This is a genomic window from Mitsuaria sp. PDC51 (assembly GCF_900113225.1).
In the GTDB taxonomy this organism is placed as follows: Bacteria; Pseudomonadota; Gammaproteobacteria; order Burkholderiales; family Burkholderiaceae_C; genus Roseateles.
Genome location: NZ_FOZE01000001.1, coordinates 1,366,670 through 1,421,949, shown reverse-complemented (window position 1 = coordinate 1,421,949; position 55,280 = coordinate 1,366,670). Strand labels below are relative to the sequence as shown.

Sequence of the window (55,280 nt, the reverse complement as noted above, 5' to 3'; positions counted from 1 at the left end):
CCAACGCGACGCCGCCGGCCGCGGCCAGTCCGGCGACGGCTGCGGTGACAGCAACGGCGACGAAGGCGGCGCGCCCCTCCGGGCGGCTGCAACTGGCCATGGACCGCCTGCCGACCTTCCAGGTCGGCGGCCATGACGGCGTGGGCAGCAACATGATCGGCTTCGGCACCGCGGCCACCGGCGACGGCAGCCCGCTGCTGTTCGGCAATCCCCACTGGTACTGGCGCGGCCCGGATCGCTTCTACCAGGCGCACCTCACCATTCCGGGTGAACTCGACGTCGCCGGCACCTCCTTCCTGGCGGTGCCGGTCATCCAGATCGGCTACACCGACCACATCGCCTGGAGCCACACCGTGTCGACGGCGCGGCGCTACGGCCTGTTCCAGCTGACGCTGGTGCCCGGCGACCCGACCAGCTACCTGCGCGACGGCGTCGCGACGAAGATGACCGCCCGCGAGATCACCGTGCAGGTGAAGCAGGCCGACGGCAGCGTCACGCCAGTCACGCGCACGCTCTACGAGTCCCAGCACGGCCCGATCGTCAACCTCGGTGCGCTCAACGCGGCGCTGGGTTGGAACAGCAACACCGTCTTCGCGATCCGGGACATCAACGCGGAGAACTTCCGCGTGTTCCGCGTCTGGCTGCGCTGGAGCCAGGCCAGGACGCTGGACGAGGTGGCGACCATCCAGCGCGAGGAATCGGCCATCCCCTGGGTCAACACGGTGGCCGTGGCCCGGGGCGGCTCTCAGGCCTGGTACGCCGACATCGGCGCGATGCCCAACGTCGCGCCGTCGCAGCTCAGCAGCTGCGCGACCGCGCTGACGACAGCGCTCAGCGCGGCCCTGCCCCGCACACCGGTGCTCGACGGATCGCGGACCAGTTGCGACTGGCAGACCGATGCCGATTCCAAGCAGCCGGGGGCGCTTGGCACCTCCCGCATGCCCAGCCTGCTGCGTGACGACTACGTGCTCAACAGCAACGACAGCTACTGGCTCGCCAACGCGGCCGCGCCGCTCACCGGTTATCCGGACATCCTCGGGCCGGCCGGCACCGCGTCGATCAGCTTCCGCTCGCGGCTGGCGCACCTGCTGGTCCAGGATCGGCTGGCCGGCAGCGACGGCCTGGCCGGCAACAAGGCCACCAGCGAGACCGTGCGCGCGATGGTGATCAACAGCCGCGCGCTCACCGCGGAGCTGTTCAAGGACCAGGCGCTGGCGATGTTCTGCGCGCCGGCGACGACGATCGCGGTGACTGGCGACTCCGCCACCGGCGAGACCTTCAACCCGGCGCGCAACGTCGACCCCGCCGAGGCCTGCGCGGCGCTGCAGGCCTGGGATGGCAAGGGGCTGGTGGACTCGCGCGGCGCGCACCTGTGGGACGAGTTCTGGACCCGCGCGTCGCGGGTGCCCGAGGCCTCGCTGTTCCAGGTGCCCTTCAGCAGCGCCGATCCGCTGCGCACGCCGCGCGACCTGAATCCCGCGCTGCGGTCCACGCTGCTGCAGGCCTTCGGCGCGGCCATCCTGCGGGTGCATGCCAGTGGCTTCGCGCTGACGGCAACCCGGGGCGAAACGCTGTTCGCGACGCGCGGCACGGAGAAGATCCCGATGTTCGGCGGCTGCGGCGCGCAGGGCTACTTCACCGTGGCATGCTCGCTCAGCCGGCTCGACCAGGGCGGTTACGACCTCAACACGGCGACCAGCGCCAACAGCTACATGCAGGTGGTGCGTTTCCCCAGCGAGGGCGTCGAGGCCTACACCTTCCTCACCTTCTCGCAGAGCGACGATCCGGCGTCCCCGCACTTCAGCGACTACACGCGCGCCTACAGCGCGGGGCAGTGGCAGCGGATGCCGTTCTCCGAGGCCGACATCGCGAAGGACCCGGCCTTGGTGACGAAGACCATCAGCGAGTGATGCAGGCGCGGGACTGTCGTTTTCTCCCCGTCAGTCCTGCCTGCCAGTCTTCACGCCCCAGTCACATCGCTTGAACACGGCGTCAGCGAGGCTGACCTGAGCGTTCGCCTCCTCATCCGAGATGCGCTCGTCCAGGCGATAGTCAGCACGCAGTCGAAGCGCTCGCAAGGTGCCAAGTTGCCGAGCCAACCACTCCGAGCGCTTCACCTGATCCTTGCTGCAACGCTTGTCGGGGCGCTGCAAACGTTCGATCAGTTGCTGGTGGACACCCTTTGTGCTGGATCGGGTCTTGCCGGGCTCCGGCAGCGTCCTCTCCCATTCGCGACAACAGTGATAACAGGCGTAGTACGCCCGCCCCACCAGCGCTCGGAACACGGCCTCCTCCGGCACGGCCAGGCCCTTGGCCTGGTTCAGCAGATCACGATGGGAGATCGGCATGCGTGTCTCCTCGCGTCGTCTGCCCGAGCTCTTCGGCGCGCTCACGCAAACGCCGGAGGTCTTCTTCGGTCCACGCCCCCGAGAACGAAAACGTGAACCCGGGGCGGCACATCTCCAACTCGCAGAGCCACCACGTCAACGCATCGTCCAGGTCAGCCGCCACATGGTGCGGTGCATCGAGGCGCAGGATGTAGCGCATCTGGACATCATCCGTGCCCTCGTCCAACACCCAGACGTCCACCGCCGGGCCATCGCAGATCGCGAGTCCGCGGCGCCGCACCATCTCCGCGGCCATCTGGACGGTTTCCATCATCGTGGTGCACGGGATGCCCCGGAACGCAACGATCTGATTCAGGATCTCCGCCAGCCAGTCCCCATCCAGGCTCGGCCGATCCGGGCGGGCAGTCGCCCTGACCGCGCTCGGCGCACCGAACATCGCACTCGGCTCGCACAAGACCGCGACCAGGTCGTCATAGCTCACCCGCGGGCGGCCCGCCAACGGCGGCAGATTCGCCACCACGGATCGCGCCCGCGCCAACTGCTCGTTCATCGTCATCGCTGCAACTCCTGCTTGCGGGACTCATCCCGGGAAGGCCAGCAGTTTCTGCGCGAAGACGCGTTTGTCGATTCCCTCGGAAGAGCGTTTCGTTGGGGGTCACTCAGACGAGTAGGCCATCCCCCTGCGCCGACGGGCCGTCCCGGCGCGTCAGCGCAGCGTCAGTCGGCAGCGGCCGGCGCGCTCAGTCCAGCGCCCGCAGCGGATGCTCCGCCGCCGGCCAGGGGCTGCGGAAGAAGGCCTCGACGTCGGCACGGCACACGTCCTCGACCCGCGCCGGATTCCACTTCGGCGCATGGTCCTTGTCGACCGCCAGCGCGCGCACGCCCTCCACCGTCTCGCTGGCCGCGCCGGGCCGCAGATGGAAGCAGTGGTGCACCAGGTCGCGTTCCATGCGCAGGTCGTCCGCCAGGCTCATCGCGCGCGCCCTCCGGATCTGCTCCAGCGTCACCGCCATCATCAGCGGTGAGCGCTTGCCCAGCGTCGCCAGCACCTGCTGCGCCCAGGGATCCGCATCCGCCGCCAGCGACGCGAACAGCGCCGGCACCGACGCCGCCGAGAAATGGCGGTTGATCAGCGCCCGCGCGTTCCAGTGCTCGGCCACCGGCGCCAGGTCCACGCGCTCCATCACCGTCGCCACGACATGCTCGGCGCTGTCCTGCGCGCCGGTCTTGAAGGCCGCGATGATCGCCGGCAGCTCGCTGCTGCGCACGAACACGTCGCCCAGGCCCAGCTCGATCGCATCGCCCGCGCCGATGACCTGGCCGGTCAGCGCCAGCCATTCGCCGCTGTGCCCCGGGCAGCGCGACAGGAAATAACCGCCGCCCACGTCCGGGAACAGGCCGATGTTGGTCTCGGGCATCGCCAGCTTCGAGTGCTCGGTCAGCACCCGCAGCTTGGCGCCCTGGCTGATCCCCATGCCGCCGCCCATCACCACGCCGTCCATCAGCGCGATGTAGGGCTTGGGGAACTGGTGGATCAGGTGGTTGAGCGCGTATTCCTCGGTGAAGAACGCGTCCAGCGCGGCGTCGCCCGCCAGCGCGGCCTGGTGGAAGAAGCGGATGTCGCCGCCGGCGCAGAAGGCCGCGGGCTTGCCCTCGCGCCCCGCGCCCAGCACCGCCACGGCCTGGATGCGCGGATCGTCGCGCCAGGCGCTCAGCAGCACGGTCATGTCGCGGATCATGGCCAGCGACAGCGCATTGAGCGCCTGCGGACGGTTCAAGGTGATCAGGCCGAGGCAGCCATTGACCTCGGCCAGGACCAGTCCTTCGGATTGCAGCGACGGAATCACAACGACATCTCTCCACTCTTGGAAGCGGCCGGGCGGCGCCAGGCGCCCAGCAGCTCATTGCCAATCAACGCGGCCAGCACCATAACACCGCCGAGCAGCGCCGCCGGGGACGGCGCCTCCCCCGCGATCAGCCAGGCCCAGAGCACCCCCAGCAGCACTTCCATCAGGCCCAGCAGCGCCACCTCCGCCGCCGGCAGCACCCGCGTCAGGCGCACGACGATCAGGCAGGGCACGGCGAGCTGGAACACGCCCAGCCCGGCCAGCAGCAGCAGGTCGCGGCCGGAGGCCTCGAAGGGCCAGGCCAGCGGCAGCGTCGCGGCGGCCGACAGCATCGCGCCCAGCCACACGGCCGGCAGCAGGTCCGTCGCGCCGTCGCCGGCCCGCGCCTGCAGCAGCGTCCAGTTGCTCGCCGCCGCCACCGGCACGGCCAGCGCCACGCCCATGCCCAGCCAGGCGTGGGCGCCGGCGCGCATCTCGCTCGCGAACATCCAGGCGATGCCGGCGCTCGCGATCCAGATCGCGACCCAGGTCCGCGCCGCCAGGCGCTGATGCAGGAACACGCGCGCGAACAGCGCCGTCAGCAAGGGCCCCAGTGCCATCGTCACCAGCACGTTGGCCACGCCGGTCATCGTCAGCGCCAGCATGAAGGCGGTGTACATCACCGCCCAGCACAGGCCCGAGCCCAGCACCGACGGCGAGCACCGCAGCCGCGGCAGCGCCTGGCGCCAGTAGTCGCGCCCGCGCAGCATCGGCAGCAGCAGCGTCAGCGCCAGCGCGTTGAAGGCGCTGCGCCAGAAGGTCACTTCGAAGCCGCGCGCCGAGTCCAGGTGGCGCGACACCGCGCCGGCGCTGCTCCACAGCAGCGTCACCAGCAGCATCAGCAGGACGGCGGATCGATGGCGCATCGGTCGTTCCAGGCGCGGGCGCGTCATTCGTCGCGGTAGATGCCCACGAGCGGCTCGCCGCCGGCCTCGACCCAGCCGCGGTACATGCCCTCGGTGTTGAAGCCCAGCCAGACATTGCCCAGCCCGTCGACGGCGATCAGGCCGCCGTCGCCGCCGACCTGGGGCAGCTCGTCGAAGACGACGCGCGCGCAGGCCTCGGCCAGCGGCAGTCCGCCGATGCGCATCAGCGCGCCCACCTCGTGCGCGGCGGCGGCGCGGATGAAGGCCTCGCCCGTGCCGGTGCACGAGACCGCCACGCTGCGATCGTCGGCATAGCAGCCCGCGCCCGGGATCGGCGAATCGCCCACGCGCCCCGGCCGCTTGTTGGTCATGCCGCCGGTGGAGGTCGCGGCGGCCAGGTGGCCGGCGGCGTCGCGCACGACCGCGCCGACGGTGCCGAACTTGGTCCGGTCGTCGATCGGGCCGCCCGGCTCCGGCGCGGCGGCCTGCGCATCGGCCGCCATGGCCGACTGCCCGTCGTGATCGAGCACCTGCCCCTGTGCGAGCGCCCTCGCCTGCCGCAGCTGCGCCAGGCGCTGCGGCGTGCCGAACCAGGTCGGCGCGACGCGCTCCAGGCCCTGGTCGAACGCGAAGGTCTCGGCGGCCGGGCCGATCAGCAGCACATGGCCGCTGTGGTCCATCACCGCGCGCGCCGCGAGCACCGGGTTGCGCACCCGCGTCACGCCGGCGACCGCGCCCGCCGCGCGGTCGCGCCCGTCCATCACGCTGGCGTCCAGTTCATGGCGCTCGTCGGCGGTGTAGACCGCGCCCTTGCCAGCGTTGAAAAGCTCGCACTCCTCGAGCCGGCGCACCGCCTCGACCGCGACGTCCATCGCCGCGTCGCCGCGCGCGAGCTGCCGGGCGCCGTCGGCCAGGATCGCCGTCAGCGCGGCGCGGTAGGCCGCTTCCATCGCGGCGCTCATGCGGTCGCGGCGGATGGTTCCGGCGCCGCCATGGAGGGCGAGCACGGGGCGCGGCAGGGCGGTCGGGAAGGCAGCGGTCATGGCGTGGCGGCGGCGGAGCGGGAACCGGGAAGCCGCGCATTCTCGCGCGGCTCGGGCATGTCCCTGGGCTTGTCCCGGTCGGGACAGGGCAAAAGCGAACGCTCGTGCTAAAACCCCGCGCAGCTCACCGACAGCGCCGACCGCGCCCACCACGCGCCAGAGCGCCGGCCCGACATCGAAGACCGCAGGAGACACGCATGGACCTCAACTTCACGCCCGAGGAGCAGGCCTTCCGGGCCGACATCCGCCGCTGGGTGGCCGAGCACCTGCCCCAGGACATCAGCCACAAGGTGCACAACGCGCTGCGCCTTAACAAGGACGATCTGCAGCGCTGGGCCCGCATCCTGGGCAAGCAGGGCTGGCACGGCTGGGCCTGGCCCAGGCAGTTCGGCGGGCCGGGCTGGAACGCGGTGCAGCGCCATCTCTTCGAAGAGGAATGCGCCCTGGCCGGCGCGCCGCGCGTGGTGCCCTTCGGACCGGTGATGGTGGCGCCGGTGATCATGGCCTTCGGCTCGCGCGAGCAGCAGGAGCGCCACCTCCCGGGGATCATGAGCGGCGACGTCTGGTGGAGCCAGGGCTACAGCGAACCGGGCTCGGGCTCGGACCTGGCCTCGGTGAAGACCCGCGCCGAGCGCCGGGGCGACAAGTACATCGTCAACGGCCAGAAGACCTGGACCACGCTGGGCCAGTACGGCGACTGGATCTTCTGCCTCGTGCGCACCGACGCCTCGGTCAAGCCGCAGGCCGGCATCTCCTTCCTGCTGATCGACATGAAGTCGCCCGGCGTGACCGTGCGGCCGATCATCATGCTCGACGGCGAGCACGAGGTGAACGAGGTGTTCTTCGACAACGTCGAGGTCCCCGCGGAGAACCTGGTCGGCGAGGAGAACAAGGGCTGGACCTACGCCAAGTACCTGCTCGCGCACGAGCGCACCAACATCGCCGACGTGAACCGCGCCAAGCGCGAGCTGGAGCGGCTCAAGCGCATCGCCAAGGCCGAAGGGCTGCTCGGCGGCGATCGCGAGGACGCACGTTTCCGCGACCAGATCGCGCTGCTGGAGGTGGACATCGTCGCGCTGGAGATGATGGTGCTGCGGGTGCTCTCGGCCGAGAGCAGCGGCAAGCAGTCGCTGGACGTGGCGGGGCTGCTGAAGATCCGCGGCAGCGAGATCCAGCAGCGCTACACCGAGCTGATGATGCTGGCCGCCGGCCCCTACGCGACGCCCTTCATCCACGAGGCCATGGAGGCCGGCTGGCAGGGCGACCACGTCGGCGCGGCCCATTGCGCGCCGCTCGCGAGCCACTACTTCAACTATCGCAAGACGACGATCTACGGCGGCTCCAACGAGGTGCAGCGCAACATCGTCGCGCAGACCGTGCTGGGCTGAGGCAGGAGACAGGACATGGATTTCGATTTCACCGAAGACCAGAACTCGCTGCGCGACGCGGTGCGGCGCTACGTCGACAAGGATTACGGCTTCGAGCAGCGCCGCGCGATCGTCCGCGCGGGCGGCTTCTCGCGCGAGGTCTGGAACGCCCTGGCCGGCCTGGGCCTGACCGCGCTGGCGGTGCCCGAGGCCCACGGCGGCCTGGGCTTCGGCCCGGTCGAGGCGATGGTCGTCATGGAGGAACTGGGCCGCGGCCTGGTGATGGAGCCGTATGCGCAGGGCGGGCTGGTCGCGCCGGCGGTGCTGGCGCAGTCCGGCGAGGACGCGCAGGGCGAGTGGCTGCCGCGCATCGCGGGCGGCGAGGCGCTGGTCGTGCTCGCGCACCAGGAGCGCCGCGCGCGCTACCGGCTCGAGGTCTGCGACACGCTGGCCACGGCGGATCACCGGCTCACCGGCCTGAAGAGCGTGGTGCCGGCCGGCGACACGGCCGACGCCTTCATCGTGCCGGCGCGCGCCGGCGGCGCCGACGCGGGCATCGCGCTGTACCTGGTCGCCAAGGAGGCTGCCGGCGTCGCGCTGCGCGGTTATGCGCTGCACGACGGCTCGCGCGCCGCCGAGCTGACGCTGCAGGACACGCCCGCCACGCTGCTGGTCGGTCCCGATCGTGGCCTTGCGGTGCTGGAACACGCCGTCGACATCGCCATCGCGGCGCAGGCGGCGGAGGCGGTCGGCGCGATGGACCGCTTCGTCGCGCTGACGGCGGAATACCTGAACACGCGCAAGCAGTTCGGCGTCGCCATCGCCAGCTTCCAGGCGCTGCGCCATCGCATGGCCGACATCAAGATGCAGCTGGAGCTGGCGCGCTCGATGAGCTACTTCGCCACGCTCAAGCTGGGCGAGCCAGCCGAGGCACGCCGCCGCGCGGTTTCGCAGGCCAAGGTGCAGCTCGGCCAGGCGATGCGCTTCGTCGGCCAGCAGTGCATCCAGCTGCATGGCGGCATCGGCGTGACCGACGAGTATGTCGGCAGCCATTACTTCAAGCGGCTCACGCTCATGGAGATGCAGTACGGCGATTCGCTGCATCACCTGGGCGAGGTCAGCCGCCGCATGCAGGACACGGCCGGCGTCTTCGCCTGACACCTGACACCGCCCGGCGGCGGCCCCTACACTCGGCGAGCCTCGCTGCCTTCGCAGCAGGGAGAACGCCATGTCGAACGCGACCTCCGCCGCCGCCTCCTGCCTCGCCGGCCTGCTGCTGGCCGGCGCGGCGATGACCGCCGCCGCCCAGGATTTCAAGCCCGGGCTGTGGGAGATCAAGCAGAAGCCCGAGCTCGATCCGCAGCGCCAGGCGCAGATGGAGCAGATGCAGAAGCAGATGGCCGCGCTGCCGCCGGAGCAGCGCAAGCAGCTGGAATCGATGATGTCGAAGAACGGCGTCAGCATGAACTTCCAGGGCGGCGAGCTGACGCTCAAGTCCTGCGTGACGCGGGAACAGGCGGACCGCGCCGGCATCCCGAAGACCGAAGGCAAGTGCGAGCACGACAGCAAGCGCACCGGCGACCGGATGCTGGTCAACTTCCGCTGCACCAACCCCGCGTCCGAGGGCACGAACGAAATCACCTTCCTGGGCACCGACCATTACCGGACCAGGAGCGAGGTCCGCGTGCAGCGCGACGGCAAGACCGAGGTGCTGCGCTCCACCGGCGAGGCGCGCTACCTCGGCGCCGACTGCGGCAGCCTCAAGCCGCAACCGCAGCCTCAGGGGCCGAGCCAGGGCGGCAAGCCTTGAGCGAGCCGGTCGTCCCCGCCGGCGCCGAGCGCGCCGACGCCGGCAGCCTGTGCGACGTCGCCGGGCTGAAGCTCGGCCACTACACCCATCCGTCGGCGCCCACCGGCTGCAGCGTCGTGCTGTGCGAGGCCGGCGCGACCGCCGGCGTCGATGTGCGCGGCGCCGCGCCCGGGACGCGCGAGACCGACCTGCTGCGTCCCGAGAACACGGTCCAGCAGGTCCACGCGCTGCTGCTGAGCGGCGGCAGCGCCTTCGGCCTGGCGGCCGCGGACGGCGTGATGCGCTGGCTGGCCGAACGCGGCCACGGCTTCCCCGTCGGCCAGGTGCGCGTGCCCATCGTGCCGGCGGCGGTGATCTTCGACCTGTGGCGCCACGACGCGGCGACCGCGCCGGATGCCGCCGCGGGCCGCGCGGCCTGCGATGCGGCCTCTGCGGCAGAGCACGCGCGCGGCCCGGTCGGCGCCGGCACCGGCGCGACGGTGGGCAAGTTGCTGGGCGTGGACCGCGCGATGCCCGGCGGCCTGGGCATGGCCTCGCTGCGCCTGGGCGAGGTGACGCTGGCGGCGATGGTCGTGGTGAACGCGGTGGGCGACGTCGTCGACCCGCGCGGCGGCCAGGTGCTCGCCGGCCCGCGCGGCCCGGACGGCCGCGCCTGCTCGACGGTTCAGGCCCTGCTGGACGGCGAGCGTCCCGGCCGCGCGCTGCAAGGCAGCGCGACGACGATCGGCCTCATCGCCACCGATGCCCGCCTGACCAAGCCCCAGGCGACCAAGCTGGCGCAGATCGCGCACGACGGGCTGGCCCGCGCGATCCAGCCGGTGCACACGGTGATGGACGGCGACGTGCTGTTCGCGCTGGCGACCGGCGCCGCCGAGGTCGACGGCGACATGACGTTGCTCGGCGCGCTGGCCGCCGAGGTCGTGGCCCGGGCCGTGGTGGACGCGGTCCGGCCGGGCTGACGGACGACCGGAGGGCGGGCGGCCCCGCGGCCGCGGCGACAATCCCGCCCCATGAGTTCGAGTTCCCCCACCCCCGCCAAGGCCGCCAAGCCGGTCGCCATCGCGCAGATCCTCTTCAGCCAGGGCTTCGGCACCCGCCGGCATTGCGCGGCGCTGGTCGAGCACGGCCTGGTGTCGGTCGCCGGCGAGCTCGTCGAGGACCCGCGGCAGGCCTTCGACACCACCGGCCTGGTCTTCGAGGTCGAAGGCCAGGCCTGGCCGTATCACGAGAAGGCGCTGATCCTGCTGCACAAGCCGGCGGGCTACGAGTGCTCGCGCAAGCCCAGCCACCATCCGAGCGTGTTCTCGCTGCTGCCCGAGCCGCTGCGCAACCGCGACATCCAGCCGGTGGGCCGGCTCGACGAGGACACCACCGGCCTGCTGCTGCTGACCGACGACGGCCCGCTGCAGCACAAGCTCACCAGCCCGAAGTACCACGTGCCCAAGCTCTACCAGGCGAGCTGCAAGGCCGAGCTGGACGAGGGCCAACTGCGCCGCCTCGTCGAGGGCGTGCTGCTGGAGGAGCGCAATCCCAAACTGGCCGAGGAGCCGGTGCGCGCCGTGTCCGCCGAGCGCCTGCCCGACGGCCGCCTGCAGATGGCGCTCACCGAGGGCCGCTACCACCAGGCCAAGCGCATGGTCGCCGCGGTCGGCAACCGGGTGCTGGCGCTGCACCGCCAGCGCATCGGCGCGCTGGACCTGCCGGCCGAGCTGCCGTCCGGCGGCTGGATCTGGCTCGACGAGCACCAACGCGAACTGGCGATGACAGATCCGGCGTCGGGATCAGGATCCGGACCGGCTTCGGCCTAGACCTCGAGCCGGATGGGCGTCAGGCGCCCACCGGCACCGCGCCTGCGCACGAGGACCGGACGGTCCCCGGGAAGTCCCCGAGCCTCGCCGCTCACGACCTTCGGTAGAAACGCCCCACTTGGACGCCGCCCGCGAAGCGGCGCCACCGATCTGGAGGGCGGTCGGCCGGAATCCTCGACGGCCGGGTCGTATGGGAGTGCCTGAAATCAAACATCACGGGGATCCTGGCGGCGCCAGCGTGGCCATGCAGGTGCGGGCGGAACGCCTGACCAGCCTGCAGGCGCGCGTGGCGATGCCGGCCTGCGTCGGCGGGCTGTTCAGCCTGCTGCCGGTGGCGCTGCTGTGGTCGCACCTGCCGGCCGTGGACCTGCTCGGCTGGCTGGCGGCGCGCTGGGGCATCTCGGCCTGGCGCGCGCTGGAAGCCCGCAGCTTCCTGCGGCTGCCGCTGGCCGAGCGCGCCTCGCCGGGCCGGGAGCGGCGCTACCTCGTCGGCCTGGGGCTGGACGGCCTGGCCTGGGGCGTGATCGGCGCCCTCTTCGCCACGCCCAACCTGCCGGAGATCGACGGCGCGGTCATGACCACCCTGGTCGGCCTGGTCGCCTTCACCATGGTGTCGCTGGGCCACTGGGCGCGCGGGCAGGCGCTGTTCGCCTCGCTGGTGATCGCGCCGCTGGCGATCCGCCTGGCGCTGCAGGGCGGCACCACCGGCTGGCTCAGCGCCGGTGGGCTGACGATGTTCTGGCTGCTGACGGTGCTCGAGTCGCGCCGCATCGAGGCGCGCACGCTGGAGCTGCTGCGGCTGCGCTTCGAGCAGGCCCGGCTGGCCGAGCAGCGCCGCCTCGCGCTGGACGCGGCGGAGGAAACCAGCAGCAGCAAGAGCCGCTTCGTCGCGGTGATGAGCCATGAGATCCGCACGCCGCTGAACGGCATCATCGGCATGGCCCAGCTGCTGGAGCGCGGCGAACTCAGCCCGCAGCAGCGCGAGCAGGTGGAGATCGTGCGCCGCTCCGGCCGCCACCTGATGACGCTGGTCAACGACATCCTGGACCTGGCGCGCATCGAGTCGGGCAAGCTGGTCGTCGAGGCCCGCCCCTTCGACCTGCGCGAGGTCGCCGGCGACGTCGGCCGCCTGCTGGGCGAGACGGCGCGCGCCAAGGGCCTGGCCTTCTCGCTGACCGTCGCGCCGCAGCTGCCGGCGCGCGCGATGGGCGATGCCTCGCGCATCCAGCAGGTGCTGCACAACCTGGTCGGCAACGCGATCAAGTTCACCGACCGGGGCAGCGTCGACGTCGAGGTCTCGTCGGTGCTGGACATGCGCGCGGGCACGCTGCTGCGCTTCGCGGTCAAGGACACCGGCGACGGCATCCCGGCGGACCAGCTCGAGCGCATCTTCGCCCCGTTCGAGCAGGCCGGCCGCGCCGGCGACCACCGCGCGCGCCGCGATGGCGCGGGGCTGGGGCTGACGATCTCGCGCGAACTGGCGCGCGCGATGGGCGGCGACCTGCGCTGCGCATCGGCGCCCGGCCAGGGCTCGGTGTTCGAGTTCACCCTGCCGCTGCAGGTGGTCTCCCCGGCGCCGTCCTCGACGGCGCTCGCCCCGTCCGCCGCACTGCCTGGATCGGACGCGCCCGCCGCATCGACCGAGCCCGCGGCCTCGACCGCGGCGCCGCTGCCGCGGCTCGAAGGCCGCGTGCTGCTGGTCGACGACAGCCCGGTCAACCTGCTTGTCGCCACGACCATGCTGGAGCGCTGCGGCCTGCGCGTGACGCCGGCGGAACACGGCCGCGACGCGCTCGATCAGCTGCGCGCGCAGCGTTTCGACCTGGTGCTGATGGACTGCCAGATGCCGGAGCTCGACGGCTATGCGGCCACCGTCGCCTGGCGCCAGGAGGAGGCGCGCCGGCTGCTGCCGCGCACGCCGGTGGTCGCGCTGACCGCCAGCGCCATCGACGACGACCGGGCCCGCTGCCTGGCCAGCGGCATGGACGGCTACCTGGTGAAGCCGTTCGAGATCGACGAGCTGCTGGCCGTCGTCACGCAGCACCTGCGTGGCCCGGCGGCCTCGCCCTCGGCGCAAGCCGCACCACCGGCCGCCGCCGCGGCCTGACGGGCGGCGCCCGGCCGGCAGATAATCCCGGCCCATGCACGTTTTCCGAGGCTTCCACCATCCCGGCGTCGCGGCGCACTGCGCGCTGACGATCGGCAACTTCGACGGTGTCCACCGCGGCCATCAGGCCATGCTGGCGCTGCTGCTGTCCGAGGCCCGCCACCGCGGCCTGCCGACCTGCGTGCTGACCTTCGAGCCGCACCCGCGCGACTTCTTCGCCAGCAAGCTCGGCAAGCCCGAACTGGCGCCGGCGCGCATCGCCACGCTGCGCGACAAGCTGCAGGAGCTCGAGCGCTGCGGCGTGGACCAGGTCGTGGTGCTGCGCTTCGACGAGGCGCTGGCCTCGCTGCCGGCGCAGGACTTCATCCAGCAGGTGCTGGTCGAGGGCCTGGGCGCGAAGTACGTGCTCGTCGGCGACGACTTCCGTTTCGGCGCCAAGCGCCAGGGCGACTACGCGACCCTGGACGCCGCCGGGCAGCGGCTGGGCTTCGACGTCGCCCGGATGATGAGCTACGAGGTGCATGGGCTGCGGGTGTCGAGCTCGGCCGTGCGCGAGGCGCTGGCCGCCGGCGACATGGACGGCGCGGCGCGGCTGCTGGGCCGGCCGTATGCGATCTCCGGCCATGTGATCCACGGCCAGAAGCTGGGCCGCCAGCTGGCCGAGACCGCGCCCGGCCGCGGCGACGGCTTCCGCACGCTGAACCTGCGCTTCGACCACGACAAGCCGGCCGCGCACGGCATCTTCGCGGTGCGGGTGCACGGCATCGACGGGGACGAGGGCCCGGCGCTGGACGGCGTCGCCTCGCTGGGCGTGCGCCCCACCGTCGAGGACGCGGGGCGGGTGCTGCTGGAAGTCCACGCGCTGGACTGGCCGGCGGACCTGGCCGCCCGCCTGGGGGCCGCGGAGGCCTACGGTAAACTCGTGCGCGTGGAACTCCTCCAAAAACTGCGCGATGAAGCCCGTTTCGACGGGCTTGATTCGTTGACGGCCGCGATCCGCGAAGACGTCCGTCAGGCGCGCGAGTACTTCGCGCAACAGGCGGCCACCCACGCCGCCGTCCGCCGTCAGACCACCCGCGACCGAATTTGAAGGGCTGACCGCCCTCCCCTGCGCTCAGCCGGCGCGCGGCCCAGTGCATCCCACCTCGCCGCCTCCGCGCCCTTCTCTTCATGCCTCGCCGCCCCGCGCACGCCGGGGCTGCCCTCTTCGATTGCCGCTGCCATGACCGACACGTCCAAGCCCGACTACCGCGCCACGCTCAACCTGCCCGACACGCCCTTCCCCATGCGCGGCGACCTGCCCAAGCGCGAGCCGGGCTGGGTCAAGGAATGGGAGGACCAGGGCGTCTACCAGCGCCTGCGCGTGGCGCGCCAGGGCAAGCCCAAGTTCGTGCTGCACGACGGCCCGCCCTATGCCAACGGCCAGATCCACATGGGTCACGCGGTCAACAAGATCCTCAAGGACATGATCGTCAAGGCGCGCCAGCTCGAGGGCTTCGACGCCGCCTACATCCCGGGCTGGGACTGCCACGGCCTGCCGATCGAGAACCAGATCGAGAAGACCTTCGGCCGCGGCCTGCCGCGCGACGAGGTGCAGGCCAAGAGCCGCAAGTACGCCGGCGAACAGATCGACCAGCAGCGCGCCGACTTCAAGCGCCTGGGCGTGCTCGGCGACTGGGACCACCCCTACCGCACGATGGACTTCAAGAACGAGGCCGGCGAGATCCGCGTGCTCAAGCGCCTGTTCGAGCGCGGCTTCGTGTACCGCGGCCTCAAGCCGGTGTACTGGTGCTTCGACTGCGGCTCCTCGCTGGCCGAGTTCGAGATCGAGTACGCCGACAAGCAGTCGCCCGCCGTCGACGTGGCCTTCCTGAGCGCCGAGCCGGACAAGCTGGCGGCGGCCTTCGGCCTGCAGAAGCTCGACAAGGACGCGTTCACCGTCATCTGGACGACCACGCCCTGGACCATCCCCGCCAACCAGGCGCTCAACCTGAACCCCGAGCTGCCCTATGCGCTGGTGGACACCGAGCGCGGCTACTTCGTCGTGGCCGAGGCGCTGGTCGAGAAGTGCCTGGCCCGCTGGGGCATCGAGGGCCGGCAGGTCGCCGTGACGCCGGGCAAGTCGCTGGAGCTGCTGAAGTTCAAGCACCCGCTGGCCCACGTGCATCCGGGCTTCGACCGCGAAAGCCCCGTCTACCTGGCCGACTACGCCACCGCCGACGACGGCACCGGCGTGGTCCACTCGGCGCCGGCCTACGGCGTGGACGACTTCAACTCGTGCATGGCGCACGGAATGACGTTCAAGGACATCAAGAATCCGGTGCAGGGCAACGGCGTCTATGAGGCCGAGTTGCCGCTGTTCGGCGGCCAGCACATCTGGAAGGCCAACCCGGTCATCGCGCAGGCGCTGCAGGATGCCGGCCGCCTGATGGCCCAGAGCAAGATCAGCCACAGCTACCCGCACTGCTGGCGCCACAAGAGCCCGGTGATCTACCGCGCCGCGGCGCAGTGGTTCGTGCGCATGGACGAAGGCGACGGCGTGTTCACCGTCGACAAGGCGGAGAAGACGCTGCGCCAGCTGGCGCTGGACGCCATCGAGCAGACCAGCTTCTATCCGGAGAACGGCCGCACCCGGCTGCACGACATGATCGCCGGACGGCCCGACTGGTGCATCTCGCGCCAGCGCAGCTGGGGCGTGCCGCTGCCGATCTTCCTGCACAAGGACAGCGGCCAGCCGCATCCGAAGACGCTCGAGTTCATCGAGCGCGCCGCGCAGTTGGTCGAGGCCGGCGGCATCGAGGCCTGGTCCAAGCTCGACCCGGCCGAGTGGCTGGGCGCCGAGGCCGAGCAGTACTCGAAGGGCCAGGACATCCTCGACGTGTGGTTCGACTCGGGCTCCACCTTCCAGCACGTGCTCAAGGGCTCGCATGCCGGCGCGGCGCACGAGACCGGCCCCGAGGCCGACCTCTATCTCGAGGGCCATGACCAGCATCGCGGCTGGTTCCACTCGTCGCTGCTGATCTCGTGCGCGATCAATGGCCGCGCGCCCTATCGCGGCCTGCTGACCCACGGCTTCACCGTGGACAGCCAGGGCCGCAAGATGAGCAAGTCGCTGGGCAACGGCGTCGATCCGCAGGAGACCAGCAAGTCGCTGGGTGCCGAGATCATCCGGCTGTGGGTGGCGGCATCGGACTACTCGGGCGACATCGCCGGCGACAAGAAGATCCTGGACCGCGTGGTGGACGGTTACCGCCGCATCCGCAACACGCTGCGCTTCCTGCTGGCCAACACCTCGGACTTCGACGCCGCCCGCGACGCCGTGCCGATGGACCAGCTGCTCGAGGCCGACCGCTATGCGCTGGCGCGCGCCGCGCAGTTCCAGGAGGAGATCCTGGCGCATTACCAGCGCTACGAGTTCCACCCGGTGGTGGCCAAGCTGCAGGTCTACTGCTCGGAGGACCTGGGCGCGTTCTACCTGGACGTGCTGAAGGACCGCCTGTACACCAGCGCGCCGAAGTCGGCCGCGCGCCGTTCGGCGCAGACCGCGCTGTGGCACATCACCCACGCGATGCTGCGCTGGATGGCGCCGTTCCTGAGCTTCACCGCCGAGGAAGCCTGGAAGGTCTTCGCCGGCAAGCAGGCCGGCGACACGATCTTCACCGAGACCTTCTGGTCCTTCGGCGTCGCGCATGACGACGGCCTGATCGCCAAGTGGAACCGCATCCACGAGGTCCGGGACGCGGTGAACAAGGCGATCGAAGCGGTGCGCACGACCGGCGCGATCGGCTCGTCGCTGCAGGCGGAGATCACGCTGGGCGTGAACGGCGAGGACCTGGCGCTGCTGAGCAGCCTGGGCGACGACCTGAAGTTCGTGCTGATCACCTCGGCCGCGAACGCGGTGCTCGCCGATGAACTGAGCATCACCGTGACGCCGTCGACGCACCAGAAGTGCGAGCGCTGCTGGCACTACCGCGCGGACGTCGGCGCCAATCCGGCGCATCCCACGATCTGCGGCCGCTGCGAGAGCAACCTCCACGGCGACGGCGAGACGCGCACGGTGGCCTGAGCCTGCGCGCATCGACGGCAAGGCCGCCGAGCCCCTGCGGGCCGGCGGCCTTTCTCATGGTCGCGCGGGTCGGCGCGTCGCCGCGGGCGATCCCGCGGGATCGGCGTGGGGTCAGAGCGTGTCGACGTTCAACCCGACACCGATCAGCTCACGGCGTGTGCCGCCGGGTCCGCCGCGCGCCTCCAGGAACACGCGTCCCCGATAGAGCCCCGCCGGCAGGCCCGGATTGTCGCCCTCGACGAACTGCAGGCTCACCCGCGACAGCCGGCGCCCCTCGCAATCGACCGTCGCTGCCATCGGCATCGGCGCGCAGGCGCCGGCAGTCGCCGGCCGCCGGAACGCGCGCAGCACAAGGGTCCGATCCCGGCCTTCCAGCACATCCCTCACCGTCACGATGACGCGACTCGAGGGCTGCACGCCGCCGGGCGCCTCCCCATCGCGATGCGCACGCGTCTGGACGGGCAGCGCGACACGCACTGGCGAGCCGTCTTGCGCGGAAAGCAGCCCCGCCAGATCCGGCGACTCGTAGCCACGGCTCGCCGTGACGGTGCCTGCGGTCAGGTGCCCGATCCGCAACCGCAGCGGGAAGCGCTCGCGATAACGCCCGTCGCTCGTGCCGACCGCCTCGATCTCGATCTGGCCGACATAGCTGCCTCGCATCAGTCCGGGGTTGTCTTCCGCATGGAAGGACACCGTCAGGCGGGCGCCCCGCCGCTCGCCGCACGTGGTGTCGTCCTCCATCCGCGAGGCCCAGCCGCAACCGGTCTCGCGCTGGCCGCGCAGACGGATCTCGGCCCGGTGGCGCGTCAGTTCGTCCTCCACGACGGCCTGGATGACGCTGTAGCCCGAGGCGCCGGAAGTGGCGGGCTCGGCAGGCCCGGTGGCCCCGGTCTGCGCCGGCACGAGATAGACCACCGTGCCGCTCGAGACGTCTTCCGAGTGATCGCGGGAAACGAACGGGGCGCCGGCGCCGACGCTGAGGCGGTCGCTCAAGGTGCGGATGCCGGGGAAGACGCCTTTCACCCAGTGGACGAGCGCCGCCATGCGAGGGCCTTCCGAGCCACGCCAGCCCTTGTCACGGGCGCTCGCCGTGGCGACGACATGCCAGTAACCCCAGCGCGCCTGCCAGAAGGCACCGCCGCTGTCGCCCGAGGTCAGCGTGAACCAGCGATCGGTGTCGCCGGTCGGCTGATAGCCGACGGTGAACCGCTGCCGCGCGCGCCCGGTCGCGCGGCCGGGCGCACGGGCCCAGAGGCGCCCGGCGCGGTCAATCGACCGGGTGCCGACATGCCAGGCGCCATAACCGACGAACTCGGTGACCGCCCCCACGGGATGGGCGCTGGCGACGGGGTCGTCGTCGAGGTCGTCGAGCAATGGCGGCGTTTCCGACGCCAGCGGGCGAGCCGTCCGGCGCGGCAGCCGCAGGATCGCCAGGTCGCTGTCGCTGGCGCTGCCGTCCTGCTCAACCGCGTCGCCGTCCTGCGACGGGCGCGGCATCGGGATGAAGGCCAGGCCTCGCCCTTCATGCCTCGACGGGAGACGGCTGCTCAACGTCACCGGCCCCAAGGACCGGGCCCAGGGGGCGTGCCGGAAATCACTGGCCACGCAATGCGCCGCGGTCATGACGAAGGCATGCTGCTCGTCTTCGCCGAGCCAGGTCGCGGTGCAGTCGCGGTCGGTGCCGGGAAAGCGCAACTGGCCCACGTTGCGGAACCTGGGCCGGAGGCTCTCCCGCTCCAGGGGGGTCTGCACCAGGTGCAGGAAGGACAGCGGTTCGTCGAGCCGGCCACCGAGGGCCTCGAACCGCTGTTCGTTGATACCGATGGCGAGGGCCTTGGTGGCCGCCGCTGCCGTGGCGATCGCGATCGCCGCTCGTTGGATCCTGGTGCTCATCGTCGCTGCCTGTGCTCTTGGAGACAGGCAGCGATCGTGTTGAGACCCCTTCTAAACCGGGATCGCTATTGCAGGTCGTGGCGGCTCAGGCGCCGACCTCGTTAGGTGGGTCTGGCCATCAATCCTTGCTACTCAACCCTCGCATCCAGACCAAACCGTCGGAGGTGCCACCTGCGACATCGCCCCGCCGCGGCCGGTACTCGCAGCCGATCCAGCCGTCCCAGCCGGTGGCCGCCGCGATCTCGTCGATTGCAGCCAGCGCGCCGCGCCAGTCCAGCGAGCCCACGTCCGGCTCATGCCGGCCCGGCACGCCGGCGATCTGGCAATGCGCGACACGACCCGTCGGCAGCCAGCGCCGCACCTGCACGACCACATCCCCCTCGACACGCGCGCAGTGGTACAGGTCCATCTGGACCCTCAGATGCGTCGCACCAATGCGATCGACGATCGCATGCGCCTCCTCCTGGCGCTGCAGCAGGTAGCCCGGCATGTCGTGCGGATTGATGGGCTCGATCATCAGCGTCACGCCCGCGCGTGCGCCCTGCTCCGCCGCCCAGCGCAGACCCGCCTCGTAGCGCGCGAGCGCGGCATCGCGCGAAACATCCGGCGGCAACACCCCCGCCAGCACGTGCAGCCGCGGCGACCCCACCCGGCTCGCGTAATCCAGCCCGCGCTCGATCGAATCTCGAAAGTCAGCCTCCCGCCCCGCCAGCGACGCCAAACCACGTTCACCCGACGCCCAGTCGCCCGGCGGGGCATTGATCAACACGACCTCAACGCCCGCCGCATCCGCCCGCGCTCGCAAGTCAGCAGCCGGCACGTCGTACGGGAACAAACACTCCACAGCCGCGAACCCGTCGCGGGCTGCAGCAGAGAAACGGTCGAGGAACGGGAGATCCTGGTACAGGAAACCTAGGTTGGCTGCGAATCGAAGCATGCGGCGTAGTGTCACCGAGCCCGCGCAAAACTGCCCGAGGCCGGCGGCGGAGCCCGCTTTCGGCGCTCAACTCGCTCTGCTCACCTTCGGCTCGCGACGCTCAAACAGAACGCGCCTGGTCAGTTATGGAAGCGGGCTCCGCCGCCGGCCTCGGGCAGTTCTGCGCCCCCCCCACGAAGAACGGCCCCGGAGGGCCGTTCTGGAAAAGTGCGTCGGGCGTTGGCGTCAGCAGCAGCGGCCCGTGCGGGCGCTGTAGCGAGCCTCCTGGCGCTCGAGGAAGAAGGCCTCGTAGCTCAGGGGCTCATCGTCAGGATGCGTGCGCGCCATGTGCGCCAGGTAGGCACCATAGTCCGCGCCAATCAGCTGCTGACGCACGCCACGGGCCATGTAGCGGCCCGCCTGCAGCATGTCCGACGCAGCGGACAACGCCGCCTGCGCGGCGTCCGCAGCCACCTGCTTAAGCATGGCCGCCCGCCACCGCGCCCTCAGGCATGCGCTCGAACGGCGTCTCCTGCACCGTGGGCTTGCGCTCGGCACGCGCCTTCAGCACCGCCTTCACGCTGTACACCAGCACGCTGATCACGACGAACATGAAAAGGCCGCACAGCGCAGCATCCAGCCGGTCATTGAAGATCACCCGCTCCATCGCCTCCAGGCTCTTGGCCGGCGCCAGGACCTTGCCCGCCGCCAGGGAATCAGCGTACTTCGAGGCATGCGCCAGGAAGCCCACCTTCGGATCGGCACTGAAGATCTTCTGCCAGCCCGCCGTCATCGTGCACACCAGCAGCCAGGCCGCCGGCACGATCGTGGTCCACGCGTAACGGTCCTTCTTCATCTTGAACAGCACCACCGTGCCCAGCAGCAACGCCACCGCCGCCAGCATCTGGTTGGCAATGCCGAACAGCGGCCACAAGGTGTTGATGCCGCCCAGCGGATCCACCACGCCCTGGTACAGGAAGTAGCCCCAGGCCGACACGCACAGGCCCGTGGCGATCAGGTTGGCCGGCAGCGATTCGGTGCGCTTGAGCGCCGGCACGAAGGTGCCCAGCAGGTCCTGCAGCATGAAGCGGCCCGCCCGGGTGCCCGCGTCGACCGCGGTCAGGATGAACAGCGCCTCGAACAGGATCGCGAAGTGGTACCAGAAGGCCATCATCGCCTTGCCACCCACGACCTGATGCAGGATGTGCGCCATGCCCACCGCCAGCGTCGGAGCGCCACCGGCGCGCGCCAGGATGGTGTTCTCGCCGACGTCCTTGGCGGTCTGCACCAGCATCTCCGGCGTGATCACGAAGCCCCAGGTGGAGAGCGTCGCCGCCACCGTCTCGGGCGTGCTGCCGACCAGCGCGGCCGGGCTGTTCATCGCGAAGTAGACGCCCGGCTCGATGCACGAGGCCGCCACCAGCGCCATCACCGCCACGAAGGATTCGGCCAGCATGCCGCCGTAGCCGATGAAGCGCGCGTTGACCTCGTTGTCCAGCATCTTGGGCGTGGTGCCCGAGCTGATCAGCGCATGGAAGCCCGACACCGCGCCGCAGGCGATGGTGATGAACAGGAAGGGGAACAGGTTGCCCGACCAGACCGGGCCGTTGCCGGCCGCGAACTGGGTGAACGACGGCATCTGCATCGGCGGGGCGACGACCACGATGCCGATCGCCAGCGCGATGATCGTGCCGATCTTCAGGAAGGTGGAGAGGTAGTCGCGCGGCGCCAGCAGCAGCCACACCGGGATGCAGGCGGCGACGAAGCCGTAGCCGATCAGCATCCACGTCAGCACCTTGCCGTCGTAGGTGAACATCGGCGCCCAGGTCGGGCTCTCATGCACCCACTGGCCGGCGACGATCGCCAGCATCAGCAGCACGAAGCCGATGACGGAAACCTCGCCGATGCGGCCCGGACGGATGAAGCGCAGGTACACGCCCATGAACAGCGCGACCGGGATCGTCGCCGCGACGGTGAAGGTGCCCCAGGGCGAGTGCGCCAGCGCCTTCACCACGATCAGCGCCAGCACCGCCAGGATGATGATCATGATCATGAACGCGCCGAACAGCGCGATGACGCCGGGCACCGTGCCCATCTCCTGCTTGACGAGGTCGCCCAGCGAGCGGCCGTCGCGGCGCGTGGAGATGAACAGCACGATGAAGTCCTGCACCGCGCCGGCGAAGATCACGCCGGCCAGGATCCACAGCAGGCCCGGCAGGTAACCCATCTGCGCCGCGAGCACGGGGCCGACCAGCGGGCCCGCGCCGGCGATGGCGGCGAAGTGATGGCCGTACAGGACGTACTTGTGGGTGGGGACGAAGTCCAGCCCGTCGTTGTACTTCCAGGCGGGCGTCTGGCGGGTCGGGTCCAGGCCCAGGACCTTGGTCGCCAGGAAGAGGCTGTAGTAGCGGTAGCCGATGAGGTACACGCAGATCGCGGCGACGACGACCCACAGGGCGCTCACCGCTTCTCCGTTGGCGAGCGCCACGGTGGCCAGGGCGAACGCCCCGAGGATGGCCACGCCCGCCCAGGCGAGGTGGCGACTCAAGTTCGACATCGATGTCTCCTTATTGGGCGCGCACCGACGGACGAGTGGGACCTGGCACGCGAGCTCTGTTTGCCGCGGCAGTTTCCATGCCCGTGCGCTTCCCCACATCCGTCGAGCGGACTAGTCCACCGGCGTAGGAGCGCTTAAGTGGAAACCCTCGGCGGCGCGGCGATCGCCCCTCGGGGCGAGGCCCGCGCAGCCCGTCAGACCTCGTCGCGATGCGGGCCGCGGGCGTGCTCGACCGCGTAGCGGATCAGCTCGGCCTGGCCCTCGAGCTCGAGCTTGCGCTTGATGTTCTGGCGGTGCGTCTCGACGGTCCTCACGGAGAGGTCGAGCGCCTTGGCGATCTGCTTGCTCGATTCGCCGCGGCCGAGCGCGGAGAGGATTTCGCTCTCGCGCGGCGAGAGGATGGGCCGCGGCTGCTGGCTGCGGAACATCCGCTTGGATACGCCCGGGCTGAGGAAGGTGCCGCCCGCCGCCACGGCGTCGATGGCGGCGACGATCTCGCCGGCCGGCGCGTCCTTGAGCACGTAGCCGCGGGCGCCGGCCTGCAGCGCGCGCTGCACGTACTCGGGGTTGTCGTACATGCTGTACATCAGCACGCGCAGCTCGGGCACGCGCTCCAGCATGGTCTGCGCCAGCTGGATGCCGTTGTGCCCCTTCAGGCCGACGTCCAGCAGCACGACTTCCGGCTGCGTGGCGATGAGCATCATCATGGCCTCCTCCGCGTTGCCGGCCTCGCCGACGACGAGGTAGCGCGGCTCGCCCTGCAGCCGCGAGCGCACGCCCTCGCGCACCAGCGGATGGTCGTCGACCAGCAGGAGGCGCACGGGCGTGGCCGTGCCGGGGGCGGAGAGGCGCTCGGGGCTCATGGGGCGGGATTGTCGCGCGCCAGACGCCGGATCGCCGCGGCGCTCACCAGCGCCTCGATCTGGGTGCCGTGTCCCGGGCTGGTCTGCAGGTCCAGCGCGCCGCCGACCGAGGCCATGCGCTCGCGCATGTTGCGCAGGCCGATGCCCAGTCGCGGATCGGCGCGCTCGGCGGCCTCGGGGTCGAAGCCGTCCCCGTCGTCGAGCACCCGCAGCAGGACGCCGCCGGGCTCGCCGCGCGGATCGTCGGGCGCGAACTCGAGCGCCATCTCGACCCGCGCCGCGCCCGCATGCTTGGCCACGTTCGTCAGCGCCTCCTGCGCGACGCGGAACAGCACCGTGTTGAGCAGCTCCGGCAATTCGCGCGGCTCGCCGGCCACGCGCATCGCGACCGGCACCGCGCCGCCTTCGTCGAACTCGCGCGCCAGGTGCTCGAGCGCCGCCGGCAGCCCCAGGGTGTCGAGCAGGGCTGGCCGCAGCCGGTGCGAGAGGCCGCGGACCTCGGTCAGGCTGGCGTTGAGGCGCTCCAGCGCGCGGGGCAGCAGCGCGGTCGAGCCGGCCTGCTGCGCCGATTCGATCAGCAGCTTGGTCGACACCAGCGTCTGGCTGACGCCGTCGTGCAGCTCGCGCGAGAGGTGGGCCCGCTCTTCCTCCTGCGAGCGCACGACCTCGTGCGCCAGCGCGCGCAGCTTGGCCTCGGACTGGCGGTGCTCGCTGAGGTTGAGCGCCAGCGCGCAGGCGCTGATCAGCGCCACGCCGAAGAGCGCGATCGCCGCGATGCCCCACATCGTGCGGGCGATGTTGGCCTGCGCCTCCCGGTCGAGCTGCTCCAGCGTCGCGCGGATGCCGTCCAGGTAGAGCCCCGTGCCCAGCATCCAGTTCCAGCGCTCCATCGCCACGACGTAGCCGAGCTTGGGCGCGCGCTCGCCGCTGGACGGTTTGCGCCATTCGTAGTCGACATAACCGCCGCCGGCCTTGGCCTGCGCGACCAGTTGCTGGATGGTCGGCCGCCCCTGCGCGTCGCGCAGGCCCCAGAGGTTGCGCCCGACCAGTTCCGGCTGCCGCGAATGCATCAGCACCCGGCCCTGCAGGTCATAGACGAAGAAGTAGCCGTCCTCGCCGTAATCCAGCGCGGACAGCAGCCGCAGCGCCTCGCGCTTGTCGCGCTCGACGTCGGCGTCGCTGGTCCGGGCGGCCAGCGCGGGCGAGCGCTCGTATAGCGGCTGCAGCGTGCTGACGGCCAGCTCGACGTAATGGCGCAGCTCGTCGCGGCGCGCGTCCATGTAGGCGCGCTGCACGGCGGCGTGCTCGCGCTGGAGCAGCTCGCGCTCCTGCTGGCGTACCGCCACCGCGATCAGCAGCAGCGAGGCGACCAGCGGCAGCAGCGCCAGCAGCAGGATCTTCAGGCGGAGTCTCATCGGGTCCTCTTCGGGCCCGCACTGTAGCCGCACGGCGCGCCCGTGGCGGACGCTACAGTTGCGGGTTTCGCGCCCGCGCCTTCCCTACCCGCAGCAGCCATGGCCACCAAGTCCCCGTCCTCGTCGAACAACCGCCTGATCCAGTGGCTGGCCATCGCCCTGCTGGTGATCGTGGCCGATCAGTTCACCAAGGTCCTGATCCTGCACAGCTTCCAGTACGGGGACAGCCACTACGTCCTGCCCTTCTTCAACCTGGTGCGGGTCCACAACACCGGCGCGGCCTTCAGCTTCCTGGCCGGCGCCTCGGGCTGGCAGCGCTGGTTCTTCGTCGGCCTGGGCGTGGCCGCCGCGGTCTTCATCATCTGGATGCTGCGCCGCCACGGCCACCAGACCCAGTTCGCCTGGGCCCTCAGCCTGATCCTGGGCGGCGCGGTGGGCAACATCGTCGACCGGCTGCTGCATGGCTACGTCGTCGACTTCATCCAGCTGCACTGGGCCGGCTGGTACTACCCGTCGTTCAACATCGCCGACAGCGCCATCACCATCGGCGCCGTCCTGCTGATCTGGGACGAGCTGCGCCGCGTCAAGCGCGGCTGATCCGCGCCCTGCCCCCTCCACCCCAGGGTTCCTCCGGAGAAACGAGGCTGGCGTTCCGGCGCCCGCCTGCGTAGCCTTGTCGACATCGAGGGCCGCGTCACGCATGCGCGGCTCGGAGGGACTCCACCGGGCGACATCGGCCCGCCATCCGGCGAGCGCCGCGGCAGTGCGCGCGCGACGCGACGGCGGGCGCTCTTCACGCACTGGCGCGGGGCCGCGCACGGCCGCGCGGGGGACGTGACGAAGTGGACATCGCGACCATGGACAGGACACGGCCGGCGGCGACAATCCGCTGCGACCAAACGTAACCAGAACAGGGCCTCGCCCCCATGCTCGACTTCTCCTGCCTGACCCACTATGACTGGCTCGATGTGCCCATGTGGGTCTACGACCAGGAGCGTCAGCGCAACCTGTGGGCCAACGCCGCGGCGCTGGCCTTCTGGCGGGCGGACAACGCCGAGGAGTTCCTCTCCCGCGACCTCAGCGACATGAGCCCCTCGGTGGCCGAGCGGCTGGCCGTGACCGCCGCCGACCACACCCAGGGCAAGCTCGTGCGCGAGCAGTGGACGCTCTACCCCAAGGGCCAGCCCACCACGGTGATGCTGGTCTCCCGCGGCATCCGCACCCCCGACAAGCGCCAGGTGATGCTGTTCGCCGCCGACTCGCTGGTGAGCGGCGTCGACAAGAGCCTGCTGCGCGGCGTCGAGGCGCTGCAGCACACCTCGGTGCGCATCGCCGTGTTCTCGCTGCGAGACGGCAGCGTGCTGATGCGCAACCCGGCCGCGGCGATGTGCTTCAACGGCCTGCGCAAGACCATCGGCGCGACCGACTTCAGCGCCATCTTCCCCGAGCCCGACCTGGCGCGCCGCATCATGGCGCAGGTGCGTGGCGGCCAGACCTTCGGCGCCGAGCTCGAGATCAACACCGCCAACGGCCGACGCTGGCATGCCGTCGACGCGCGGCCGATGCGCGATCCCGTCAGCGGCGAGGTGGTGCTGCAGCTCAACGCCCGCGACATCGGCGACTTCAAGGCGACGCAGGCGCAGCTCGAGGCCGCGCGCGAGGCCGCCGAGGCCGCCAGCCAGGCCAAGAGCTCCTTCCTGGCCAACATGAGCCACGAGATCCGCACGCCCATGAATGGCGTGCTGGGCCTGACCGAGCTGGTACTGCAGACCGAGCTCAACGAGCGCCAGCGCAAGTTCATCGAACTCGCGCACAGCTCGGCCAAGGGCCTGATGGTCATCATCAACGACCTGCTGGACATCGCGAAGATCGAGGCCGGCCGCGTGATCATCGACCAGGCCCCGTTCAGCCTGCACGACTGCCTGCGCGAGGCGCTGCATCCGCTGCTGCTGCAGGCGCACGAGAAGGGCCTGCAACTGCATGCGCGGGTGCAGCCCGGCGTGCCGCAGCACCTGCTGGGCGACGCGCTGAGGCTGCGCCAGATCCTGGTGAACCTGGTCGGCAATGCGCTCAAGTTCACCGAGCGCGGCGAGGTCCGCGTCGACATCCAGCGCATCGACGCCGACGAGCCGCTCCACGCCGGCCCGCTGCGGCTGCGCATCGCGGTGCATGACACCGGCATCGGCATGACGCGCGAGCAGATCGCGCAGATCTTCAGCCCGTTCACGCAGGCCGACGGCAGCATCACCCGCCGCTACGGCGGCACCGGACTGGGCCTGACCATCGTCAAGCGCCTGGTCGAGCTGATGGGCGGCGAGGTGCAGGTGGAAAGCCAGCCCGGCGCCGGCTCCTGCTTCAGCTTCGAGGTCAAGGTCTCGCAGCCGCTGGTGCTGGACGAGGTGCTGCGCACCGAGACCGTGGACGTCGATGTCCACGAGACGACCGCGGGGGCGCTCGACGACGAGGCCGCCACCGACTTCGGCGCGGACACCGTGCCGGCGGGGCTCGACGAGCTGCCGCCGCCGCGCCGCGTCGTCACCGACGCGGGCGGTCCGCAGGCGCTCACGGACACGCGCCGGGCCACGCTGACACCGGCGCGGACCGACGCGCGGGACGAGCGCAGCGCCAACGAAGCGCTGCTCGACGCGGAGACGGTGGCCGCCGACCTCGACGGCCCGATCACCGCGTCCGGTTCAAACCAGCAGCACGCCTGAGCCGGTGGTCGTGCGGGCCTCCAGCTCGAGATGGGCGCGCTGGACCTCGTCGAACGGATAACGCTGCTCGACCTCGATCCGCACCGCGCCGCGCTCGACCGCGGCGAACAAGTCGCCGGCGATCTCCTGCGTGGTCTCGAGCGAATCGAGGTGCACGAACAGCGAGGGCCGCGTGAGGTACAGCGCCTTGGCCGACAGCGCGCCCAGCGCCACCGGCGGGACCACGCCCGAGGCATTGCCGAAGCTCACCATCAGCCCGAACGGCCGCAGGCTGGCCAGCGAGCCTTCCCAGGTCGAGGCGCCGACCGAGTCGTAGACCACCTTCACGCCGCGGCCGCCGGTGATCTCCTTGACCCGCTCGGCGAAGTTCTCGGTCGCGTAGTTGATCGCGAACTCGGCGCCATGGTCGAGCGCCAGGCGGCACTTGGCGTCGCTGCCGGCGGTGGCGATCAGCCGCAGCCCCAGCGCCTTGGCCCATTGGCACGCGATCAGCCCGACGCCGCCCGCCGCCGCGTGGAAGAGCACGTGGTCGCCCGGCTGCAGCCCGCCCTGGGGCAGCGTGCGGCGCAGCAGGTACTGCACCGTCATGCCCTTGAGCATCATCGCGGCGCCCTGCTCGAAGCTCAGGAAGTCCGGCAGCTTCACGACGCAGCGGGCCGGCATCACGCGCGCGGTCGCGTAGGCGCCGATGGGCTGACTCGCATACGCGGCGCGGTCACCGGGGCGCAGGTGGGTGACGCCCTCGCCCACCGCCTCGACGATGCCCGCGCCTTCCATACCCAGGCCGCTGGGCAGGGGCAGCGGATAGACGCCGCTGCGGTGGTAGATGTCGATGTAGTTCAAGCCGCAGGCCGCGTGGCGGATGCGGATCTCGCCCGGGCCGGGGTCGCCGACCTGGACCGGCTCGATCGTCAGGACTTCCGGTCCACCAGCTTGCGAGATGCGCACGGCTCTGTCGCTCATCGGGGTTCTCCTCATGGGGGGATGTCGCTCGCGCGTCGCCCGACGCGTCGATTGCGGCTATCGTGCCAGCCTCCCGACCGACGCGCATCGCCGCGATGAGCTTGACCCCACGCCTGGCCCTGATGCTGACCCTGCCCCCGCTGCTGTGGGCCGGCAACGCCGTGGTCGGGCGCTCGGTCGGCCCGCTGGTGCCGCCGCTGCTGCTCAACGCGATGCGCTGGACGCTGGCCTTCGCGCTGCTGCTGCTGATCGCCCGCCCGGCGCGCGCGCTGCTGCAAGACCTGGCCCCGCTGCGGGCCCGCTGGGGCTACTTCGCGCTGACCGGGCTGCTGGGCATGGGCTGCTACAACGCGCTGCAGTACCAGGCGCTGCACAGCTCCACCGCGCTCAACGTGACGCTGATCGCGGCCAGCCTGCCGGTGTGGATGCTGGCGGTGGGCGCGCTGCTCTATCGCGTCTGGCCGACGCGCCGCCAGCTCGCCGGGGCGCTGCTGTCGCTCGGCGGCGTCGCGCTGGTGATCTCGCGCGGACACCTGGAACGCCTGGCACAGGTGCAGTTCGTGCGGGGCGACCTGCTGATGCTGCTGGCCGTGCTGACCTGGGCCTTCTACAGCTGGCTGCTGGCGCGGCCGCCCGCCCACATGCAGGGCGAGCGCCGGCCCGACTGGGACTGGTCCGCGCTGCTGATGGCGCAGATGCTGTTCGGGCTGGTCTTCAGCTGGGCCTCGGCCGGCGCGGAGCAGGCCATCGGCGTGCCCCCGGTGCGCTGGGGCTGGCCGATGGCGGCGGCGCTGGTCTACGTGGCGGTCGGGCCATCGCTGATCGCCTACCGCTGCTGGGGGCTGGGCGTCGCGCAGGCGGGGCCGACGCTGGCCGCCTTCTTCGGCAACCTGACGCCGGTGTTCGCGGCGCTGATGTCGGCGGCGCTGCTGGGCGAATGGCCGGCCTGGTTCCACGGCGCGGCCTTCGCGCTGATCGCGGCGGGGATCGTGGTGTCCTCGGGCCGGCGCTGAAGTCGGAAGCCGCTCGCGGCGTCACGGCGCCAGCGGCACCCACACGCCGTTGAGGACCAGACCGCGCGGCGCCGTCCGGACCGGTTCACGGGGCACCGCGCTCACGTCCCGCGCTTCGACGTCGACGACGTCCCGTTCCGCTCGCCCCATCAGGCGCGTCGACCTGCCGACCGCATCGCCGGCACCGACGCGCGCGCGGCGCTCGACGCGCTCCAAACGCACGACGCGTTCGACACGCTCGACGCGTTCGACGCATTCAATGCGCTCGACGATCTCGATCCGGTCGCGGGGCATGGGGACGATCCGACGCCGAAAGGCGGGGTGGTGACGACCGGCCCATTCTTCGGCGCCGACCGGATCGGTTCCATCCCCTTCATGCGCCAAATGCGCGATCTACCCACCTCTCTAGGTGGGCGACTAGCAATGGCTTGCTAGTCCGCCACTCGATACGCGGCCCCCCGCTCCAGACGGGGCCGAATCACTCCCGCTTCAGAAGGTGCCCGGATAGGCACCGCCGTCCAGCAGGATGTTCTGCCCGGTCAGGTAGCCGGCGTGGGCCGAGCACATCAGCGCGCAGATCGCGCCGAACTCCGCGGCGCTGCCGAAGCGCTGGGCCGGGATCGCGCCCATGCGCTTGGCGCGCACGTCGTCGATCGGCTGGCCGGACTTCTGCGCGCCGGCGGCCAGGGTCTTCTGCAGGCGTTCGGTATCGAAGGCGCCCGGCAGCAGGTTGTTGATCGTGACGTTGCGGCCGGCGATGCGCGGCTGGCGCGCGATGCCCGCGACGAAGCCGGTCAGGCCGGAGCGGGCGCCGTTGGACAGCCCCAGCACGTCGATCGGCGCCTTCACCGCGCCGGAGGTGATGTTGACGATGCGGCCGAAGCCGCGATCGGCCATCTGGTCGACCGTCGCCTTGATCAGCGCGATCGGCGTCAGCATGTTGGCGTCCAGGGCGGCGAGCCACTGTTCGCGGTCCCAGTCGCGGAAATCCCCGGGCGGCGGACCGCCGGCGTTGTTGACCAGGATGTCGACGCGCGGCGCCGCGGCCAGCGCGGCGGCGCGGCCGGCCTCGGTGGCGATGTCGCCGGCAACGGCCACGACCTGCACGGCGGGGTTGATCGCGCGCAGCCGCGCGGCCTGCGCCTGCAGGGCTTCCTCGCCGCGCGCGGTGATCACCACGTTGACGCCCTCAGCGGCCAGCGCCTCGGCGCAGCCCGCGCCCAGGCCCTTCGAGGCCGCGCATACCAGGGCCCACTTGCCCGAAAGTCCCAAGTCCATGTCGATCTCCGTCGTCGTGTCGATGCCGGCGCGATTGTGCCGAGAACGTCCTCTCCCCATGGGGAGAGGGGAAGAGAGTCACCGACGCTGGCGCGCCAGCAGCCACACGCCGCCCAGCACCAGCACCGTGCCCGCGACGACCCAGCCGGTGAGCGGCTCGTCGAGGATGAGCACGCCCATCAAGATCGTGGACATGGGCCCCACCATGCCGGTCTGCGCGGCGACACCCGCCCCCAGGCGCTCGATGGCCATCATCACCATCAGCACCGGCGCGAAGGTGCAGGCCAGCGCGTTCAGCGCCGACAGCCACCACACCGCCGGCGCCAGTTCAGCCAGTCCCGAGACCGGCCGCGTCAGCAGGAACTGCGCGATGCAGAAGCCGCAGGCCACCGAGGTCGCCAGGCCGGTGAGCCGCATCGCGCCCAGGCGCTGGACCCATTCCCCGCTGTAGACCAGATAGAGCGCGTAGGACACCGCGCTGCCGAAGACCAGCGCGCCGCCGAGCCACACGTTGGCGCCCGCGACCTGGAGCTCATGCCCGAACACCAGCAGCACGCCGGCGTAGCTCACGGCGAGCGCGCCGGCCTGGCGCAGCGTCACGCGGCGACCGAACATCGCCCACGACAGCAGCAGCACGAGGGTCGGGTTGAGGTAGAGGATGAGGCGCTCGAAGCTGGCGCTGACGTAGGCCAGGCCGGCGAAGTCCAGGAAGCTGGCCAGGTAGTAGCCGCTGAAGCCCAGGCCCAGCACCGCGAGCTTCTCTCGCCCCGTCAACGCGGGTTTGCCGCGACCGGCCCACCAGGCCAGCGCGAGGAACAGCGGCAGCGCCAGCAGCATGCGCAGCATCAGCAGCGTGATCGCGTCGACGCCATGGCGGTAGGCGAGCTTCACGATGATGGCCTTGCCCGAGAAGCCGATCGCGCCGCCGACGGCCAGCATCAGGCCCGGCAGCGGCGCGCGCGCGCCGTGGGCATCGGGACGGGCGACCGGGACCGCCGGTGTGGGGCTGCTCATGGCGGACGATTCTAGGAATCGAGGCCGGCCCCGCTTTCGCGAAGGGGCAATGGATGATTGCCAGCCGTTCGTCTCTGTCCGCACCGCGCCCGTCGTCCTCGCCCTTCGCCCTCGCCGAGCCGCTGGTGCCACGCGCGCCGCGCTCGTGTCCCCTCCCCTGTCCCTTCCCGCGTGAATAGTTGTGCCGCCTGCCGCCGCCGTGCGGTGGCGCGCTCAAGACCTGCCCCCGCACGCCGATGACCGGAAGCGCCTGCCGCCATCGAGCGGGAGGCGCCGTGGGGATGGCAACGACAAGGGGCAGCGCGCCGACGGGCGCGACAAGGCCTCGGACCTGAGAGGGACCCTGCATGAGATACACCGAGAGCATCGCCGCCAGCGCGCAGGCGCTGCGCGCCGCCTTGCCGCTGATGTCGAGGCAGCGCGCGGCGCTGCACCCCGTCACCTACGCGGTCTGGTACGAGCACGTGACCGCGATGAACGGCGCGCTGAGCCGCGAACTGATGAGCCTGACCCAGGACGGCGCGACGCTGGACGAGCCGCAGACCTGGGCGCTCTACCGCCGGCACATCGCCGAGCTGGACGAGCAGATGGCCGCGACGCTGGCGCGGGACGTCGGCGAGGTGCTGCGCGGCGTGTCCGACTGCACCGACCAGGCCGGCCAGCAGGTGCAGCACTACGCACGCGCGCTGCAGGGCTGGGAGCGCGCGCTGCGCGAGGCCGCGCCGGGCCAGCACGTGGCGGTGCTGGCCGCCGCGCTGCAGGGCACGCGGGACATGCGCCACGCGGTCGACAGCCTGGTGACTCGCCTGGAGGCCAGCCGCCAGGAGGTGGCCTCGCTGCGCCAGGAGGTCCACCGCGCCCGCAGCGAGGCACTGCTGGATCCGCTCACCGGGCTGAGCAACCGCCGCGGCTTCGACCGCGCCCTGGCCGACTGCGTGCGTTGCCCCGAGGCCGGCACGCCGACCGCGCCCTGCCTGCTGCTCGGCGACGTGGACGACTTCGCCGCCCTGCGCGAGCGCCTCGGCCCGGCGCGCCTGGACGAGGCGCTGCGCCAGGTCGCCAACACGGTGCGCAGCATCGCGCAGAGCCACCACCTGGCCGCGCGCCTGGAAGACGACGGGTTCGCGCTGCTGATCCCGGGCGCCGGCCTGCACGAGGCCTACACCCTGGCCGAGCAGCTGCGGCACGGCGTCGGGCAGCTGCAGGCGGACGCGGAGCGCCGGCTCAGCCTCTCGCTGGGCGTCACGCAGCTGGGCGACGGCGAGACGGCGCGCGACTTCCTCGGCCGCGCCGACCAGGCGCTGCGCTCATCCCGCGCGCAGGGCCGCAACCGGGTCACCGTGCTGGCCGCGGATGAGCGTTTCGCCGCATGAGGCCGCCTTCCCCGGTGCGTATCATCGGCCGTCACAAGGGTGGGACAGAGGGACGGACGTGGCCCTGATGAAGACTTCGTTGCGCAGCGCCGTGATCCTGGCGCTGCTGGTGGGCCTGGCCCTGCCGACCGGCGGCGTGCTGCTGTACGAGCAGCAGCTCAGCCGCCGCGTCGTGATGGAGGACCTGCAGCGCGACCTGTCGCGCGTGTCGGAGGTGCTGGCGCTGTCGCTGGCCGAGCCGATCTGGCAGGTCTCGCCCGACCTGGCCGAACCCATGGTCAAGGCGCAAGTGGAGGACCCGCGCTTCGTCTCGGTCGTCGTGACCGAGAACTCCGCCCAGCAGGCCTTCGTCGAGTTCCACCGCGGCTCGCCCGACGACGCGATGACGCTCAGCGAGACCCGCACGGTGATGCGCGACGGCCGCGAGATCGCCAAGCTCACCGTCGTCATGAGCGCCGAGCCGCTGATGGCGCGCAAGCGCGCCGACCTGTGGAACGCGCTGTGGCGCAGCCTGCTGACGCTGACGGTGTCGCTGGCGCTGATCCTGGTCGTCATGCAGCGCCGCGTGCTGCGCCCGATCGATCGCCTGTCCGGCGCGGCCGACGAACTGGCCTCCGGCCAGCTCGACAAGCCGCTGGAGCTCGGCGGCGAGGACGAGATCGCGCGCGTCGGCAAGGCGATGGAGCGCATGCGGCTGGCGCTGCTCAAGGCCTTCGACGACCTGCGCGGCCATGCCAGCACGCTCGAGGACCAGGTGGCGCAGCGCACCGCGCAGCTGACCGAGGCCAACGCCGAGCTGACGCAGGCGCTGGCCAACCTCAAGACGGCGCAGCGCGAACTGGTGGAGTCGGAGAAGCTCGCTTCGCTGGGCCGCCTGGTGGCCGGCGTCGCGCATGAGCTGAACACGCCGCTGGGCAACGCGCTGACCGTGGTCTCCGCGCTGGAGGACCGCTGGAACAAGCTCGACCGCATGCTGGCCGACAACACGCCGATGCGCCGCAGCCAGCTCGAGGAACTCGTCAAGGACACGCGCCGCGGCCAGGACATCCTGCACCGCAACGTGCAGAAGGCCGCAGACCTGGTGCGCGACTTCAAGCAGGTCGCCATCGACCAGACCAGCGACACGCGCCGCGACTTCGAGCTGAGCCAGGTGGTCGAGGACGTGCTTGTCATGGTCGAGCCCAGCTTCAAGCACACGCCCTTCCGCATCGTCACCGAGCTGCGGGAGGACCTGCGCATGAACAGCTATCCCGGCGCGCTCGGCCAGGTGCTGACCAACCTGCTGATGAATGCGCTGGTGCATGCCTTCGAGGGCAGCGAGCGCGGCCAGGTGACCGTCAGCTGTCACCGGCTCGACGACGGCCAGGTGGAGCTCAGCGTCAGCGACGACGGGCGCGGCATGGACGCCTCGGTCGTGCGGCGCATCTTCGATCCGTTCTTCACGACCAAGCTCGGCAAGGGCGGCTCGGGCCTGGGCATGCACATCGTCCACAACATCGTGACGAATGTGCTGGGCGGGCAGATCGAGGTGATCTCGCAGCCCGAGGAAGGCACGCGCATGGTGATGCGCCTGCCGGTCGACGCGCCGCTGCGCGCCACCGGCGAGGACCGGATCGCCTGATCCGTCCTCCGTTCGTGGACGTCGCGGACGTCGCCGACGCCGCTGACGCCGCCGTCTACGTTTACTGCGAAGCGCCCGACGCGGCCGCCGAAGCCGCCTGCGTGGGCAGCGCCGCGGACGCCGCCGCGATCGCGGCCGAGGCCGCGTCGCTCGCCGCCTGATCGGCGTGGCCGCCGGTCACATCGTGCTTCTCGCCCGTCAGGTCGATGTTGCCGCCGCTCTTCATCAGCACGAACAGGGCCACCGCGGCGAAGACGATGAATCCAAGGACGAGTTTCCACATGGCTGCGAGTTTCCTTCTTGAGGTTGCCGGTCACGACGGTCGACCGGGTTGGCGGCCATTGTGGAAAGCCAGCCTGACATCAGGCTGAGCGCCGCTTCGGCCGCGCCGATGTGCGCCATCGCAAAGGCCATCGCAAGGGCGACCGGACCGGCGGCCGGCGCCATGAAAAAGGGCGGCCCGAAGGCCGCCCTGGGCGTCGAGGGGGTGGGCGCCGCGCGCCGCGTCCCTCGTCCGTGCCGCGCGTTCAGTCGCGGGCGTAGATGTCCACGTCCTTGGTCTCGCGCACGAACAGCAGGCCGACCACCAGGGTGAGCGCGGCGATGCCGATCGGGTACCAGAGGCCGTGATAGATGTTGCCGTTCTGGGCCACCATCGCGAAGCTGATCGACGGCAGCAGGCCCCCGAACCAGCCGTTGCCGATGTGGTACGGCAGGCTCATCGAGGTGTAGCGGATCCGGGTCGGGAACAGCTCGACCAGCATCGCGGCGATCGGGCCGTAGACCATGGTCACGTACAGCACCAGCACGCTCAGGATCGCGACCACCAGCGGCGTGTTGATCTTGGCCGGATCGGCCTTGGACGGATAACCGGCCGCCTTCATCGCCTCGCCCAGTTCCTTCTTGAACGCGGCGATCTTCTTGGTGCTGTCCTCGTCGAACTTGTGGCCGCCCGCGGTCAGCGTGGCGCTCGGCGCCTCGATGACCTTGTCGCCCACCTTCACCTGGCCGGAGCCGGCGGCGCCGGGCACGGTCTCATAGTTCGCCGCGGCCTGCGCCAGCGCGCGCTTGGCGATGTCGCAGGGCGTGGTGAAGTCCACGTCGCGCGCCACCGGGCTGCCCTGGAAGGAGCACTGCGCCGGGTCCGTCGTCAGCGTGATCTGCGCGGTGGCCTGGGCCTTGGCCAGGTCCGGGTTGGCCGCGTTGGTCAGCGCCTTGAACAGCGGGAAGTAGGTCAGGATCGCCAGCAGCAGGCCGGCCATGATGATGGGCTTGCGGCCGATGCGGTCCGACAGCGTGCCGAACACGACGAAGAACGGCGTGCCGATCAGCAGCGCGACGGCCACCATGATGTTGGCCGCGGCCGGGTCGACCTTGACCACGCTCTGCAGGAAGAACAGCGCGTAGAACTGGCCCGTGTACCAGACCACGCCCTGGCCGGCGACCAGGCCGAACAGCGCCAGCAGCACGATCTTCAGGTTCTTCCACTGGCCGAAGGACTCGGACAGCGGCGCCTTGGAGGTCTTGCCCTCGGACTTCATCTTCTGGAAGGCGGGCGACTCGTTCATCGACAGCCGGATCCACACGCTGATGGCCAGCAGCAGGATCGAGACGATGAACGGGATGCGCCAGCCCCAGGCCGCGAAGGTCGCCTCGCCGAGCGCCGTGCGGGTGCCCAGGATGACGATCAGCGACAGGAACAGGCCCAGCGTCGCCGTGGTCTGGATCCACGAGGTGTACGCGCCGCGCTTGCCGTGCGGGGCGTGCTCGGCGACGTAGGTCGCGGCACCGCCGTACTCGCCGCCCAGCGCCAGGCCTTGCAGCAGGCGCAGGCCGACCAGGATCACCGCGGCGGCGGGACCGATGGTTTCATAGGTGGGCAGCACGCCGACGATGAAGGTCGACAGGCCCATGATCAGGATGGTCACCAGGAAGGTGTACTTGCGGCCGATCATGTCGCCCAGGCGGCCGAACACCAGCGCGCCGAACGGACGCACGATGAAGCCGGCGGCGAAGGCCATCAGCGAGGCGATGAACTGGGCCGTGGGATCCAGGCCGGTGAAGAACTGCTTGCCGATGATCGCGGCGAGCGAGCCGTACAGGTAGAAGTCGTACCACTCGAACACCGTACCCAGCGACGAGGCGAAGATGACCTTCTTCTCCTCCGCTGTCATCGGCGCATTGGTGGTCACTGCGCTTGCAGTTGCCATGGGGTTGTCTCCTCGATTCCCAGAACCATCGACCGATGGCCCTTGGGGCGGGACTATCCGAGCGCGCTCTGACCTGTTTCTGACGGCATCCTTGCCTCAGGCTGACAAACTCCGGCGTAACCCGGAGTCGCGATTTCTCGATGCGGAATTTTCGGGGCTGTGCGCCGCATCAAAGGGTATGTCCCTACCCATGCTTGCTAGCTCGAATCAGCTGCGCCGCACCCCCACCGGCAGCGTCGCCGCGGCTGTCCAGGCGGGGCCGTCGAACCAGGCGTCGCCGTCGAGGTACGCGGTCACCATGTCCATCGCGTCCAGGCCCCAGAACAGCTTGTCGGCGACGGCCATCGTCGGCACGCCGAAGACGCCGCGCGCCAGGGCGGCGTCGGTGGCCTCGCGCAGCGCGGCCTTGACCTCGTCGGACGCCGGATCGCGCTGGGGCGCGAGCTCCGCCGCCAGCGCGGCCAGGCGCGCCGGATCGGCCGCGTCCTGGCCGCCGCGCCAGACGTGGCGCAGCACCTGCTCGACCGCGTGGCGGCCCGGCGTCTGTCCGGCCGGCGCGGTGGCCCAGAGCAGCCGCAGCAGCGGCAGCGGGTTGAACGGATGCGCCGCCGGCAGATCGAGCGGCACGCCGAGGCGGTGGCCCAGCCACAGCACCTGGCGGTAGGTCCAGTCGCGCTTGCCGGGGATCTCGGCCGGGCCCTTGTGGTCGAGCGACTTGAGCATCGCGCCGAACACGATCGGCAGGTAGCGCACCGCCACGCTGCGCCCGGCCAGCGCCTCGGGCAGGCGCTCGAAGGCCAGCGCGGCGTACGGGGAGATCGGGTCGAAGTAGAAGTCGATCGTGTGCACGGTCAGGTCTCCTGCTGGCGCCGATGCCGGTCGCCGTCGTGGGGATCGAGGGCCCGTCGCTGGCGGCGCGGGCGCGGATCGGGGAGCGCGCGGGCGCGGCGGCCCGCGGAATCAGCCGCGCGGCGGCTCGGTCGCGAGCGCGCCGTGCGCGGCCAGCAGCGCGCGGCGCTGCGGCAGCAGGTTGAGCAGCCGGATCCGGTCCGCGTCGTCGGACTTGCTCCAGCCGGCGATCTCCGGGATCGTGCGCGCGCAGCCGCGGCACAGCGCGGTGGGCTCATGCATCTTGCAGATGTTGATGCAGGGCGAGGCGACCCGCCCTTCCGGCGTGCGCCGCGCGTTCTCGGCGGTGACCGGGGCGTCGAGGTCCGCTGGCAGCGCGGTCGGGGCGGTCATTGCGTCACCTCGATCACCGGCGCGCCGGTCAGCGCCACGAGCTGCGGCGGCGACATCAGGAACACGCCATTCGGATGCCCGGCCGCGGCCCAGATGGCATCGAAGCGGAACAGTTCCTGGTCGATGAAGAGCAGCGGCGGCGCGGGGTCGCCGTCGGCGGCGTAGCTCGGCTGGAAGCCCAGCGGCGACACGCCGCCGATCGAGAAGCCGGTGCGCGCCTTCACGTAGTCGGCATCGGCACGGCCGAGCTTGCCGGTGTGGGCCTCGAGCTTGCGCTCGTCGACGCGCTTGTCGCCCGAAGCGATCACCAGCACGGCCGCGTCGTCGGCCTTGCGCCGGAACACGACGCTCTTGGCGATCTGGCCCAGCGCCACGCCCAGCGCGTCGGCCGCTTCCTGCGAGCTGCGGGCCGAGACCTCGAGCCAGCGCGGCTCGTGCTCATGGGACAGCGCGCGCAAGGCGGCGCACACGCGCTGGAAGCCGTCGGGGCGGGCGGCATCGGCGGCGGGGGCGGTCGAAGGGAATGTCGTGTCGCTCATGGCGCGCATTGTGCCGAAGCGTCAGCGACCCGATGCGGGCCGGGGTCGCCGTGTCACCTCGGCGTCAGGCGCGGCTAGGGGGAGCGCTCTCCTGCGGCGCGCGGGCTTGCGCTATGGTCCGCGCTCATGACCGATGCGAAGCATGAATCGAAGGCCGGCCCCGCCGGGACCGCGTCCGACGCGATCCACGACGACCCGGGCGCCGCGCCGACTGGCGTGAAGAGCCCGTTCGAGCCGGAGTTCACCGAGGCGCTGTGCGAGATCTTCGAGCGGCTGATCACCTTCAACCAGGTGCTGGGGCTGAAGGTCGACGAGCTGCAGCATGAGATCGTGCGGGCCCACATCCGGATGCGGCCGGACCTGGTGGGCCACTACGCCCACAACCGGCTCCACGGCGGCGTGATCAGCGCGACGCTGGACGCGATGGGCGGTCTGGCGGTGATGGCCGCCACCGGCGCGCGCCACCTCGACGAGGCGCCGCAGCAGCGGCTGCAGCGCTTCGCCAAGCTCGGCACGATCGACCTGCGCGTGGACTACCTGCGCCCGGCCATCGGCGCCGTCTTCCGCTGCGAGGCCGAAGTCATGCGCCTGGGCAGCCGCGTCGCCAACACGCGCATGTCCTTCACCGATGAACAGGGGCGGCTGCTGGCCACCGGAGCGGCGGCGTACATCGTGTCGTGACCACCGATCCGAGGACTGCCGTGGCAGTCCTCGGATCAATCCGCCGCGACCTCTTCCTTGACCGCCTTGATCCGATACGCGCAGCGCCGCGCGCCGGCCAGTAGATGCTCGGTGCGCTCGACCACGAGCGCCGGTCCCAGGCAGCGTTGGAACAGCGCCAGTTCCGAGCGGCAGAAGCCCTGGCAGCTCCGCGCCGCGGCGCAGATGGGGCAATGGTCCTCCACCAGCAGCCAGTCGCGGCCCGCGCGCTCGGCGCGCGCCATGTAGCCCTCCTCCGCACGCAGCCGGGCGAGCTCCCGGACCTTGTCGCCGGTCGTGCGGCAGCGCGCGAGCGCGGCGCGATAGCGTTGCTCGCTGTCGCGCTCGCGGGCGGAGATCAGCTGGTCCAGCCCCGCGTCGCCAAATACCGCGCGCGCCTGCTGGATCAGTTGCAGCGTCAGGTCGGCATGTCGATCGGGAAAGCGGCCGTGCCCGGCCTCCGTCAAGGCCCAGAGCTTGCGCGGCCGCCCCGGGCGCGACACGGCGCCCGGCTCATCGGTGCCGCCGCCCTCAACGCTGCGAAGGGTCCTGGCCATGCCCTCGCCCTCCTCGGCGCCCTCCTCCGCCCCCTCACCGAACGACCGCATGTCGCGGCGCTCGTCGCGCGCATCGACCAACCCCTGCTCCTGGAGCCGCGCGAGCAGCTTGTGCGCGCCCATCGGCGTGATCGCCAGCGCCGCCGCCAGCGCGGCTGCCGGCTGCGGGCCGCGGCTCTTGAGCTCGAACAGCAGCCGGTCCTCGTTGCCCTGGCTCATGAATGGCGCCTCGCGAAGCGGATGAAACCGACCGCCGCCAGCAGGCAGGTTGCACCGCCCAGCAGCATGATCCAGCGCGCCGAGAGCATCCCGAGCGCGCCGCCGATCAGCGCGATCAGCGTGTTGGACAGGCAGAACACCGTCGTCAGCAGCCCCATCACGCGGCCCTGGCCATGCGCGGCGAAGCGCTCCGACATCCACGCCGGCATCAGCGCGTTGTAGAACGACAGCGGCACGCCCAGCAGCGGGATCAGCGCCAGCCCCAGCCATGACGGCGCCAGGCTCAGCGCCAGCAGCCCGATCGCCGCCACCACCGCGAAGCGCGCCGCGCGGTGCAGCGGCGTCGGGCCCGAGCCGATGCGGGCCGCGAAGAGGCTGGCCGCGGTCATCGCGGCGCACTGCACCGCCGTGACCAGCGCGATCCCGCGGCTGCCCAGCCCGGCCTGCTGCAGCATCCACAGCGGCGCGAACTCGTACAGCGCATTGACCCCCAGCGTGTAGGCCAGCTGCAGCAGCGCCAGATGCCGCAGCACCGGGTCCTGCACCACCAGCCCCAGCGACTGCTGGCGCCGCATCGCCGCCAGCAGGCCGCCCTGCGGCCGTGCCGCGGGCCGGTCATCCGGCAGCCCCAGGCCCAGCAGCACCAGGCAGGGCACCAGCACGACCGCGGCGACGATGAAGGGCACCGCCTCGCCCCAGGGCAGCGTCAGCCCGCCCAGCAGCGGGCCGACCAGCCAGCCGATGTAGAGGCTCGCGTTGAGCCAGGCGAAGCTGCGGGTGCGCTCCAGCTGCGGATGCCAGTCCGCCAGCAGCGCCCGCACCACCGCGACGTTGCCCTCGGTCAGCCCGGTCGCGAAGCGCGACAGCACGAACAGCGGATAGTCCCGCGAGGCCAGCGCGAAGGCGCTCAACCCGTAGCCGACCAGCGTCGCGGTGATGGTGATGCCGAGCACGCGGCGGCGCCCGTAGCGGTCGGACATCGGCCCCACGAACAGGCTGCCGACCAGGATGCCGGCGGGATTCACGGCCAGCGCCAGCCCCATCAACAGCTCGGGCCGCAGGCCGAGGAAGTGGGTGAAGTCGTCCACCGGTCCGCCGACGAAGATCGGCGCCAGGATGGGATACGGCAACGCGACGCCGGCGGTGCTCATCAGCGCGAGCGCGCAGACGGCCCAGAGCAGCAGGTGCGGATGGCGCAGCGGCGCCGGCGAGGCGGAAGGGGGCGCGGACGAAGAGAGCACGGCGCTCATTGTGCGGCCCCTTCCCGGCGCAGGCACAAGGCATAGCCGGGCCAGCCGCGATGGCGCCACTCCTCGCGGGCGGCGTCGGCGACCTTGATGCGGTGGTCGTTCATGGATCCCTGCAGCGCGGGCAGCTCGCGCGTCCAGTCGTCCTCGGACGCGCTGCCCGCATGCACCAGCGCCCAGGCCGGCGCCGGCCGCTGGTCCGACAGGTAGGTGCCCAGCCAGGCGCGCCAGACGCTGCGCAGGACCTGGCCTTCGTCGACGACCAGACCGCGCGAGGCCGCCGCCGCCAGCAGCACCCGCAGCGCATGGGTGCCGGTCACCAGGTGCAAGGCGGCGAACTGGTGCCGCGCCAGGTAGACCGCCAGCGAGGCCTCGGCCAGGTCGTCCAGCGTCAGGCGCGGACGCTCGACGTAGGCGGCGAAGCCGGGCAGCGCCGCCGCGTGCTGCATGCGGGTCGTGATCAGGCTGCCCGGCATCGCCGGCATGGCCATCGCCGGATCGGCGCGCACCGCGTCGATCACGTCGCGCAGACGCGCGCTGCCCTGGCCCGAGGGCACCGGCGCGCCGAGCGGCGAGGTCAGTCCCACCGTCGTCCGCAGCGCCGCGTCCAGTTCCTTCGCATGCCCCGACTGCAGCGCGTAGGCCAGCCGGATCGCCACATGGAAGGCCTGCGCCTCGGGTACGTCCAGCACGCGCAGCAAGGCCTCCTCCACCGTCGGGGCGGGCGTGTCGTCCGCCACGGCCGGACGCGACAGCGGCGCCCAGTGGTCGATCTGCCGCTGCAGCGCCGCGCGCGGCGCGCCGAGCCGCGCCAGCGCGCCCAGCGCCATCGGCAAATGGTTGAACAGCGGCATCGCCTCGGTGCCGTACATCGGGCCGAAACGGACCGACTGGTCCAGCGCCTCGTGCAGGCCCGCAGGCCAGGGCGGCCCCTTGAGCTCGAGCTCGTTGTCGTCCGGATCGAACAGGTACAGCGACGGGCCGTCGCCCTCCGCACCGTAGCGCGAGCCATAGGCATCGACGCGCACGCCGCGTTCGGTCAGCCAGCGGCGCAGCGCGGGCTCGTCCAGCGACTCGACGCGCAGGCAGAAGTGGTCGACGTTGCGCCCCTCCGCGCCCGGCCCCGCGCCCCCGGCGCTGCCGAGCTTGCCGTCCAGCGGCACGAGGTCGATCAGCTGCGCGCCGGCGCGCAGCTGCACCAGGCCGATCGCGTCCTGGCGGCGCTCGACCGTGCAGCAGAGCAGGTCCACGTAGAAGTGCAGCGAGGCGGACAGGTCCCGCACCCGCAGGACGAGGTGGTCGAGGCCCTGGATCTTGATCATGGCGAGCTCCTTGTGCTTGCTGTCGTTGCGCCATGATCGCGCCGCCCATCGATTTAATAAACAGTTTGTTTATTAACACTCTTCCCCGCAGGGAGACCCGACAATCGCGCCCATGGCTTTCCGACCCCTTCCCCTCCCCGATGACGTCCCCGGCCGGCTCTGGCTGCAGTCGATGCCGGGCCGCCGCGAGCCCTGGAGCGCCTTCCTCGACGAGGCGCGGCTGAACCGGCTCGACATGCTGGTCTGCCTCAATCCGCTGGAGGAGGTGGCTGAGTTGTCGCCGGCGTATCACAAGGCGGTCGCGCAGGGCCGGATGCCGTTCCGCTGGCTGCATGTGCCGATGCGCGACTTCGGCCTCGCCGCGGATGCCGCCGCCTTCCGGCAAGGGGTGGAGCAGGTCGCGCAGGGCCTGCGCATGGGCGATCGCGCGCTGCTGCATTGCGCCGCCGGCATGGGCCGCACCGGCACGATGGCGGCCTGCGTGCTCAAGCGCCTGGGCATGCCGGCGGCGGAAGCGCTCGCCGCGGTCAGCGCCGCCGGATCGAATCCCCAATCGGCGCTGCAGTCCGGCTGGATCCACCAGTTCTGACGCGCGTCGGAACCGGCGTCCCAATTCCCCTCATGTCGCCCTCGCCCTTGCCCTTCGCCCACCTCGACCCGCAGGTCCTGCACGCCGACGACGATCGTGTTGTCGTCGACAAGCCGTCGGGCCTGCTGTCGGTGCCGGGTCGCGGCGAGGACAAGCAGGATTGCGCCTGGGCCCGTGTCGCGGCGCGCTGGCCCGATGCGTTGATCGTCCATCGACTGGACCAGTCGACCTCCGGGCTGATCGTCTTCGCCCGCGGCGAGGCGATGCAGCGCGCGCTCAGCGAGGCCTTCGCGGCCCGGCTCGTCGACAAGCGCTACGAGGCCGTCGTGCATGGTCTGGTCGCGCGCGATGCGTTCGAGATCGACCTGCCGCTGATCGTCGACTGGCCCAACCGGCCGCGCCAGATGGTCGATGCCGAGCGCGGCAAACCCAGCCTCACACGGGTGCGGGTGCTGCATCGCGACCTCGCCGCGGGCACCACACGCGTCGAGCTGGAGCCGGTCACCGGGCGCTCGCACCAACTGCGCGTGCACCTGCTGGCCGCCGGCCACCCCATCCTCGGCGACGCGCTGTACGCGCCGCCCGAGATCCTTGCCCGCGCGCCGCGCCTGCTGCTGCACGCGCGGGACCTGCGCTTGCCGGCGGTGCTCGACGCGCCGCCGCTGTCGCTGCATTCGCCCCCCGCGTTCTGAGCGCCCCTTGCGCCGTCCGACCCAGGAGTCCTCGTCATGTCCCCTTCCCCCGACGCCCCCGGCGTCCCGAACGCCCCCACCGCCCTCACCGTGATCACCGGCAGTTCCCGCGGCCTGGGCGAAGCGCTGGCGCGCCAGTCGCTAGCGGCCGGTCACCTGGTGGTCGGCATCGCCCGCGGGCGCAGCGAGGCGCTGGAGCGCTTCGCCCACGAGCGCGGCCTGCCGCTGCAGCAATGGCAGGCGGACCTGTCCGCGCCGCTGGCGATCGCGCGGCACCTGGCCGACTGGCTGCGCACGCAGCCGCGCGACTGGCGCTCGGCCACGCTGATCAACAACGCCGGTGTCGTCACGCCGCCGGGACCGATCGACGGGGAATCGCTGGAGGTGCTGTCCGCCGCGCTGCGCGTCGGCCTGGAGGCCACGGTGCTGCTGAGCGCCGCCTTCCTCGACGCCACGCGCGACTGGCCGGCGGCGCGCAAGGTGCTGAACATCTCGTCCGGGTTGGGTCGCCGCGCGATGGCCGGCAGCGCCCTGTACTGCGCGGCCAAGGCCGGCATGGACAACCTCAGCCGCGCGATGGCGCTGGACGAGGAACACAAGGCCGCGCAGGGCGAGCGGGCGGCGCGTGTCGTGTCACTCGCGCCAGGCATCATCGACACCGACATGCAGGCGCAGCTGCGCGGTGGCGATGCGTCGAAGTTCCCGGACCGCGACCGCTTCGCCGCGTTCAAGGCCGAGGGCCAGCTCGTCAGCGCCGAGGACACCGCGACGCGCGTGCTGCGTTTCCTGGCGCGCGACGACTTCGGCCAGCAGGTGCTTGCCGACGTGCGCGACGCCTGAGCGTCGTTCAGCCGACCAGGTTCGCCAGCGTCAGCAGCGCCAGCAGCATCATCCACAGCACCACCGAGCGCCAGACCAGGCCGACGACGCTCTGCAGGTGGCCCAGCTGCGGCGGCACGCCGCCGGTCGAGCCCTCGGCGCGGGTGGCGTCCATGTCGCCGCCGGACTCGAAGGTCTTGCTGCGGTCGGGGGTCACGCCCGGCGCGGCGCTGCCGCCCAGCTGCACGCCGACGGCGCCGGCCGCGGAGGCCAGGATGATGCCCTCGTTGTCATGCGCCCAGAGCGCCGCGTCGCGACGCCAGGCGTTCACCGCCTCTTCGAAGTTGCCGACGATGGCGAAGCCGGTCGCCGTCAGGCGCGCCGGGATGTGGTCGATCATGCCGAACAGCTTGCGCGACAGCGCCATCAGGCGCTCGTTGGTCGGCGCGTCCAGCGTGCGGCTCTTGAAGGCCCAGTAGCGGCCGGCGAATTCGGCCATCCGGTACAGCACCGCGCCGGCCGGCCCCAGGCCCAGTGTCGAGAACAGCACGAACCAGAAGAAGACACCGAAGACATGCCGGTGCGCCGCCAGCAGCGAGTGCTCCAGCACATGCCGCAGCAGCTCGGTACGCGGCAGCTCGCTGGCGTCCAGGTGGCGCCATTCGGCCAGCAGGCGACGGGCCTCGAGCTCGTCACCGCGCTCGAGCGCGTCGCGGATGTCGGTGAAGTAGTGGCTGAACTGGCGGAAGCCCAGCGTCAGGTAGAGCACCAGCACGTCCAGCGCCAGCGACAGCAGCAGGCTGTAGGGACGCACCAGCGCGTAGATCGCGCCGACCAGCAGCGCCGGGCCGACGACGGTGATCGTCCACACGACGGCCGCGTGATGCGACCGTCCCGCGTCGAAGTTGCGCCCGGTCCAGCGCACCCAGGCGATCATGCCCTGGTGGACCGGGTTCCCGTGCGGCAGAGGCTTGAGCTGCTCGCACACCAGCGCCAGCAAGACCGCGAAGAAGTTCATGGCCCGGGATGATAGCGGGCGTCAGACCTGCAGGAAGCGGTAGAGATTGCGCAACATCGCCGCCGTCGCGCCCCAGATGAAGAACTCCTTCGGACTGGCCGCGGTGAGGGCGACGTCGGGGTCCGCGTTCGAGACCGCAAGACCTGGCCCCGTCCACGGCATCGAGAGGAACTGGCGTCGTCCCATCAGCGGGCCGTCCGTGCCGGGGACCTCGTACTCGAAGCTGTGGCGCTGGTGGTGGGCCGGGTTCATCAGGAAGGCCAGCGGCACCTCGAAGGCCTCGGCCACCTCGAACGCGTCCAGCCGCAGCGAGAAGTCGGGGCGCACCAGCGCGACCACCGGGGTGACCTCGTAGGCGGTCACCGTGCGGTAGACCGGCAACTGGCCGATCAGGTCGACGTGATGCTCCTCCAGCCCGATCTCCTCCTGCGCCTCGCGCAGCGCGGTGCGCTCGGGCGAGCCGTCCTCGGGCTCGGCGCGGCCGCCGGGGAAGCTCACCTGGCCGGCGTGGTCGCGCAGGTGCGCGGTGCGCTGCGTCAGCAGCACCTGCAGGCCGGACGCCCGCTGGACCAGCGGCACCAGCACCGCCGCCTGGGTCGTGGTGCGGCCGGGGAAGATGCCGCCGTCGCCGGGAATCTCCGGATCGATGTCGGGCGGGTGAAGGAAGCGCTGGCGCAGCCAGGCGGGGGTCAGGCGCTCCGGCGGAACGGCCGGCAGGTGGGCATCGGTGCCGGCGACGGGAACGACGCGGGGATCCTTGATGGCGGGACGGCTGGGGGAAGGCGTCGACATGCGGCGGGATCGTCCGGTGAGCCGGACTTGTTCGTGGGCGCCCGGGGCGCGAAGCCCCGATTGGACGCCAGAAACGACAAAGCCGCTCCGGGCAGGGCCTTGGAGCGGCTTTGAGGGGGCGTGCGCCGAAGGATTATTCGGCTGCCTTGAAGGACAGCTTTTCCTTGATGCGCGCCGACTTGCCCGAACGCTCACGCAGGTAGTACAGCTTGGCGCGACGGACGTCGCCGCGGCGCTTCACCTCGATCGAGGCGATCAGGGGGCTGTACAGCTGGAAGGTACGCTCAACGCCTTCGCCGCTCGAGATCTTGCGGACGATGAAGTTGGAGTTCAGACCGCGGTTGCGGCGGGCGATGACCACGCCTTCGTAGGCCTGCACGCGCTTGCGGGTGCCTTCGACGACGTTCACGTTGACGATCACGGTGTCGCCGGGGGCGAACGCGGGGATGGTCTTGTTCAGGCGAGCAATTTCTTCTTGCTCGAGGGTCTGGATCAGATTCACGAGGATCTCCTGGTGATCGTGCCGGCGCGAATCAGGATGATTCCAGGACTGGCCGCCATCGAAAGACTTCTTCGGCGCCGCCCGCGTGGGGATTCAACCAACAGCACCCTGGACCCTGGTTTCCCTTGGTCCTGTACTGCCCTTGCCCCATCAGCCCGGTAGAGGATCGGCAAAACCGGCGATTATAGACGTGGACGGGCGACCGTCAAACTTTGTGCGGCCTGACAGCCGTCCCGCCGGCGAGCGAGGCGAGGAATTTCTCGTCCTTCTTGTCGAGCCGACCGTCGCGGCGCGCGGCCTCGATCAGCTCCGGGCGACGCGCCAGCGTCAGCGCCAGCGACTGCTCGCGGCGCCAGCGCGCGATCTCGGCATGGTGGCCGGACAGCAGCACCGGCGGCACCGGCAACGGTCCTTCGGGCGTCTCCAGGACCTCGGGACGGCTGAAGTGGGGGCAGTCCAGCAGGCCGTCGGAGAAGCTGTCCTGCTGGTGCGAGGCGGCATCGTTGAGCACGCCGTCCTGCAGGCGGGCGATGGCGTCCAGCATTGCGATCGCCGGCAGTTCGCCGCCCGACAACACGAAGTCGCCCAGGCTGATCTCCATCGTCACGTGGCGGTCCAGCACGCGCTGGTCGATGCCTTCGTAGCGGCCGCACAGCAGGATGGCGCCCTCGCCCGTGGCCAACTCGCGCGCCAGCGCCTGGTCGAGCCGGCGGCCGGTCGGGCTGAAATGGATCACGGCGGGCACGCCCGGATGGGCGGTGGCTCGATCGGCCTTCACGGCAGCCAGTGCGCGCTCCAGCGGCGCGGCCAGCATCACCATGCCGGGCCCACCCCCGAACGGGCGGTCGTCGACGCGGCGGTAGTTGTCCTCGGCGTAATCGCGCATCTGCCACAGACGCACGTCGACCTGCCGGCTCTCATAGGCGCGACGCGTCACGCCGACCCGCAGGAAGGGGTCGAAGAGTTCGGGGAACAGGGTGAGAACGTCGAAGCGCATGGGCAGTCAGGCCCGCGGCTTCAGTAGTCGAGATCCCAGTCGACCGGGATGATCCGCGCGGCCTTGTCGACGTCGCCGACATAGGCGTTCACGAACGGGATCAGGATCTCTTCATCGGGCTTGACCGGCGCGGTCTTGCCGGCGGGCAGGATGCGCAGCACGCAGTGGGGGCCGGTGTCGATCAGGTCGATCACCTCGCCCAGCGTCGTGCCGTCCTTGTTGACAACCGACATGCCGATCAGGTCGACCCAGTAGAACTCGCCGTCGTCCGTCTCGGGGAACACGCTGCGCGAGACGAAGATGCGGGCACCCTTGAGCGCTTCGGCGCCGTTGCGGTCGGCCACGCCCTCCACCTGGGCGACGATGCCGTCCGCATGGTCGCGGACAGCCAGGATCTTGAGCACGGGCGGCACGACATGCGGCTTGCCCGGCAGGGCCTTCTCGCTGGGCTTCAGGAACCAGCGGCGAGAGGCGAAGAGCGCCTGGGCATCGGCGGAGTGGCTGAGGATCTTCAGCCAGCCCTTGATGCCCCAGGCGTCCAGCACGCGCCCGACTTCGATGGCGTCTTCCGGAAAGGCCGGGGAGGACTCGATCACGTCGTCAGGCGCCTGCTTCATCACTGCGATCCGAGGATCAGGCAGCAGCGGCGGCCGGAGCGGCAGCCTTCTTGGACACATCGACCAGGCGGGCGACGGCCGGCGACAGCTGGGCGCCCACGCCCACCCAGTACGACACGCGGTCTTGCGAGACGCGCAGGCCTTCGGCATTGCCGGAGGCGACCGGGTTGTAGAAGCCGACGCGCTCGATGAAGCGGCCGTCGCGGCGGTTGCGGCTGTCGGTCACGACGATGTTGTAGAACGGACGCTTCTTGGAGCCACCGCGGGAGAGTCGAATCACGACCATGATCTATCCTTCAGGTTTTGAGCGTTCCACCGCACCAGGGAGACACACAGGGGCAAGCAGACAATGAACCGACCGTTCCGTGCGGGGAGCGCGTGTGTCGCGCATCGAGTCCCCGGGACAGGTCGGCAGCTGGCACCGTAGATACGCCCCCGGTCCGTCCTTCGCCCCCTCAGCCCCGGATCAGGAAGCTTCGAAGCGTGACAGCCACACCCAGGGGCCAGCGCCAAAACCCGGCATTATAAACTCGCTCTTGACGCTTTGTCCTCCTCCCCCAATGACGACAACCACCAGCAGTTCCTCCCCGCTCCTGATCCGCCCCAGCCTGGAAGGCGACATCGCCGCGATCCAGCAGATCTACGAACACGCGGTGCTGCACGGCACCGGCACTTTCGAGACCGAGGTCCCCGATCGCGCCGAGATGGCCCGCCGCCGGACCGAGGTGCTCAGCCGCAGCCTGCCCTACCTGGTCGCGGAGCGTGACGGACAGGTGCTCGGCTACGCGTATGCCAACTATTTCCGCCCGCGGCTGGCCTATCGCTATTTCGTCGAGGACTCGATCTACCTCGCGCCACAGGCGCAGGGACAAGGCGTCGGCCGCCTGCTGCTGGCGGAGTTGATCGCGCGCTGCGAAGCCGCCGGCGCGCGGCAGATGATCGCCGTCATCGGCGATTCGCAGAACCTGGGCTCCATCGGCGTCCACCGCAGCCACGGCTTCGAGGACGTCGGCGTCATGAAGGCCGCCGGGTGGAAGTTCGGCAAGTGGCTGGACGTGGTGCTGATGCAGCGCCAGCTGGGCCAGGGCGACACCAGCTCGCCCACCGGCGCCGCCCCGGCGACCGCGCCGGCCACCCCGGATCCGACGCCCGCCGCATGAGCGCCCTCGCCCCGACCAACGGCGGCGGCGCGGACGTCAAGTCCAAGACCGTGGCCACCTGGCTGAGCTTCGCGCTCGGCAGCCTCGGGGCGCACCGCTTCTATCTCCACGGTTTCGGCGACCGGCTGGGCTGGTTGCACCCGCTGCCGACGCTGCTGGGGCTGTATGGCATCCACCGGATGGACACCCTGGGCCAGGACGACGTCGTGGCCTGGTTCCTGATTCCGCTGCTGGGGCTGATGCTGGCGCAGAGCATGCTGGTCGGCATCGTCTACGGCCTGATGCCGGACGAGCGCTGGGCCGAGCGCTTCAATCCGGGCCAACCGGTGCGCAAGACCGGCTGGTGGCCGATCCTGGGCGTCATCGCCTGCCTGATGGTGGGCGGCGCCTGCCTGATGGCGACGATCGCGTTCTCGGCGCAGCGCTATTTCGAATCCCAGGTCGAAGCCGCCCGCGAGATCAGCCAGTAGCCGCCCGCGAGCGCAGCCCGCCTCAGCCCGCTCAGAACAGCGTGAAGCTGATCCAGTAGAACAGCCCGCCGATGAAGGCCGACGCCGGGATCGTGAAGATCCAGGCCCAGACGATGTTGCCGGCCACGCCCCAGCGCACCGACGACGCGCGCTGCGTCGAGCCCACGCCGACGATGGCGCCGGTGATGGTGTGCGTCGTCGACACCGGGACGCCCAGCGCGGTGGCCAGGAAGAGCGTGATGGCTCCGCCGGTTTCCGCGCAGAAGCCGCCCACCGGCTTGAGCTTGGTGATCTTCTGCCCCATCGTGCGGACGATGCGCCAGCCGCCGAACATGGTCCCCAGGCCGATGGCCAGGTAGCAGACGACGATCACCCAGGTCGGCGGCGAGTGCTCGCCAGCACCCGCGTAGCCCGACGCGATCAGCAGCATCCAGATCAGGCCGATCGTCTTTTGCGCGTCGTTGCCGCCGTGACCCAGGCTGTACAGGCCGGCCGAGACCAGCTGCAGCCGTCTGAACCAGTTGTCCACCCGCAGCGGCGAGCTGCGGCGGAACAGCCACGCCACCGCCACCATCAGCAAGGAGCCGAGCAGGAAGCCCAGCAGCGGCGACACGAAGATGAACAGCACCGTCTTGCCGATGCCGCTCATGATCAGGCCCTTGGTGCCCGCTTTCGCGATCGCCGCGCCGACCAGGCCACCGATCAGCGCGTGCGACGAGCTCGACGGGATGCCGTAGAACCAGGTGATCACGTTCCACGCGATCGCACCGATCAAGGCGCCGAAGATCACATGGTGATCGACGATGCTCGCGTCGATCGAGCCCTTGCCGATCGTCGCCGCCACCTTCAGCTCGAAGAACAGCACCGCGATCACGTTGAAGAAGGCCGCGAACAGCACGGCCTGCTGCGGCTTGAGCACGCCGGTCGACACGACCGTCGCGATCGAGTTGGCCGCATCGTGGAAGCCGTTCATGAAGTCGAAGGCGATGGCCAGCACCACCAGCATGGCGACGACCCAGAAGGCCACCTGCATCGTTCCCATAGCAGACGCTCCGCTATCGGATCAGGAGTTCTCGAGGACGATGCCCTCGATCAGGTTGGCCACGTCCTCGCAGCGGTCGGAGATCGACTCCAGCTGCTCGTAGATGGCCTTGAGCTTGATCAGCTCGCGCACGTCCTCCTGCTCGCGGAACAGCTTGGACATCGCGGCGCGCATCACGCGGTCGGCATCGGACTCGAGCTTGTCGATCTCCTCGCAGGCCTTGATGGCGGCTTCGGCGGTGTGCGGCTCGCTGAGCTTGGGCAGCAGCGTGACGGCATGCTTGACGCGTTCGCAGCACTTGGCCGACAGCTCGCCCAGGCGCAGCACTTCGTCGGGGATGGAGCGCACGTCGTAGAGCTGCATGGTTTCGCTGGAGTCCTGCAGCAGGTCCAGGATGTCGTCCATCGCGTTGATTAGGCCGTGGATCTGCTCGCGGTCGATCGGCGTGATGAAGGTCCGGTGCAGCAGCCGGTTCACCTCGGCGGTGATGCGGTCGGCGTGGTGCTCGGCCTTGTCGACCTCGGCGGCGTACTTCTCGCGCAGCGTCAGGTCGTTGTAGTTCTGGATCATGAGCATGAAGGCGCGGGCGCCTTCCACGATCTGCGTGCCGTGCTCATTGAACAGTTCAAAAAAATTGCCCTCACGGGGCAGCAGCTTGCCGAAAAACATGGGGAGGCTCCGCGCGGTGCGATCCACGCCGGATCGTCACAAATGGTTCATTTCCGTGTCACGGAAAACCGGCAAGTGTAGCGGCCTGGGGCCCGAACGGGCCATGGGGCCGGCGCAACGGCTCGTCCTCGCGTTCGATCGCCTGGGCGGCGACGCCGGGCAGATGGCTCCGCAGATCGCCCAGTCCCGGCGCACTCAACGCCGGATCGAGCTCCAGCAAGGGCTTGAGGACGAAGGCGCGCTGATGCAGCCTCGGATGGGGCACGGTCAGGCGTTCGAGTGCGAGGGTCTCGTCGCCGTAGAGGAGCAGGTCGAGGTCGAGCGTGCGCGGCGCGTTGACATAGGGCCGCTCGCGCCCGTGGCGCTGTTCGATCGCCTGAAGCGCCTCGAGCAGCACCAGCGGGGCCAGGCCGGTGCGCAGGCGCGCGACCGCATTGAGATAGTCGGGCCCCTCGCAGCCGACCGGCGCGCTGCGCCAGGCGCCGGAGACGGCCTCGACGCTCAGGTCCTTCAGGTCGGCGAGGTCGACCAGCGCCGCCTCCAGCGTGCGCCGCAGGTCGCCGAGGTTGGCGCCCAGGCCGACGTAGGCCGTGATCATTCGTCGGCGGAGGACGCCGGCGCGGCGCTCGACGCTTCGCCGGCACCCGCCGACTTCGGCTTGCGACGACGGCGGCGCTTCTTGGCCGGATGGGCCGCGCCGCCCTCCCCGTCCATCACCTCGGGATCGATGGGCAAGGCCGCGGCCGATTCGCCGGCCACCGGCACCGCCGGCACGTTGCCGGCCGCCACCGAACCGCGCGGCACCGAATGCACCCGTCCGCCGCCCGCCTTGGGCTTGCTGCGCGGACCGGTCTGGCGCTGCGTCTCGCGCGCCTGATCGAGCAGCGCGCGGCGGTCGTCCTCGCTGCCCAGCGCGAAGTCCTCCCACCAGTCGGCCAGCGCCGGATCGATCTCGCCCGCCTCGGCGCGCAGCGCCAGGAAGTCGAAGCCGGCGCGGTAGCGCGGCTGTTCGATCAGGCGGTGCGGGCCGCTGCCGGTGCGGCGCTCGAAGCGCGGCTGCATCATCCAGATCTCGCGCATGTCCGCGGCCAGCTTGCCGCGGCCGGAGATGTCGCCCACGCGCGCGTCGAAGACCAGGTCGATGGCCTGCTGCAGCGCGGGCACCGCGCCTTCGCCGCCGTCGATCAGGCGCTGCCAGCGCTGCTGGACCTCGCCCCACAGCATGCAGGCGAGCATGAAGCTCGGCGCCACCGAGCGGCCCTCGGCCACCCGCTTGTCGGTGTCCTCCAGCGCCAGCCGGACGAACTTGCCGTGCACGTTGTCGGGCAGCGCGCCGTCCTTGTCCAGCACCGCGTCCAGGATCGGGAACACGCCGCGCGCCAGGCCCTGCTTGCGCAGTTCCTCGATGCTGGCCAGCGCGTGGCCGGTCTGCAGCAGCTTGATCATCTCGTCGAACATCCGCGACAGCGGCACGTTCGCGAGCAGCGGCCCCATCGCCACGATCGGCGCGCGCGTCTTGGGCTCGATCGTGAACCCCAGCTTGGCGGCGAAGCGCACCGCGCGCAGGATGCGCACCGGGTCCTCGCGATAGCGGGTCTCGGGGTCGCCGATCATGCGCAGCACCTTCTTGCGCGCGTCGGCCAGGCCGCCGTGGTAGTCGACCACCAGCTCGCGCTGCGGGTCGTAGTACATCGCGTTGACGGTGAAGTCGCGGCGCGCGGCGTCCTCGATCTGCGGGCCCCAGACGTTGTCGCGCAGCACCCGGCCGGACGCGTCGACGACGTGCGACTTGCCATCCAGCGCGCTCTTGGACGTCTTCTCGTTGCCCTGCACCTGCTCGGCATCGTCCTCCTTGAGCAGCGCCCGGAAGGTCGAGACCTCGATGACCTCGTGCTCGCGGCCCCGGCCGTAGACCACGTGGACGATGCGGAAGCGCCGGCCGATGATGAAGGCGCGGCGGAACTGGTTCTTGACCTGTTCCGGGGTGGCGTTGGTGGCGACGTCGAAGTCCTTGGGCCGGCGTCCCAGCAGCAGGTCGCGCACGGCGCCGCCGACGATGTAGGCCTCGAAGCCCGCGTCGGTCAGCCCCTTGACGACCTTGACGCCGCGCTCGTCCAGCAGCGCCGGATCGATGCGGTGCTCCTCGGCGGCGATCTCCACCCGCTTGCCCAGCGGCGTGGCGGTCCCCTCGGGCTTGCCCAACAGCTTGTTGATCAGTTTTTTAATCATTCGAACAGCTTCAATATCGGCCAGCCGCGCTCGCGCGCCAGCGTCTCGAGGGCCGCGGTGGGATTGGTCGCCACCGGATGGCTGACCCGCTCCAGCAGCGGCAGGTCGTTCATCGAGTCGCTGTAGAAATGCACGCGCTCGAAATCCTCCCAGCGCCGGCCCTGCGCGGCCAGCCACTCGTTCACGCGCACGATCTTGCCCGCCTGGAAGGACGGGGTGCCGCGCACGCGACCGGTGAACGCGCCGGCCGCGTCGCGTTCCAGCTGCACGGCGATCAGGTGATCGATGCCGAAGGCCTGGGCGATCGGCGCGGTCACGAATTCATTGGTCGCGGTCACCACGACCACGAGATCCCCGGCATCCAGGTGGCGCTGCACCAGTGCGCGCGCATTGTCGCGCAACATCGGCGCGACGACCCGGCTCATGAATTCGGCGCGGGCGGCCTCGGCCTCGGCCAGCGGACGGGCGCGCCAGACGGAGGTGGCGAACTCGACGTATTCGTCCAGGTCGAGCTCGCCGCGCTGGTACTGCGCGTAGAACTCGTCGTTGCGGGCCGCCCAGGCGGCGCCGTCGGCCCAGCCGATCTCCACCATGTAGGCGCCGAAGGCGTGATCCGAGTCCTGCGGGATCAGGGTGCCGTCCAGGTCGAACAGGGTCAGGTCCACGTGATGTCCTTGAAAAACCTTGAAATCGTTGCAACCAGCGGCACGACGCGCCTCAGGCGGGCG

General features: G+C 70.8%; 55 protein-coding genes and 1 pseudogene (2 of these 56 running past the window's edge). 20 read left to right on the top strand and 36 right to left on the bottom strand.

From position 1 onward, the window contains the following. Positions 1–1,910: the 3' portion of a penicillin acylase family protein gene (locus BM393_RS06285; RefSeq protein ID WP_091723599.1), read on the top strand. Its footprint begins 604 nt before the window's first position; 1,910 of the gene's 2,514 nt are visible here — the last part of the coding sequence; its start codon lies off the left edge, out of view; the stop codon is at positions 1,908–1,910. A 30-nt stretch (positions 1,911–1,940) separates the two neighbouring features. Here BM393_RS06285 and BM393_RS06280 read toward each other — a convergent pair whose 3' ends face one another. From BM393_RS06280 to BM393_RS06260, 5 genes are all read right to left on the bottom strand, one after another. After that, entirely contained in the window at positions 1,941–2,348 is a 408-nt protein-coding gene (locus BM393_RS06280; protein WP_091723597.1) for a hypothetical protein, read from the bottom strand. Beyond that, positions 2,329–2,904: a hypothetical protein gene (locus tag BM393_RS06275; protein WP_091723594.1), complete on the bottom strand. Its 576-nt coding sequence runs from the start codon at positions 2,902–2,904 to the stop codon at positions 2,329–2,331. The genes BM393_RS06280 and BM393_RS06275 overlap by 20 nt, the downstream gene beginning before the upstream one ends. 184 nt (positions 2,905–3,088) lie before the next feature. Next, on the bottom strand, positions 3,089–4,195 hold the full coding sequence (locus BM393_RS06270) for an enoyl-CoA hydratase/isomerase family protein (protein WP_091723591.1): 1,107 nt from the start codon (positions 4,193–4,195) through the stop codon (positions 3,089–3,091). After that, a complete protein-coding gene (locus BM393_RS06265) occupies positions 4,192–5,100 on the bottom strand; it encodes a DMT family transporter (protein ID WP_091723589.1) in 909 nt (302 codons plus the stop codon). Before BM393_RS06265 ends, BM393_RS06270 begins: the two co-directional genes overlap by 4 nt. 23 nt (positions 5,101–5,123) lie before the next feature. Further along, positions 5,124–6,143 (bottom strand): isoaspartyl peptidase/L-asparaginase family protein, encoded by a 1,020-nt coding sequence (locus BM393_RS06260; protein ID WP_254783226.1) that lies wholly within the window; start codon positions 6,141–6,143, stop codon positions 5,124–5,126. Between the two features lie 197 nt (positions 6,144–6,340). Here BM393_RS06260 and BM393_RS06255 point away from each other — a divergent pair, with 197 nt between their 5' ends. From BM393_RS06255 to ileS, 8 genes are all read left to right on the top strand, one after another. After that, positions 6,341–7,531, top strand: a complete 1,191-nt coding sequence (locus BM393_RS06255; protein WP_091723586.1) for an acyl-CoA dehydrogenase family protein — start codon at positions 6,341–6,343, stop codon at positions 7,529–7,531. Positions 7,532–7,546: 15 nt separating this feature from the next. After that, the gene (locus tag BM393_RS06250) at positions 7,547–8,668 is read left to right on the top strand and encodes an acyl-CoA dehydrogenase family protein (RefSeq protein WP_091723584.1); all 1,122 of its coding nucleotides are present in this window, start codon (positions 7,547–7,549) and stop codon (positions 8,666–8,668) included. A 70-nt stretch (positions 8,669–8,738) separates the two neighbouring features. Continuing rightward, positions 8,739–9,320, top strand: coding sequence for a DUF3617 domain-containing protein (locus tag BM393_RS06245; protein ID WP_091723582.1), 582 nt, complete (start codon positions 8,739–8,741; stop codon positions 9,318–9,320). Beyond that, on the top strand, positions 9,317–10,279 hold the full coding sequence (locus BM393_RS06240) for a P1 family peptidase (RefSeq protein ID WP_091723580.1): 963 nt from the start codon (positions 9,317–9,319) through the stop codon (positions 10,277–10,279). The genes BM393_RS06245 and BM393_RS06240 overlap by 4 nt, the downstream gene beginning before the upstream one ends. A 51-nt stretch (positions 10,280–10,330) precedes the next feature. Beyond that, a complete protein-coding gene (locus tag BM393_RS06235; protein WP_091723577.1) occupies positions 10,331–11,128 on the top strand; it encodes a pseudouridine synthase in 798 nt (265 codons plus the stop codon). Positions 11,129–11,324: 196 nt separating this feature from the next. After that, positions 11,325–13,235 carry an ATP-binding protein gene (locus BM393_RS06230; RefSeq protein ID WP_141225244.1) on the top strand — a complete coding sequence of 637 codons (1,911 nt, stop codon included), beginning with the start codon at positions 11,325–11,327 and terminating at the stop codon, positions 13,233–13,235. A 34-nt stretch (positions 13,236–13,269) separates the two neighbouring features. After that, positions 13,270–14,325 carry a bifunctional riboflavin kinase/FAD synthetase gene (locus tag BM393_RS06225; protein WP_091723573.1) on the top strand — a complete coding sequence of 352 codons (1,056 nt, stop codon included), beginning with the start codon at positions 13,270–13,272 and terminating at the stop codon, positions 14,323–14,325. A 132-nt stretch (positions 14,326–14,457) separates the two neighbouring features. Beyond that, positions 14,458–17,301: an isoleucine--tRNA ligase gene (gene ileS, locus BM393_RS06220; protein WP_091723570.1), complete on the top strand. Its 2,844-nt coding sequence runs from the start codon at positions 14,458–14,460 to the stop codon at positions 17,299–17,301. 111 nt (positions 17,302–17,412) lie between these two features. Here ileS and BM393_RS06215 read toward each other — a convergent pair whose 3' ends face one another. The 6 genes from BM393_RS06215 to BM393_RS06190 all read right to left on the bottom strand — a co-directional run bounded on the left by BM393_RS06215 (position 17,413) and on the right by BM393_RS06190 (position 24,945). After that, a complete protein-coding gene (locus BM393_RS06215; RefSeq protein WP_091723567.1) occupies positions 17,413–19,194 on the bottom strand; it encodes a serine protease in 1,782 nt (593 codons plus the stop codon). Positions 19,195–19,312: 118 nt separating this feature from the next. Continuing rightward, positions 19,313–20,131 (bottom strand): hydroxypyruvate isomerase family protein, encoded by an 819-nt coding sequence (locus BM393_RS06210; protein ID WP_091723565.1) that lies wholly within the window; start codon positions 20,129–20,131, stop codon positions 19,313–19,315. Positions 20,132–20,356: 225 nt separating this feature from the next. Next, positions 20,357–20,539, bottom strand: coding sequence for a YbdD/YjiX family protein (locus tag BM393_RS06205; RefSeq protein WP_091725110.1), 183 nt, complete (start codon positions 20,537–20,539; stop codon positions 20,357–20,359). 49 nt (positions 20,540–20,588) lie between these two features. Continuing rightward, the gene (locus BM393_RS06200) at positions 20,589–22,667 is read right to left on the bottom strand and encodes a carbon starvation CstA family protein (protein ID WP_091723562.1); all 2,079 of its coding nucleotides are present in this window, start codon (positions 22,665–22,667) and stop codon (positions 20,589–20,591) included. 194 nt (positions 22,668–22,861) lie between these two features. After that, on the bottom strand, positions 22,862–23,530 hold the full coding sequence (locus BM393_RS06195; protein ID WP_091723560.1) for a response regulator transcription factor: 669 nt from the start codon (positions 23,528–23,530) through the stop codon (positions 22,862–22,864). Continuing rightward, complete coding sequence (locus tag BM393_RS06190; protein ID WP_091723558.1) at positions 23,527–24,945, bottom strand: cache domain-containing protein; 1,419 nt, start codon at positions 24,943–24,945, stop codon at positions 23,527–23,529. Before BM393_RS06190 ends, BM393_RS06195 begins: the two co-directional genes overlap by 4 nt. Positions 24,946–25,044: 99 nt before the next feature. Between BM393_RS06190 and lspA the strand changes: the two genes are divergently transcribed. Next, positions 25,045–25,542 (top strand): signal peptidase II, encoded by a 498-nt coding sequence (lspA, locus tag BM393_RS06185; RefSeq protein WP_091723555.1) that lies wholly within the window; start codon positions 25,045–25,047, stop codon positions 25,540–25,542. Positions 25,543–25,871: 329 nt separating this feature from the next. Further along, a complete protein-coding gene (locus BM393_RS06180) occupies positions 25,872–27,659 on the top strand; it encodes an ATP-binding protein (RefSeq protein WP_091723553.1) in 1,788 nt (595 codons plus the stop codon). Here BM393_RS06180 and BM393_RS06175 read toward each other — a convergent pair. Beyond that, positions 27,639–28,622 carry a quinone oxidoreductase gene (locus BM393_RS06175; protein WP_091723551.1) on the bottom strand — a complete coding sequence of 328 codons (984 nt, stop codon included), beginning with the start codon at positions 28,620–28,622 and terminating at the stop codon, positions 27,639–27,641. The genes BM393_RS06180 and BM393_RS06175 overlap by 21 nt on opposite strands. A gap of 95 nt (positions 28,623–28,717) precedes the next feature. Between BM393_RS06175 and BM393_RS06170 the strand changes: the two genes are divergently transcribed. Beyond that, on the top strand, positions 28,718–29,635 hold the full coding sequence (locus BM393_RS06170) for a DMT family transporter (RefSeq protein ID WP_091723547.1): 918 nt from the start codon (positions 28,718–28,720) through the stop codon (positions 29,633–29,635). 21 nt (positions 29,636–29,656) lie between these two features. Here BM393_RS06170 and BM393_RS06165 read toward each other — a convergent pair whose 3' ends face one another. From BM393_RS06165 to BM393_RS06155, 3 genes are all read right to left on the bottom strand, one after another. Further along, entirely contained in the window at positions 29,657–29,929 is a 273-nt protein-coding gene (locus tag BM393_RS06165; RefSeq protein WP_091723545.1) for a hypothetical protein, read from the bottom strand. Positions 29,930–30,124: 195 nt separating this feature from the next. After that, positions 30,125–30,913, bottom strand: a complete 789-nt coding sequence (locus tag BM393_RS06160; RefSeq protein WP_091723542.1) for an SDR family oxidoreductase — start codon at positions 30,911–30,913, stop codon at positions 30,125–30,127. 78 nt (positions 30,914–30,991) lie between these two features. After that, positions 30,992–31,927, bottom strand: coding sequence for a DMT family transporter (locus BM393_RS06155; protein WP_091723540.1), 936 nt, complete (start codon positions 31,925–31,927; stop codon positions 30,992–30,994). A 347-nt stretch (positions 31,928–32,274) separates the two neighbouring features. On the opposite strand from BM393_RS06155, the gene BM393_RS06150 reads away from it, so the two are divergent. After that, entirely contained in the window at positions 32,275–33,300 is a 1,026-nt protein-coding gene (locus BM393_RS06150) for a GGDEF domain-containing protein (RefSeq protein WP_091723537.1), read from the top strand. Positions 33,301–33,367: 67 nt separating this feature from the next. After that, entirely contained in the window at positions 33,368–34,921 is a 1,554-nt protein-coding gene (locus tag BM393_RS06145; RefSeq protein WP_141225243.1) for an ATP-binding protein, read from the top strand. A gap of 61 nt (positions 34,922–34,982) precedes the next feature. On the opposite strand, the gene BM393_RS06140 is transcribed toward BM393_RS06145, so the two are convergent. From BM393_RS06140 to BM393_RS06120, 5 genes are all read right to left on the bottom strand, one after another. After that, positions 34,983–35,204, bottom strand: a complete 222-nt coding sequence (locus tag BM393_RS06140) for a hypothetical protein (protein WP_091723533.1) — start codon at positions 35,202–35,204, stop codon at positions 34,983–34,985. Positions 35,205–35,448: 244 nt separating this feature from the next. Next, positions 35,449–37,131 carry an MFS transporter gene (locus tag BM393_RS06135; protein WP_217648391.1) on the bottom strand — a complete coding sequence of 561 codons (1,683 nt, stop codon included), beginning with the start codon at positions 37,129–37,131 and terminating at the stop codon, positions 35,449–35,451. 207 nt (positions 37,132–37,338) lie between these two features. Next, a complete protein-coding gene (locus tag BM393_RS06130) occupies positions 37,339–37,980 on the bottom strand; it encodes a 2-hydroxychromene-2-carboxylate isomerase (protein WP_091723531.1) in 642 nt (213 codons plus the stop codon). A gap of 111 nt (positions 37,981–38,091) precedes the next feature. Continuing rightward, on the bottom strand, positions 38,092–38,373 hold the full coding sequence (locus BM393_RS06125; RefSeq protein ID WP_091723529.1) for a DUF1289 domain-containing protein: 282 nt from the start codon (positions 38,371–38,373) through the stop codon (positions 38,092–38,094). Then, positions 38,370–38,912: a YbaK/EbsC family protein gene (locus BM393_RS06120; RefSeq protein WP_091723527.1), complete on the bottom strand. Its 543-nt coding sequence runs from the start codon at positions 38,910–38,912 to the stop codon at positions 38,370–38,372. The genes BM393_RS06125 and BM393_RS06120 overlap by 4 nt, the downstream gene beginning before the upstream one ends. Positions 38,913–39,038: 126 nt before the next feature. On the opposite strand from BM393_RS06120, the gene BM393_RS06115 reads away from it, so the two are divergent. Then, on the top strand, positions 39,039–39,593 hold the full coding sequence (locus BM393_RS06115) for a thioesterase family protein (RefSeq protein WP_091723524.1): 555 nt from the start codon (positions 39,039–39,041) through the stop codon (positions 39,591–39,593). A gap of 35 nt (positions 39,594–39,628) precedes the next feature. On the opposite strand, the gene BM393_RS06110 is transcribed toward BM393_RS06115, so the two are convergent. The 4 genes and pseudogenes from BM393_RS06110 to BM393_RS26070 all read right to left on the bottom strand — a co-directional run. Beyond that, entirely contained in the window at positions 39,629–40,387 is a 759-nt protein-coding gene (locus BM393_RS06110) for a metalloregulator ArsR/SmtB family transcription factor (RefSeq protein ID WP_141225242.1), read from the bottom strand. Beyond that, positions 40,384–41,637, bottom strand: coding sequence for an MFS transporter (locus tag BM393_RS06105; RefSeq protein WP_091723519.1), 1,254 nt, complete (start codon positions 41,635–41,637; stop codon positions 40,384–40,386). Before BM393_RS06105 ends, BM393_RS06110 begins: the two co-directional genes overlap by 4 nt. Continuing rightward, complete coding sequence (locus BM393_RS26075) at positions 41,634–42,083, bottom strand: questin oxidase family protein (protein WP_254783388.1); 450 nt, start codon at positions 42,081–42,083, stop codon at positions 41,634–41,636. The genes BM393_RS06105 and BM393_RS26075 overlap by 4 nt, the downstream gene beginning before the upstream one ends. A gap of 468 nt (positions 42,084–42,551) precedes the next feature. Continuing rightward, positions 42,552–42,956 (bottom strand): annotated as a pseudogene (locus BM393_RS26070) (VOC family protein); the annotation flags it as partial. Between the two features lie 112 nt (positions 42,957–43,068). On the opposite strand from BM393_RS26070, the gene BM393_RS06095 reads away from it, so the two are divergent. Genes BM393_RS06095 through BM393_RS06085 form a run of 3 tightly spaced genes read left to right on the top strand, consistent with a single transcriptional unit; the run spans position 43,069 to position 45,077 of the window. Continuing rightward, positions 43,069–43,545 (top strand): tyrosine-protein phosphatase, encoded by a 477-nt coding sequence (locus tag BM393_RS06095; protein ID WP_091723514.1) that lies wholly within the window; start codon positions 43,069–43,071, stop codon positions 43,543–43,545. Positions 43,546–43,577: 32 nt separating this feature from the next. Continuing rightward, positions 43,578–44,237: an RluA family pseudouridine synthase gene (locus BM393_RS06090; protein ID WP_091723511.1), complete on the top strand. Its 660-nt coding sequence runs from the start codon at positions 43,578–43,580 to the stop codon at positions 44,235–44,237. Positions 44,238–44,273: 36 nt separating this feature from the next. Continuing rightward, complete coding sequence (locus tag BM393_RS06085) at positions 44,274–45,077, top strand: SDR family NAD(P)-dependent oxidoreductase (protein WP_091723509.1); 804 nt, start codon at positions 44,274–44,276, stop codon at positions 45,075–45,077. 7 nt (positions 45,078–45,084) lie between these two features. Here BM393_RS06085 and BM393_RS06080 read toward each other — a convergent pair whose 3' ends face one another. The 6 genes from BM393_RS06080 to rpsP form a co-directional block, all read right to left on the bottom strand. After that, positions 45,085–46,074 (bottom strand): CobD/CbiB family protein, encoded by a 990-nt coding sequence (locus BM393_RS06080; RefSeq protein WP_091723506.1) that lies wholly within the window; start codon positions 46,072–46,074, stop codon positions 45,085–45,087. 21 nt (positions 46,075–46,095) lie between these two features. Then, on the bottom strand, positions 46,096–46,866 hold the full coding sequence (locus tag BM393_RS06075; protein ID WP_091723503.1) for a CoA pyrophosphatase: 771 nt from the start codon (positions 46,864–46,866) through the stop codon (positions 46,096–46,098). Between the two features lie 133 nt (positions 46,867–46,999). Beyond that, positions 47,000–47,368 (bottom strand): 50S ribosomal protein L19, encoded by a 369-nt coding sequence (rplS, locus tag BM393_RS06070; protein WP_091723501.1) that lies wholly within the window; start codon positions 47,366–47,368, stop codon positions 47,000–47,002. Positions 47,369–47,573: 205 nt separating this feature from the next. Beyond that, on the bottom strand, positions 47,574–48,365 hold the full coding sequence (gene trmD / locus BM393_RS06065; RefSeq protein ID WP_091723499.1) for a tRNA (guanosine(37)-N1)-methyltransferase TrmD: 792 nt from the start codon (positions 48,363–48,365) through the stop codon (positions 47,574–47,576). Between the two features lie 20 nt (positions 48,366–48,385). After that, a complete protein-coding gene (gene rimM, locus BM393_RS06060; RefSeq protein ID WP_091723496.1) occupies positions 48,386–48,982 on the bottom strand; it encodes a ribosome maturation factor RimM in 597 nt (198 codons plus the stop codon). 16 nt (positions 48,983–48,998) lie between these two features. Continuing rightward, the gene (rpsP, locus tag BM393_RS06055) at positions 48,999–49,268 is read right to left on the bottom strand and encodes a 30S ribosomal protein S16 (RefSeq protein ID WP_091723493.1); all 270 of its coding nucleotides are present in this window, start codon (positions 49,266–49,268) and stop codon (positions 48,999–49,001) included. A 274-nt stretch (positions 49,269–49,542) separates the two neighbouring features. On the opposite strand from rpsP, the gene BM393_RS06050 reads away from it, so the two are divergent. Further along, positions 49,543–50,142 (top strand): GNAT family N-acetyltransferase, encoded by a 600-nt coding sequence (locus BM393_RS06050; RefSeq protein WP_091723490.1) that lies wholly within the window; start codon positions 49,543–49,545, stop codon positions 50,140–50,142. After that, on the top strand, positions 50,139–50,612 hold the full coding sequence (locus BM393_RS06045) for an NINE protein (RefSeq protein ID WP_091723488.1): 474 nt from the start codon (positions 50,139–50,141) through the stop codon (positions 50,610–50,612). Before BM393_RS06050 ends, BM393_RS06045 begins: the two co-directional genes overlap by 4 nt. Before the next feature lie 31 nt (positions 50,613–50,643). On the opposite strand, the gene BM393_RS06040 is transcribed toward BM393_RS06045, so the two are convergent. The 6 genes in view from BM393_RS06040 to BM393_RS06015 are tightly spaced (at most 58 nt apart) and all read right to left on the bottom strand, a layout consistent with a single transcriptional unit that may run on beyond the window. Beyond that, positions 50,644–51,654, bottom strand: a complete 1,011-nt coding sequence (locus tag BM393_RS06040) for an inorganic phosphate transporter (protein WP_091723485.1) — start codon at positions 51,652–51,654, stop codon at positions 50,644–50,646. A gap of 21 nt (positions 51,655–51,675) precedes the next feature. After that, entirely contained in the window at positions 51,676–52,323 is a 648-nt protein-coding gene (locus BM393_RS06035) for a DUF47 domain-containing protein (RefSeq protein WP_091723483.1), read from the bottom strand. Positions 52,324–52,381: 58 nt separating this feature from the next. Next, positions 52,382–52,921, bottom strand: coding sequence for a 2-amino-4-hydroxy-6-hydroxymethyldihydropteridine diphosphokinase (gene folK / locus BM393_RS06030; RefSeq protein ID WP_091723481.1), 540 nt, complete (start codon positions 52,919–52,921; stop codon positions 52,382–52,384). After that, on the bottom strand, positions 52,918–54,552 hold the full coding sequence (pcnB, locus tag BM393_RS06025) for a polynucleotide adenylyltransferase PcnB (protein ID WP_091723479.1): 1,635 nt from the start codon (positions 54,550–54,552) through the stop codon (positions 52,918–52,920). The genes folK and pcnB overlap by 4 nt, the downstream gene beginning before the upstream one ends. Further along, positions 54,549–55,217, bottom strand: a complete 669-nt coding sequence (locus tag BM393_RS06020; RefSeq protein WP_091723477.1) for an HAD family phosphatase — start codon at positions 55,215–55,217, stop codon at positions 54,549–54,551. Before BM393_RS06020 ends, pcnB begins: the two co-directional genes overlap by 4 nt. A 52-nt stretch (positions 55,218–55,269) precedes the next feature. After that, on the bottom strand, positions 55,270–55,280 hold the end of the coding sequence (locus tag BM393_RS06015) for an HdaA/DnaA family protein (RefSeq protein WP_091723475.1). The gene runs 664 nt beyond the window's last position; only the last 11 of its 675 coding nucleotides appear in the window; the start codon falls outside the window, past its right edge; the stop codon is at positions 55,270–55,272.

Excerpts from the sequence above, each read along its gene's own strand:
- BM393_RS06280 (WP_091723597.1), bottom strand. The coding sequence starts at position 2,348 with ATGCCGATCTCCCATCGTGATCTGCTGAACCAGGCCAAGGGCCTGGCC.
- BM393_RS06275 (WP_091723594.1), bottom strand. The coding sequence starts at position 2,904 with ATGACGATGAACGAGCAGTTGGCGCGGGCGCGATCCGTGGTGGCGAAT.
- BM393_RS06265 (WP_091723589.1), bottom strand. The coding sequence starts at position 5,100 with ATGCGCCATCGATCCGCCGTCCTGCTGATGCTGCTGGTGACGCTGCTG.
- BM393_RS06260 (WP_254783226.1), bottom strand. The coding sequence starts at position 6,143 with ATGACCGCTGCCTTCCCGACCGCCCTGCCGCGCCCCGTGCTCGCCCTC.
- BM393_RS06255 (WP_091723586.1), top strand. The coding sequence starts at position 6,341 with ATGGACCTCAACTTCACGCCCGAGGAGCAGGCCTTCCGGGCCGACATC.
- BM393_RS06250 (WP_091723584.1), top strand. The coding sequence starts at position 7,547 with ATGGATTTCGATTTCACCGAAGACCAGAACTCGCTGCGCGACGCGGTG.
- BM393_RS06245 (WP_091723582.1), top strand. The coding sequence starts at position 8,739 with ATGTCGAACGCGACCTCCGCCGCCGCCTCCTGCCTCGCCGGCCTGCTG.
- BM393_RS06235 (WP_091723577.1), top strand. The coding sequence starts at position 10,331 with ATGAGTTCGAGTTCCCCCACCCCCGCCAAGGCCGCCAAGCCGGTCGCC.
- BM393_RS06225 (WP_091723573.1), top strand. The coding sequence starts at position 13,270 with ATGCACGTTTTCCGAGGCTTCCACCATCCCGGCGTCGCGGCGCACTGC.
- ileS (WP_091723570.1), top strand. The coding sequence starts at position 14,458 with ATGACCGACACGTCCAAGCCCGACTACCGCGCCACGCTCAACCTGCCC.
- BM393_RS06215 (WP_091723567.1), bottom strand. The coding sequence starts at position 19,194 with ATGAGCACCAGGATCCAACGAGCGGCGATCGCGATCGCCACGGCAGCG.
- BM393_RS06210 (WP_091723565.1), bottom strand. The coding sequence starts at position 20,131 with ATGCTTCGATTCGCAGCCAACCTAGGTTTCCTGTACCAGGATCTCCCG.
- BM393_RS06205 (WP_091725110.1), bottom strand. The coding sequence starts at position 20,539 with ATGCTGCAGGCGGGCCGCTACATGGCCCGTGGCGTGCGTCAGCAGCTG.
- BM393_RS06200 (WP_091723562.1), bottom strand. The coding sequence starts at position 22,667 with ATGTCGAACTTGAGTCGCCACCTCGCCTGGGCGGGCGTGGCCATCCTC.
- BM393_RS06195 (WP_091723560.1), bottom strand. The coding sequence starts at position 23,530 with ATGAGCCCCGAGCGCCTCTCCGCCCCCGGCACGGCCACGCCCGTGCGC.
- BM393_RS06190 (WP_091723558.1), bottom strand. The coding sequence starts at position 24,945 with ATGAGACTCCGCCTGAAGATCCTGCTGCTGGCGCTGCTGCCGCTGGTC.
- lspA (WP_091723555.1), top strand. The coding sequence starts at position 25,045 with ATGGCCACCAAGTCCCCGTCCTCGTCGAACAACCGCCTGATCCAGTGG.
- BM393_RS06180 (WP_091723553.1), top strand. The coding sequence starts at position 25,872 with ATGCTCGACTTCTCCTGCCTGACCCACTATGACTGGCTCGATGTGCCC.
- BM393_RS06175 (WP_091723551.1), bottom strand. The coding sequence starts at position 28,622 with ATGAGCGACAGAGCCGTGCGCATCTCGCAAGCTGGTGGACCGGAAGTC.
- BM393_RS06170 (WP_091723547.1), top strand. The coding sequence starts at position 28,718 with ATGAGCTTGACCCCACGCCTGGCCCTGATGCTGACCCTGCCCCCGCTG.
- BM393_RS06165 (WP_091723545.1), bottom strand. The coding sequence starts at position 29,929 with ATGCCCCGCGACCGGATCGAGATCGTCGAGCGCATTGAATGCGTCGAA.
- BM393_RS06160 (WP_091723542.1), bottom strand. The coding sequence starts at position 30,913 with ATGGACTTGGGACTTTCGGGCAAGTGGGCCCTGGTATGCGCGGCCTCG.
- BM393_RS06155 (WP_091723540.1), bottom strand. The coding sequence starts at position 31,927 with ATGAGCAGCCCCACACCGGCGGTCCCGGTCGCCCGTCCCGATGCCCAC.
- BM393_RS06150 (WP_091723537.1), top strand. The coding sequence starts at position 32,275 with ATGAGATACACCGAGAGCATCGCCGCCAGCGCGCAGGCGCTGCGCGCC.
- BM393_RS06145 (WP_141225243.1), top strand. The coding sequence starts at position 33,368 with ATGAAGACTTCGTTGCGCAGCGCCGTGATCCTGGCGCTGCTGGTGGGC.
- BM393_RS06140 (WP_091723533.1), bottom strand. The coding sequence starts at position 35,204 with ATGTGGAAACTCGTCCTTGGATTCATCGTCTTCGCCGCGGTGGCCCTG.
- BM393_RS06135 (WP_217648391.1), bottom strand. The coding sequence starts at position 37,131 with ATGGCAACTGCAAGCGCAGTGACCACCAATGCGCCGATGACAGCGGAG.
- BM393_RS06125 (WP_091723529.1), bottom strand. The coding sequence starts at position 38,373 with ATGACCGCCCCGACCGCGCTGCCAGCGGACCTCGACGCCCCGGTCACC.
- BM393_RS06120 (WP_091723527.1), bottom strand. The coding sequence starts at position 38,912 with ATGAGCGACACGACATTCCCTTCGACCGCCCCCGCCGCCGATGCCGCC.
- BM393_RS06115 (WP_091723524.1), top strand. The coding sequence starts at position 39,039 with ATGACCGATGCGAAGCATGAATCGAAGGCCGGCCCCGCCGGGACCGCG.
- BM393_RS06110 (WP_141225242.1), bottom strand. The coding sequence starts at position 40,387 with ATGAGCCAGGGCAACGAGGACCGGCTGCTGTTCGAGCTCAAGAGCCGC.
- BM393_RS06105 (WP_091723519.1), bottom strand. The coding sequence starts at position 41,637 with ATGAGCGCCGTGCTCTCTTCGTCCGCGCCCCCTTCCGCCTCGCCGGCG.
- BM393_RS26075 (WP_254783388.1), bottom strand. The coding sequence starts at position 42,083 with ATGCAGCACGCGGCGGCGCTGCCCGGCTTCGCCGCCTACGTCGAGCGT.
- BM393_RS06095 (WP_091723514.1), top strand. The coding sequence starts at position 43,069 with ATGGCTTTCCGACCCCTTCCCCTCCCCGATGACGTCCCCGGCCGGCTC.
- BM393_RS06090 (WP_091723511.1), top strand. The coding sequence starts at position 43,578 with ATGTCGCCCTCGCCCTTGCCCTTCGCCCACCTCGACCCGCAGGTCCTG.
- BM393_RS06085 (WP_091723509.1), top strand. The coding sequence starts at position 44,274 with ATGTCCCCTTCCCCCGACGCCCCCGGCGTCCCGAACGCCCCCACCGCC.
- BM393_RS06080 (WP_091723506.1), bottom strand. The coding sequence starts at position 46,074 with ATGAACTTCTTCGCGGTCTTGCTGGCGCTGGTGTGCGAGCAGCTCAAG.
- BM393_RS06075 (WP_091723503.1), bottom strand. The coding sequence starts at position 46,866 with ATGTCGACGCCTTCCCCCAGCCGTCCCGCCATCAAGGATCCCCGCGTC.
- trmD (WP_091723499.1), bottom strand. The coding sequence starts at position 48,365 with ATGCGCTTCGACGTTCTCACCCTGTTCCCCGAACTCTTCGACCCCTTC.
- rimM (WP_091723496.1), bottom strand. The coding sequence starts at position 48,982 with ATGAAGCAGGCGCCTGACGACGTGATCGAGTCCTCCCCGGCCTTTCCG.
- rpsP (WP_091723493.1), bottom strand. The coding sequence starts at position 49,268 with ATGGTCGTGATTCGACTCTCCCGCGGTGGCTCCAAGAAGCGTCCGTTC.
- BM393_RS06050 (WP_091723490.1), top strand. The coding sequence starts at position 49,543 with ATGACGACAACCACCAGCAGTTCCTCCCCGCTCCTGATCCGCCCCAGC.
- BM393_RS06045 (WP_091723488.1), top strand. The coding sequence starts at position 50,139 with ATGAGCGCCCTCGCCCCGACCAACGGCGGCGGCGCGGACGTCAAGTCC.
- BM393_RS06040 (WP_091723485.1), bottom strand. The coding sequence starts at position 51,654 with ATGGGAACGATGCAGGTGGCCTTCTGGGTCGTCGCCATGCTGGTGGTG.
- BM393_RS06035 (WP_091723483.1), bottom strand. The coding sequence starts at position 52,323 with ATGTTTTTCGGCAAGCTGCTGCCCCGTGAGGGCAATTTTTTTGAACTG.
- folK (WP_091723481.1), bottom strand. The coding sequence starts at position 52,921 with ATGATCACGGCCTACGTCGGCCTGGGCGCCAACCTCGGCGACCTGCGG.
- pcnB (WP_091723479.1), bottom strand. The coding sequence starts at position 54,552 with ATGATTAAAAAACTGATCAACAAGCTGTTGGGCAAGCCCGAGGGGACC.